Here is a 51,130-nt window from a genome sequence, read left to right on the forward strand (position 1 = left end):
CGGGCACTCTGAGGAAATGACCTGACCATAAAACGCTCCATCAATCAGAGCGTTGCTACGACCATATGACTTTGCCGCCGTTTAACGACAACAACTGCGAGTTAGTTGGGGATCCCGGACGCTAAGGTTCCCGGACCAAGGCAGGCTGGCCGGCTTCGAAATACTCCACGAGGTCCTGTGGCAGGGCCGGAATTTCGAGTGCGGAACCGTCGCCGCGCAACGACTCTGTGGCCAGGACGCCGGCCGCGACCGCTTGGCGGGCCGCAATCGGGTTGGTCTGGGTCTGCCCGCCCTCTGCCGCGAAGCGGAGGAATTCGGCGATCAGGCGTGGATCGGCGCCGCCGTGGCCGCCTTCGCCGTCCCGGATCACGATCATGTCATCCGGCTCCGCGAAACCCTTCGTCCGTGTGGTCCAGACCTTGATCAGTTCGCCGGGACCATCACCGAAGTTCTCGATCCTACCCTTCGTCCCGATCACGGTGTAGTTCCGCCAGTAATCCGGCGTGAAATGGCACTGCTGGTAGGACGCCAACACACCGTTGTCGAGGACCATGTTCATCATGGAAATATCCTCGACATCGATTGTCTCCGCGAGGTCCTTCTGCTCGGTGGGCGGCCAGTTGTCGATCGAAAACCAGTCACCCATGCGCTTGCCGCTGTTGTCGCTGCGACTGGACACCGAGCCATAGACCGCCAAATCCCCGACGGCCGACACGCGCCTGGTGTACCCCTTGGCGAGCCAGTGGATGACGTCGATGTCATGCGCCCCCTTCTGCAGCAAAAGCGAAGTGACGTTCTTGCGCTCGGAGTGCCAGTCCTTGAAGTAGTAGTCTCCGCCGTGGCCCACGAAGTGTCGGCACCACACGGCCTTGACCTCGCCGATCCGGCCTTCCTCAATGAGCTCGCGCATTTGGACCACCACGGGCATGTGCCGCATGTTGTGGCCGACGTAGAGCCTGGTGCCGGTGTCGTGGGCGGCCCGGAGGATCCGGTCCGCGGCCTCGATGGTGACATCAAGGGGCTTCTCGCAGAAAGTCGGGATTCCTGCCTTGAGGGTACGGACCGCGACGGCGGCGTGCTGGTTGTCCGGAGTCAGGACCAGGACAGCGTCGATGCCGCTGTCCAGGAGCTCCCCGAGATCGGCCGTAACGCGGGCCGTGGGGATCCTTTCGGCCGCATCCGCGCGGCCACGTTCGCTGGTGTCGCACACGATGGTGACTTCCGAGCCTTGGCCCGGATTGTGCGCGTGGCGCCACAGCCCCGAGCGCAGGCCGAATCCCACCAAGCCAATCTTCATGTCAACCGTTTCCATTTGCGGGTGAATCCTTCTGTTGGTTCTCAAAAAAGTCGTGTTGTGGAAGTTCGATGCGGTGCCGATTCCCGCACGAACAGGTGCCAAGGGAAGTCCATGACCGCAGGACCGGACGCCGCCCCGCCACGGGAAGCACCGCCGTCGACGGCTCGTTTCAGGAGGAGGCGCGCAATCCGGTCGAAGAAGTCCACCGGACCCACTGTGCTGAGTGAAGGCGACATCCGCTCGCCCTCAATGGTGTTGCCGACACCGATGATGTCCACGTCCCGGCCGACGGTCAGTCCAAGGCGCTGTGCGGCGTTGATGGCACTGACGGCGGCAAAGTCCGTCACCGCATAAACCGCGGTGGGCCTGTCCTTCAGGCTCAGCAGGCGCATGGTAGCGGCATAGGCACCGAGCGTGGTGCCGTCGAAGATTCCCACATAGTCCTCGTTCAGGGGGATACCGGCCTCTTCCAGCGCCGAGGTGTAGGCGCGGTACCGCGGGCCGCCCAAGGGCCGCCCGGCACCCGCGGGCACCAGGCACGCCACCTCGCGGTGGCCGTTCAGGAGATGCTCCACGGCAAGCTTGCAGCCGGGACCGGCAACGGATCGAATGACGTCGAAACCGGCAGGCTCGAGGACCTCGTCGAAAACCACCAGGGTGGTGCCGCGTCCGGCCAGTTCCTCGAGGACGTCCCGGTCTTGTTCGCGCACGGCGTCCACGAACACTGCGTCGGCGTCGTGGCTTTGCAGGACCCGGGCCCAATCTGCGTCGCCGAGGATCAGGGGGGTGATGCCCAGGGGGGCGGCGGCTCGCTGCACTGCTTCGATCACCGACAAGGACCACGGATCGGAGAGCATTGTCAGGGAGAGGATGACCGTGTTAGTCCGTCCGGTGCGGATGGCCCGGGCCGCCTGGTTGGGGTGGTAGCCGAGCCGTTCAGCGGCGGACTTCACCCTCTCCACGGTGGAATCGGACACGCCGGGTCCCCCCTCGCCCCTGCGTCCCGACATCACATAGGACACCGTGGCCGTGGATACCCCTGCTTCTGCCCCAACCTGGCGTTTGGGGGGCCGCACGCCGGCGCCGGGGGCCTTGACCATGCCTCCCCTTCGGCGGGGGGGGCGGCCCGCGGGCCGCCACCGCTGGCGATCGTTCTAGAAGTGTGGCCCCGTCAGGCGCCGAAGACGGGGACATCGGACGGCAACGCCGCCTGGTACTCGTCACGGATCTTGTCGCCGCCGTCGGACTTCCAGCGCTTCAGCGCGTCCTTCAATTCGTCCATCTTGGCGCGTCCGGTGATGATGTCCACCACCTTGTCCCGGAATGGCGCCTGGATTTTCGCCCCGACCTTGGAGTTGGTGTCCGAGTAAGTGCCGTTGGTCGGATTGCGCCACGCCAGGTCCAGGAGTTTCTGTTCCTGCTGGATGATGTACTTGGTGTCCTCGTCGAAGCCCGGATTGAAGATGACGTTCTCGGGGCTCGACATGATGTTCAAGGCCGAGGCGAGTCCGGGGATGTTCGTATTTCCGGACTCGGTCATCTGCGGGCTGCCCTTCTGGTCCAGGGTGTAGTCCTTGCCGAGCTCGCCGTAGTTCTTCTGCATGTACTCGACCGTGCCGAACGGGGCGGACAAGTAGTTGATCAGGGACAGCAGTTCGCGGATCTTGCTTTCGTCTGCCTTCTTGAATGGCGTGAATCCGACTGTGCCGTAGCCCATGTCGTATGTCGGCTTGGCTTTTCCGTCCGCACTGAACGGCACCAGCATGTCGAACTTCGCCGTTTCGCTCAGGGCCCGGTACTGGCGCATGCCGTGCGGACCGACGATGACCTGCGCGCCAACTGTGCCGTTGACCACGCGATTGCGGATGTCCGTGGCTTTCGTGTCCGGGTAGAAGACTCCGGCGGCAAACATCTTCGCAGTGAACTCGACGCCTGCCGCGTAGGCATCCGTTTCATACAGGTGTTTCAGGGTCCGGTCCTTGCCCACGGCCCAACCGTTCGGGGCGCCGAACCACTCGGTGACCATGTGCAGGGCATTGATGTACGCGGGTTCAAGGGCGTAACGCTGCTCCCCCGGACGCGTGATTTCCTTGGCCTTCGCCAGGAAATCCTCGGCATTGCTCGCGTTGAATCCGCCCACTTTGTCCCACGTTGCGTGGTTGCCGAGGTAGACCTGGCCGAAGGGAGTGCTCGGGATCGGAGCACCCCAGATCTTGCCGTTCACGACGGCGGTCTTCCAGGAGTCAGGCTTGAGCGCCGCAAGGTTGGGGTACTCAAGCACCGCGTCGCCGGACAGGTACTTGGTGAGGTCCTGGAACTTGGCTTCGAGCATGGGACCGACATTGGGGATGCCCTGGTTCGGCGGAACCCACATCATGTCCGGGAGATCGTTGCTGGCCAGGACGGTGGCGAACTTGGCGGGGTAGCCGTCACCGATGTCCTCGGCAATCTGCAGCTCCAGGTCTCCGCCGAGCTTGGCATTGAGGCGTTGCCAGAAGGCGTTGTCCTTCATGCCCGGGCTCATCGTGTCGAAGGTCTCCGTCAAGCCGGTGACCTTGCCCTTGAGCGGGGCCGAAGTGACGGATTGCACCGGTGTGGGGAGCTTGAAGTAGGCCGACTGCAAGCCCTTGGCGTTGCCGGGGAGGTCCGGGGTCAGGCCGGTGAACTCTTTGTACGTCGGCAGTTTGACGGAAGCAGAGGCGGCGGCGCCCCCGTTTCCGGCCCCGCCGGCTCCTCCGCCACAAGCGGCGAGCCCTACGGTAGCGACGGTCAACCCGGCGAGGCCGAGGAATCCGCGCCGGCTGACGCCGGAAGTGCCTGGGATGGTACTGGTCATGGCAGAACCCTTTCTGGGGTGGTGTGGGTGGTGCAGTGTGATGTTTGGCGCGTGGAGGCGTGGTGTTCGGCGGGCTGGGGCCTGGCGCTAAGCGGGCTGGCGCGTGGCGTGCAGCGCTAGCCCTTGACCGCGCCGGTAATGACGCCCTTGGCGAAGTGCTTCTGCAGGAACGGGTAGATCATGAGGATGGGGACCAGTGCCACCACCACTACGGCCATTTGGATTGATTGCGGTGGCGGCGCTGTGGTGATTCCCAGCTGGTCCGCGGCGCCGCTGCCCTGCACGACGAAGTTGCGCAGGAGCAACTGGATAGGCCACTTGCTGTGATCGTTGATGTAGAGCAGCGCGTTGAAGAATGAGTTCCAGAAACCCACCGCATAGAACAGCCCGACGACGGCGATCACGGCTTTGGACAGCGGCATCACGATGCGCCACAGGATTTGCCAGTCGGTGGCGCCGTCGATCCGCGCACTCTCGATCAGTTCACCGGGGATGTTCATGAAGAAGGACCTCATGACCACGAAGTTGAAGGCCCCGAAAATGCCGGGCAGGATCAGCGACCACAAGGAATCCAAGAGGTTCAGCTGGCGGATCATCAGGAACGACGGGATGAGCCCGGGGGCAAAAAGCAGCGTGAACAGCACCGCGAGCATCACCGGCCGGCCAAACAGCACGGTTCGGCTGGTGGCGTAGGCCATGGTGATGGTGACGAAAAGCGCCAGGACTGTGCCAATAGCGGTGACAAACAGGGACACCCCGAGTGACTGGATGACCATGGGGCCCTTGAAGATGGTGACGTAGGCGTCCAGGGTTGGCCGCTCAGGCCACAGGACGAATCCACCCGCACGCATGAGCTGATCGTTGTCCGCCAAGGAAGTGGATACGACCAACAGAATGGGCGTCAGGATGGAGACGCTGAAGACAATCAGGACCAGGGCCTTGATGGTTTGGTAGAGGGGCGAAGGCCGCTCTTTCCAGACGGGCCGCTTGGGGTTGTAGCTCAGTTCCTTGACCTTGCGGGCGGCAAGGGTCTTTGTGGCGGTCAGTGTGGTTGCCATAGTGTTCTCCTCGTGCGAAATCCGGACCAGCGGGGAATAGCCCGGGCTAGCCCGCGCGCTTTGCAAAAATTCCGTCTTCGCCGAAGCGGTGGGCGAGCTTGTTGGCGGCATAGATCAGCAGGGCGCTGACCACTCCTTTGGCCAGTCCGGCGGCTGCGCCGGAACTCCATCCGCCGCCGATGACGCCGGTGTAATACGTGAAGGTGTCCAGGACTTCCGCGGCTCCCGCCCCGACTGCGTCGCGCTGGAGGATGAACTGCTCGAAGCCCACCGAAAGGATGTCGCCGATCCGGAGGATGAGCAGCAGGACGATCACAGGACGGAGCCCGGGGAGCGTGATGTGCCACATGCGACGCCAACGGCCTGCGCCGTCGGCCGCTGCCGCCTCATACAGCGAGGAATCGATGCTGGCGAGCGCGGCCAGGAAGATGATCATGGCCCAACCGGCGTCCTTCCAGATCATCTGCGCGACCACCAGGACAGGGAAAGACTCGGGGTTGGTCATGAATGGCACGGCTTCCATGCCGAACTGCCGCAAGGTGTTGTTCACAAACCCCGCGCCGCCGAGCATCTGCTGGAAGAAGGCGATGACCAGCACCCAGGAAAGGAAGTGCGGCAGGTAGGCGATGCTCTGGAATACCTTCCGCACCCGGGCGCTCACCAGCGAGTCCACGATCAACGCCAACACCAGGGGCACCGGGAACAGGAAGACCAATTGCCAGGCGGCCAAGTAGAGGGTGTTCCAGAAGGCGTGGACGAAGTCCGGGTTGCCGAACAGATCAACGAAGTTCTGCCAACCTACCCAGAGGCTGTCGCCGATCCCGAGGTAGGGCTGGTAGTCCTGGAAAGCGATCACGTTGCCCAGGATGGGAACGTAGAAGAACAACAGCAGGAACGCGATGCCTGGAACCATCATCAGGAGCATCTGCTTGTCGCGGCGCAGGCGGGACCTGAAAGACTGCGCAGTCGGAACGGGAGGCTTACTCCGCGTCAGCCTGCCTATGCTCAGCCGCTTCCCTTCGGCATGGGCCGGGACGCGGTCTGCCTCCGGCAGCGCCGGGGCTTCTTCCGTCGTCGAGTTCATGCGTTCTCCTCTTGTCTTGGTGGCGCGTGGTGTCTGGTGGCGCCTGGTGGATTCGCTGGGAACCGGGGCAACGTTTTGGATGGCCATGTGATGGCGACCACGCTCGTTAACCGTTTAACAAACCATAAGTGACGCCCATCTCTTTTGCAAGATCATGATTGAAACTTGACCGGAAGATCAGATTTCGTCACCGGACGCGAGAATTGCGGACACGGCCGCGTGCGCGACAGAACCAAGAGAAAGCGTCCCAGCGGGACTCTGCTCCCGGCGTCGTCGTGGAAAAGTTGCTGCAGATTTGGCGCGCACGCATGGTGGAGTGCTCGCGGCGGCCGATTCCTAGGCGCTGCCTCCGTAGCCCAGCCGACGTCCGCCGCCATCAAGCATCGCCGGCGCGGTACCTGCAATGATGCGGTTGGCGGTCACTATGGTGCCGCTCTTCGTACCGGAGACTGCAACGGTGTCGCCCGCCTTCAGGTCAGTAGCCTTGATCGTCTGAAGCGATGGCCTCCGGCCTTGCGTACCGGTTCCTGCCGCAGGGAACTTGACGATGCTGGTTGACGATGTGATCGCGTAGTTCTGCGTGAAGCCGTCATCGCTCTTCACGGAAATGTTCGAATCGCTGACCGACTGCACGGCGCCGCGCTGCGTCACCATGGTTGTGAACGTCCCGTCTTTGTTCTTGACCGTGAACTCACCGTGGATTTCCGGGCCTGCGAAGCTGCGCGGCAGCACGGGGAACGGCCGGGCATTGCCGGGCGACGGGATGGCGGGCGACGTTGTTCCGGGCGAAGCCGGGCTGGTAGGCGTCGCGCTCAGCACGTACGAAGGGATGATCTGGCCGGCAGCCCAGACTGCGGCCACACCACCGCCGCTCAGTACGACGGCGACGCCGCCGGCGATGAGGGCCTTACGAAAGACCGGAGTCATGGTGGACATGGCCGAATCCTTTCTCCGCTCCTCCCCGAACCGGTAAGGGGCGGACAGCAAAGAACTGATGACTCCATAATGTGCCTTTAAGCTGTGTGCCTGCTGTGGATCCAGACACAACTAGGTCGCAGTTGTTGTCGTTTTGACGGGGCATAACGACAACAACTGCGACCTAGTTGGGTTGAGACGCGAGGGCCCACGCCGCCTGGGGACTAGCCTTCGACGCCGAGCCTCTCCAGGATCAGCTCGCGCACGCGGGCGGCGTCGGCCTGACCGCGGGTGGCCTTCATGACCCCACCGACGATCGCACCGATGGCCTGAAGCTTGCCGCCGCGGATCTTCTCTGCGACGTCGGGCTGGGCCGCCAGTGCGGCGTCGATCGCTTCCAGCAGGGGACCGTCGTCGGATACGACGGCGAGGCCGCGCTTCTCGACGATCTCGGCCGGGGTGCCCTCGCCGGCGAGGACGCCGTCGAGCACCTGAGAAGCCATCTTGTTGTTGATCTTGCCGCTCTCGACGAGCTTGTTGAGCTCCACGATGGTCTCGGAGGTGACACCGAGCTCAGAGGGATCGACGTCGGCCGTCTTGGCCCGTCCGACGATCTCGCCCATCCACCACTTGCGGGCCACGGAGGCGCTGGCCCCGGCGGCGATGGTTTCCTCGATGGAGTCCATGACGCCGGCGTTCACGACGTCGCGGAACTCGAGGTCCGAATAGCCCCAGTCAGCCTGGAGCCGCTTGCGGCGGGCCGCGGGCGGCTCGGGCAGGGTGGCGCGGAGTTCCTCCACCCATTCACGGGACGCGAGGACTGGAACGAGGTCCGGCTCAGGGAAGTAGCGGTAGTCGTCGGCGTCGGACTTTGCGCGGCCCGACGTCGTCGTGCGCGTGTCCTCGTGCCAGTGGCGCGTTTCCTGGATGACCGGCTGGCCGGAGTCCAGGACGGCAGCGTGGCGCTGGATTTCGTAACGGACGGCGTGCTCGACGGCGCGCAGCGAGTTCACGTTCTTCGTCTCCGAACGGATGCCGAACCGTTCGCGGCCGTGCGGGCGCAGCGAGACGTTGGCGTCGCAACGTACGTTGCCGCGTTCCATCTTGGCGTCGGAAACTCCGAGGTTCTTGACGATCTCGCGGACAGCGGCAACGTAGGCCTTGGCGAGTTCGGGTGCGCGGCTGCCTGCGCCCTCGATCGGCTTGGTGACGATTTCCACCAGCGGAACACCGGAACGGTTGTAGTCCACCAGCGAGTAGTCTGCACCCTGGATGCGGCCCGTCGCGCCGCCCATGTGGGTGAGCTTGCCGGCGTCTTCCTCCATGTGCGCACGCTCGATCTCGACGCGGAACACGGTGCCGTCCGAGAGCTCGATGTCCAGGTAGCCGTCGTACGCGATGGGCTCGTCGTACTGGGACGTCTGGAAGTTCTTCGGGGTGTCCGGGTAGAAGTAGTTCTTCCGGGCGAAGCGGCAGTACTCGGCGATCTTGCAGTTCAGGGCAAGGCCGATCTTGATGGACGATTCCACTGCCGTCTTGTTCAGCACGGGCAGGACGCCGGGCATGCCAAGGTCAACCTCGTTGACGTTGGTGTTCGGCTCGTCGCCGAAGACGTTCGGCGCGGAGGAGAACATCTTGGTCTTGGTGTTGAGCTCCACGTGGACCTCGAAGCCAAGGACGGGATCGTACTTCTCCATGGCCTCTTCGAAGCTGAGGATGGCGTCGGTAGACATCAGTTGGAACCTCCGGCGATGGTGGAGCTGGAACCGAGAACGGGGGCCTGCAGTGCCGGAGCACGGTCCAACAGCGGGCCACCCCACTTCTCTTCGAGCAAGGATTCAAGGACGGCACCCACGCGGTACAGGCGGGCATCCTCGCGGGCAGGAGCCAACAGCTGGATGCCTACCGGCAACCCGTCTTCGTCAGCCAGGCCGCCCGGCAGGGACAAGCCCGGGATACCGGCCATGTTCGCCGGGATGGTAGCGACGTCGTTGAGGTACATGGCGAGCGGATCGTCCAGCTTCTCCCCCAGCTTGAAGGCCGTAGTGGGAGCCGTAGGCGAAATCAGGACGTCGGCCTGGGCGAACGCGGCGTCGAAGTCACGCTGGATGAGCGTACGGACCTTCTGGGCCGAGCCGTAGTAGGCGTCGTAGTAGCCGGCGCTCAAGGCGTAGGTGCCCAAGATGATGCGGCGCTTGACCTCATCGCCGAATCCGGCGGCCCGGGTTGCACCCATGACGCGTTCGATCGTCATGGGACCGTCCTTGGGCAGGACCCGCATACCGTAGCGCACGCCGTCGAACTTGGCCAAGTTGCTGGAGACCTCGGACGGCATGATCAGGTAGTAGGCACCCAACGCGTACTTGAAGTTGGGGCAGGAAACCTCGACGATTTCCGCGCCGGCCCCTTTGAGCAGCTCAAGGGACTCGTTGAAACGGGTCTCGACGCCGGCCTGGTAGCCCTCGCCGTGGAGTTCCTTGATGATGCCGATCTTCATCCCCGTGACATTGCCCGTCTTGGCTGCGGCAACGAGGGTGTCGAAAGGATCCGTCAGGGAGGTCGAGTCGAAGGGATCGTGCCCGCCGATGACTTCCTGCAGGAGGGCCGAGTCCAGCACCGTCCGCGAAACGGGGCCGATCTGGTCCAGCGACGACGCCATTGCGATGGCGCCGTAGCGGGAAACAGCGCCGTAGGTGGGCTTCATGCCAACCGTGCCGGTGACGGCGCCTGGCTGGCGGATGGATCCGCCGGTGTCCGTACCAAGGGCCAACGGTGCTTCGAAAGCTGCGACGGCGGCAGCGGAGCCACCGCCCGAGCCACCGGGAATGCGGTCCAGGTCCCAGGGGTTGCGAGTGGGGCCGTACGCGGAGTGTTCCGTGGAGGAACCCATGGCGAATTCGTCCAGGTTGGTCTTACCCAGAATGGGCATCTTCGCTGCGCGCAGCTTCTTGATGACGGTGGCGTCGTAGGGACTGTGCCAGCCCTCAAGGATCTTGGAGCCGGCCGTGGTGGGCTGGCCGATCGTCACGATGAGGTCCTTGACGGCAATGGGTACGCCGGCGAGTTCGTGCAGCGCTTCAGCCTCGGCACCGCCGGCGGCGCGGATCGCGTCAACCTCGGCGGCGACGGCGAGCGCTTCTTCGGTGTTGACGTGCAAAAACGCATGGATGCCATCAGCCCCGCCGTCTACAAGGGCGATGCGGTCCAGGTAGGCCTGGGTGACCTCGACGGACGTGACCTCGCGCGCGGCCAACTTGGCGGCCAGTTGCGCTGCGGACAGGCGGATGAGTTCGGTGTTGTTCAATTCAGTCATTCGCTTAGTCCTCATCCAGGATTGCCGGAACCTTGAAGCGGCCCTCGAAGGAATCCGGAGCCCCGGACAGCGCCTGCTCAGCGGTAAACGTGTGGCCCACGACGTCCTCACGGAACACATTGTTCAACGGAATCGGGTGGGACGTAGCCGGGACATCGTCTCCGGCCGCTTCGCTGACGGACTTCACCGAATCCACGATGACGGCAAGCTCGCCGGCCATCCTGTCCAGCTCTTCGGCACTCATTTCAATGTGAGCCAGACGCGCAAGATGCGCGACGTCGTCACGGTTGATCGCAGCCATGGATCTCCCCTGCAAAGTTCAAATGGTTTTCCGGACTAGTCTACGTGGGTTGGACGACGAACAACGCGGGGTCACTTATGGCCCATCCGGAGGTCCGGAATAGGCCGTAAGTGACCCCGCGTTGCTGATTGGTTTGGATGCCATGATGCTCACCGCGGCTTCCGACGCCGTGTCCATCAGGACAGCCCTGCGCCGCGGGGCCCTGGCGTATCTGTTGAAACCCTTCACTGCCGAATCACTGTCGCAGCAACTGCGTTCCTATCCCCGATACCGGCGGATCCTCGGCCAGCAGCATGCTCTGGACCAGGAGACCATCGAACGGGCCAAGCGGGCACTCATCGCCGGCGACGTGGCGCCGTCGGGAAAGCCGCGCTCAGCGACGGAAGCGTCCGTGCTGGAGTCCTTGTCGCCGGGGGAACAATACTCCGCGGTAGAGGTTGCGGAACGGGTGGGAGTCTCACGCGCCACGGCGCAACGGTACCTGTCCGCGCTGGCCGACGACGGCGCCGTCGAAATCCAGCTGCGTTACGGCACCACCGGCCGCCCGGAACACCGCTACGGCGTCCCCGCGCGAACCTCACCCAAGTAGGCCCCACCCAACTGACTCGCATTAGATGCCGTTATGAGGCGTCAAAACGACATCTAATGCGAGTCAGTTGGGATGGCTAGGCACTCTTCTGGGCTACCAGTTCGATTTCGACCAGCATCTCCGGGTCGAGGAACGGCAGGACATGGACCAGGGAGAGTGTGGGCCGGATCTCGCCGAAGACCTCGCCGTGCGCGCGGCCTGCTTCTTCCCACTTGGTGATGTCCGTCAGGTACAGCTTGGACTGTACGACGTCCGCGTAGGAGAACCCAGCGTCGGCCAGGACCGCACCCAGCTTTTCGAGGATGTATTTGGTCTGCGAGTAGAAATCATCGCCCACGATGCCATCAGGCCCGGACGCGGCTGTGGCCGAAATGAAGAGGGTGTTGTCCACCTGGACCGCACGTGAGTATCCAAGGGTCTGTTCCCAGACCGAACCCGTGCCGAATGTCTTGCGCATGCCGCGCCTTTCTCAGTTTCCGCACCCGTCGGGTTGCAGGAGTGTTCGGGGTTTACGAGGAAACTTTATGGCCGGCGGACATCTTGCCGGTAAACGAACAGCTTTATGTCGGTCCCGGGCACGAACCAATCGCGTTCGGGCTCGCGCTCGAAACCGGTTTTGGCGTAGAGCGCGTTGGCGCTTTCCCACGTGGCGCCCGTGGTGAGGGAAACGGCTTTGATGCCTTCCATGGACCGTGCCTGATCAACAACTGCTTGGACAAGTGCCCGTCCCGCTCCGGAGCGCTGCACTTCGGGGTCAACCACCAAAGTGCGCATTTCGAGTTCGTCCGGGAACCCGATGTCCGAAAAGTCGCCGCCTGCCTTTGCCGAGGTGACAGAGCCGATAACGTGGCCGTCGCGCTCGGCGACGAAAACATCCGCGTGCCGGGCACGGCCTGCCACATCGCGGAGCTTCTGCAGATACGGGTGGTCCGGGCTGCCGTAGTAGCCGGCTGTCACGTAGGAGGCCATCGTGATGCGGGCTACGGCGTCGTAGTCTTCTGGCAGGGCGGGACGGACGGTAATCTGCGAATGCACTGATCCATGGTAGTCGCGTCCGAGGTGCCACGGGTGCCAAAGCGGCGTTTCCGTGACGGAACTATCACCCCGCTGGTTTCGATTTCGGTTGCGGCGCCCTGCCCCCGACGCTCCTGCAGATATGCACCCCCAACCCCCCCGACGCTCTCTCAGATACATGTGAAGGAGCGTTCGGGGAATACCCCACATAAGTGAAGGAGCGTTCGGGGAATACCCAGCAAAAGTGAAGGAGCGTTCGGGGAATACCCCACATAAGTCAGCGAGCGTCGAGGGAAAGCTCGCCGGGACTCGGGGCTAGAGCGGGAACTTGCCCGAGAGTTCCAAGGTCCCCGCGCAAGTCCAGGCTTCCAAGCGGTCGGCGTCCGTGGGTCCGCCGTCCAGCGGGCTGGTCAACCGGGGGCGGCGGACCCAGCAACCGGCTTCCTCGGCAATCAGGGCGCCGGCTGCGTAGTCGTGCTCGTTGAGCCCGCGTTCTCCGAAGGCGTCGTGGGTTCCATCGGCCACGAGGCAGAGATCCAGCGCGGCGGAGCCCAGCCGGCGGAGATCGGCGAAACCTTCCATGAGGGTCCCGAGTCCGGCGAACTGCTCAGCCCTCGTGACGGGATCGTAGCTGAACCCGGAGGCCACAATCAGCCCGGTCCGTCCCAGTAACGGCCCGCTCAGCGGGGTGCGTTGGCCGCGTTCCTCGAGCCACGATCCGTGGCCGCGTGCGGCCGAGTAAATGCGTCCCAGTGCCGGGGCGTTGACTACCCCGGCCAGCCAAACGCCGTCGGCATCCGCGACGGCCACGGACGTGGCGTAGTAGACGATGTTCCGGATGAAGTTGGTGGTGCCGTCCAGGGGGTCGATTGACCATCGGTAGCCACTGGGCTGCTCGGGCCGGGTGGTGCCGTGCTCTTCGCCCGTGATGGCGTCGCGCGGGCGGGCTGCGGTTATGGCGTCCCGCACTGCGTTCTCTGCTGCGACGTCGAAGGCGGTCACCCAGTCGCCGGCGTCCCCCTTGTTGACGACGCCGAGACTCCCCGCCGAGTTGCCGCCGGCCGGCCGGCCGGCAAGAACGTTTGCACCGGCCTCAGCTGCTGCGCGGGCTACGGCGAGAAGCTCCAAAACGTCGGCTGTCATTCGGAAGCTTCCGTGTCCGACGCGGACGCCATTTCGGCTACGGCGGCATTTTCCATCGCGGCAAGGGCTGAATCTTCTGCGTCTTCATCATCGGTCTCCCCGCCGCCGGCAGGTTCCAGCACGCCGTCGAGCAATGCCCTGAAGCCGTCCTCGTCCAGTACACGGATGCCGAGCTGTTCGGCCTTGTCCAGCTTGGAGCCGGCGTTCTCCCCGGCAACCACGTAGCTTGTGTTCTTGGATACCGAACCGGCGGCCTTGCCGCCCCTGATGATGATGGCTTCCTTGGCTTCGTCGCGGCTCAGAGTGGGCAGCGATCCCGTCACGACGATGGTGAGGCCTTCCAGGTTCCGCTGGATGCCGGCGTCGCGTTCGTCAACCATGCGAACCCCGGCGGCTGCCCAGCTGTCAACGATTTCCTGGTGCCAGTCCACGGCAAACCATTCCTTGAGTGCAGCGGCGATGGTGGGGCCGACACCGTCAACGTTGGCCAGCTCTTCTTCTGACGCCGCCCGGATGGCTTCCATGCTCCCAAAGGCCGTAGCCAGCGCCCGCGAAGCCGTGGGACCCACGTGCCGGATGGACAGGGCAACCAGGACGCGCCAGAGGGGTTGGGTCTTGGCTTTCTCGAGTTCCTTGAACAGCTTGTCCGTAGTGGCCGTGGGTTTTGAGGGGGTCTTCGCGGTGGCCTTGGAGTAGAAATACGGCACCAATTCGAAGGTTCCCGTGCCCACGCCCTTGGAGCGCTTCTCACGGTGGATGCGTACCTCGGCGAGGTCCTCCGCCTTGAGGCTGAACAAGGCCGCCTCGCTAAGGAGGGGCGGGGTTTCCGGCTCCGCGGGCTGAGTGAGCGCGATGGCTGCTTCCCACCCCAAGGCCTCGATGTCGAAGGCGCCGCGGCTCGCCACGTGGAAGACACGCTCGCGCAGCTGGGACGGGCACGACTTGGCGTTGGGGCAGCGGATGTCCACGTCGCCTTCTTTGGACGGAGCCAAGGGCGTGTGGCAGGACGGGCATTCGGTCGGCATCACGAACTCGCGCACGGGAGGATCCTGCTGATCGCGCAGCGCAAGGACCGGACCGACAATCTCAGGAATAACATCGCCGGCCTTGCGAAGCACCACGATGTCGCCGATCATGACTCCCTTGGCCTTGACCACATCCTGGTTGTGCAGGGTGGCCATCTCGACTGTGGAGCCGGCAACCTTGACCGGTACCATCACCCCGTAGGGCGTCACGCGGCCAGTGCGGCCAACGTTGACCTGGATGTCCAGCAGCTTGGTGTGGACTTCCTCCGGCGGATATTTGTAGGCCACGGCCCAGCGAGGCACGCGGGAGGTGTAGCCGAGGGCACGCTGCGTGGCGAAGTCGTCGATCTTGACCACGATGCCGTCGATCTCGTGCAGGAGGTCGTGACGATGTTCACCGAAGTGCTTGATGAAGTCCAAGACCTCCTCGAGGGAGTCCAGGACCTTCAGGTACGGGCTGACCGGCAGGCCCCACTTCTCCAGCAGCTTGTACGTTTCGGACTGGCTGGTGGAGTCGAGGCCTTCGCGCGCGCCGATGCCGTGGACGAACATCCGCAACGGACGCTTGGCTGTTTCCGCGGGGTCCTTCTGCCGCAACGAACCGGCCGCGGCATTGCGGGGGTTGGCCAGCGGCGCCTTTCCGGCCTCGATCAGGGCCGCGTTGAACTCCGCGAAAGCCTTGGACGGAATAAAGACTTCACCGCGGATTTCCACCTCGGAGGGATATCCGCTGCCGCTGAGCTGGCGCGGGATCTCCTTGATGGTCAGCACGTTGTGGGTGATGTCCTCGCCGGCGGTGCCGTCTCCGCGGGTGGCGGCACGAACCAGTTTGCCGTCGCGGTAGAGCAGGTTCACTGCCAGGCCGTCGATCTTCAGCTCGGTCAGCCACGCAATGCGGGAAGCCGTTGTGCCCAGCTTCTCGACCGACGCCTCGGCCTTGCGGACCCACGCTTCGAGCTCGTCCAGCGAGAAGACATCCTCCAGGCTGTACATCCTCTGGAGGTGCTCGACGGCGGCGAACGCGGCCGACACTTCGCCGCCCACTTCCTGCGTGGGGGAATCGTTTGAGACGAGCTCGGGGTGCAGTGCCTCGAGTTCCTCAAGGCGGCGGTACAGGGAGTCGAACTCGGCATCCGAGACCGACGGCGCGTCTTCCTGGTAATACGCGTAGCGGTACTTGCGGACGAGATCTGCCAGGTTTTCGTACTCTTCCCGCACGGATTCGGCCGGAACTGCGGTTTCGCTCTCTGCTGTGCTCACGTACCTATCTTGCCGCAAAGCCTCGACAAAATAGGGCCCCCGGACGGGAAGCAGGGATCACAAGCAGGAATCAATGTGTGGAGAACCGGTTCCGGCTCCACAGAGCGAATGCTATGCCGCCTGCCGCCACCAAAACCACGCCGCCCATGATGGCAATGACGCCGAACATGTCCGAACCCGGCCCCTTGTCGCCACTGACCGCAGCTGCCTGGGTGGCCTTGAGTCCCTCCTGGATAGGAGTATCCCAATTGGACGACGCCGACGGCGAGGCGCTGCTCGTCGTCGGGCTTGCAGATGTGGTCGCCGGGCTGGCAGCCGTTGGAGCCTCCGTCGGCGCGACGCCGGGTTCCGGTTCGACGGTCACCTGCGTCATGGGAGCCGGCGCGGGTGCGGGTTCGGCGGGTGCGGGTACCACCGGAGCGGGCGGCGCCGGCGCAGGTTGAACGGGGGCAGGCGTTTCCGACTTGGCAGGCGCGGGCTTGGGCTCAATGAGTATCGGTGCAGGGCCGGGAGTCGCGGTCGGTGACTGCGAAGCTTGTCCCTGGCCGGGAGCCACGGCGGTCTCGGCGTGGGCCGAAAGCAATGGGAAAGCGCACATCACCATAGCCATGGCAATGCCCGCGAGGACAACGGAAAACGGGCGTCGCACAGCGGCACGGGTCGCGCCGCCAGAGTGCGCGGAGGAGCGTTGGGTCATGTTTACCTCTGCAGGACGGCGCAGGCCGCCCGGAGTTGGGGTGGTATTGACGGGAATCTTCCTACAAAGTCCGGGCGTGTCGCAAATTCCGCCCCCAAAAGCGTTGCCCGCATGAGCGATTACCTGCACCTCCGGCGTCGTTCTACGTGATCCTGGCGTCCACCACGATCGCGGTGACGTTGTCCCGTCCGCCGCTGCGCAACGCCTCCTGGATGAGGGCATCCACCGCCTCCTGCGGCTTCTCCACGGTGCTCAGGATCCGGAACATATGGTCGTCGCCTAGCTCCCCGGTGAGTCCGTCCGAGCAGATCAGTATCCGGTCCCCTTCCTGGACGGGCAGCAACCAAAAGTCCGCTTCGTTTTCGCCGCCGGTGCCGAGGGCCCGGGTCACCACATGGCGGCGCGGATGCACAGTGGCCTCTTCACGCGTGATGCTGCCTGCGTCGACGAGTTCCTGGACTTCCGAATGGTCCACGCTGATCTGCCTGAAATCACCTCGGCTCAGGCGATACGTCCGCGAGTCGCCGATGTTCATGACTAGCCAATAAAGGACGCCCATTTGCTCTGCGACGACGACTCCGGACAGCGTGGTTCCGGCCCGCCCACCCGTGGCATTCCGGATCTGGGAGTCGGCGGCGAGGATACATTCTTGCAGGGCGACGGCCGTCGCTGATCGGACGCCCGCCGCCAATTGCGGCATGCTGCCAAGAGTACGCACGCACAATGCGCTGGCAATCTCGCCTGCCTCATGCCCGCCCATGCCGTCAGCCACCGCGAAGACCGGATCAACCGCAATGAGCGAATCTTCGTTGAGTTCCCGACTGAGTCCACGGTCCGTCCCGTAGCCATAGCTCAGTGTGAATCCTGGCTCAGGGGCGGTCGCTGCGGACTGTGAATTCATTCTTGTCCTCGGTGGAAGGCACGGCTAGCAAAGTGGGCTCTAGGGTGGCGGAGACGACTATGCCACGATCCGAGAGTTAACTCCAAGGACGGTATCCGCAGGATCAGTCGAGAACCAGGCCTTTGCCAAGCCCGCGTGCAAGCCGGACGGGGAGGATTTCCCCGAAGCCGCGAACGTTTTCAGCGGTCTGGGGAACCAGGACGAATCGTTCGTCCTGGCCCAGGGCGGCCGCCGTCATCTCATCAACCAAGACCGTGCCCGGTTCCGCCAACGCGGTGAGGCGGGCTGCCAGGTTGACGGTAGGGCCGTAGATGTCGCCGAGCCTGGAAAGGATGCGTCCCCAGACCATGGCCACGCGGGCTTCCGGCAGGATTTCGTCTTCGGTGAAGGCTTGGGCGAGCGCCAAGGAGATTTCAGCGCCTGCGGTGGGCGTCTCGGCAATGTAGAGGACCTCGTCGCCGACCGTCTTCACGAGGCGTCCGCCGCCGATGGAAATAATCTCCGCGCACTTGTTCTCGAAGCGCTGGACCAACTGGGCCAGGGTCTTCTCGTTCATACGGCGGGAGAGGCTCGTGTAGGAGACCAGGTCGGCAAAGCCCACGGCGCGCGCCAGCGGCAACGGGGCATCGTCTTCATCGCCCTCGCGGCCCGCCTCGCTGGCCTGCAAGCCGGCTTCGGCGCGGACGGCCAAGCGCTGCACGCCGGCGTTCATCTGGCGGCGCCACGAGTAAAGGAGGATCTCCTCCATGGCATCCACGAGGTTGGGCAGTTCATTGACCAACTGTTTGCGTGCAACAGCGTCGGGAATGCCTTGCTGCATCACCATGTCTTCGATCAGTGCCTCGACTTGCCACACCACCATGCGGTCAGTCATCTGGCCGATGGCACGGGTCACGGAAATTGCGGCTTCCTCGGTAAGCTTTCCGGCACGGACAAGGTCAAGAATGGTGGACAGGGCGCCGAGGTCGCGCTCAGTGAACGCCACGTCCTGGTCTCCGAAGTTGGGGAAACCCAGGGCGCGCCACAGTTTGCGGGCGGACAGCAGGGAGACACCTGCGCCGGCAGCCACTTCGCGTCGCCGGAGTTTGCGTTCGCCGCCCAGGAGCCTGCTTTCAAGCGCCTTGATGGCCAGCCGCTCGGATGACAGGGCACCGGTGGGCGGGGACACGACGGGGAGGATCCCCGTAGGTGCGGGGTCCACGGAAGGTTCGGGCACGACGTCGGGCTCGTGGTCCATGTACTCAGGCTCCTGCTCGTCAACGCTCATCTCTTCCACCTTCTCTCACATCCCAGGGCAACGCTTCATTCGGGTAGGCGCCAGGCCCATCAAAATCGCCGGCTCCGTCACCGAACCTGACCCTCGCAGGAAGCTCGGCCATGGCTTCCAGGATGAAACTCCTGAATTTGCCGACCTCCGGGACATCCGCGAGGACGGCGTCACCGGGGTGCCCGGTATCCAAGGATATATTCCCGGAGCGCAATATCCGTTGGAGCAGCGATTGTTTGATCCCCACGCTGCGCACCGCGGCCAGGGGCACCTGCCAGTCGCCCCTGCGAAGCATTCCAAAACGGGCAACTATCCGTCCGCTGGTGAGGATGTACCGAATGCCACGCCAGCGGATGAATGCGGGGAGGCTATAACCAAGCAGCACGATCGCCACGATGGCCAGGCACGCGCCCAGCAGCCATTGGGTCCAGTCACTCGTGATGAGGGGAAGCACCTTGCCCGGTCCACCCTTGACTATCCAGGCACACGCGAACGCCGCCGCAGCCGGGACGAGTATGAATGCCAGGACGGGACCAAAGAGCATCCTTGGCTGCTGCCGCGTGATCACGATGACTTGCTCCCCACGCAGGAGCTCTCTACGCATAACCGCTTTCTGTAGCCCTTAGGTGGACGACGTCGCCAGCGGTCACCACGTGCTCGCGGCCGCCATGGTCCACCACCAAAAGGGAACCATACTCATCCAACCTGGACGCATGCCCCACCAATTCGTGGTCGCCGGGCAGATGAGCTTTCACTTCGCGTCCCAAAGTGACCATGACAGCTTCCACTCGCTTGTGCAGGGACGAGCCGCCGGCCAATCCCGCGGTGGGGTCGCCGTCGGCATTGCAGAAACTGCGGTAGAGCGCTGCGAACCGTGACAAATAGTTCTGGAGGATCACGGTGCGGTCCGTGGTCGTTGCGCCCTCGAGCAGGAGGGACGTGGCCGTTGGGACAGGCAATTCATCCTCGCCGAGCGTCACGTTGAGGCCGGTCCCCAGGATCACAGCGGGAACCGATCCGTCCCCCATCGGCCCCATCTGGGCCAGGATGCCGGCGATCTTCTTGCCCCGGACGAGGACATCGTTGGGCCATTTGATCTCAGCGGGAAGGCCAGCCGTTTCCAGGAGCGTCTCCCGCAAGGCGAGCGCCCCCAGCAGGGAGAGCCAGGAGTAGCTCTGGGTCGCGACGGGCAGGCCTTGGGCATTGACGGGACGCAGGACGATCGAAACGGAAATCGCCGAGCGGGCCGGAGACTCCCAGTGGCGGTCGAGCCTGCCCCGCCCCGCTGTCTGATGCTCTGCGGTGAGGACTGCGAGGTCGCCCCACTCCTTGGGTTCAGTGGTGACGGCTCGCAGCAGATCGGCGTTGGTGGAGCCTGTGGTCTCGACAATCTTCAGTTGCGAAATACCAGCCGCCGCGAGGAAGTCAGGATGAAGCAGGGCATCGCGGTCCAGGCCCAAGCGCGGGTCACGTGGTTCGCTGCTTGCAGGCTGTTCGACGTCCATAGACAGAATCCTATCCAGCCAAGCTGATCCCGGAAGAAGATGTCCGCTCAGAGGAAGATGTCAGCCACGAGCTTCTCCTCCGGGGCACCCAGGCTGTAGGGCGTGAAGTCCGTGACCCCTGCGGCCCTCAGCACCTGTTCGTCGGTGTAGAAGTTTCCGGTTTTGCTGGTTGAACCGGCCGAGTCTGCGGTCAGGTGCGCCCCCGTGAGGACAGCGTGGGCCGCGTCGGCCATGATTTCCGAGCCTCGGGCGGCTTGCACGATCTGTTCCCCGCCAGGCATGTTTCGGATGGCGGCGGTGTCAATCAGCGTGCAGGGCCACAGCGAGTTGACCGCCACGCCGTCGTTCTTGAGTTCTTCGGCGAGACCCAGCGTGGTGAGGCTCATGCCGTACTTCGCCATGGTGTACGCCAAGTGCATGCCGGCCCACTTCGGGTCGAGGTTCAGCGGCGGGGAAAGGGTCAGGATGTGGGCGTTGGTCGATTTCCGCAGGGCGGGCAATGCGAGCTTGGACAACAGGAACGTGCCGCGGACGTTGATGTCCTGCATGAGGTCGTAGCGCTTCATGTCAATCGCGTCAGTGCGGGAAAGGTCAATCGCCGAAGCGTTGTTGACCACGACGTCGATCCCGCCGAAGCGCTCGACGGCGGCGGCAACCGCCGCGGCAACGTCGCCGTCGTTGCGGACATCCCCGACGAGCGGCAGCGCCTGTCCACCGGCTGCTTCCAGCTGCTCGGCAGCCGTGAAGACCGTGCCCTCCAGCTTGGGGTGTGGTTCTCCGGTCTTGGCCATGAGAACGATGTTGGCGCCGTCGCGGGCCGCGCGGGTGGCGATTGCCAAGCCGATGCCTCGGCTGCCGCCGGACATCAGGATGGTGCGGCCCCTCAGTGATCCACGTGCCTGGTAGGGAAAGGCACGGTTTGCAGAAGCGTCGTTGCTTGAGGTCATGAGGACACTGTAGCCCACCTATGTTACCCATGAGTAACATCGCTTGATGCTCGACTTGAAGTCGGAAAATTGTAGGGTTTCTACAGCGGTCTGTGGCTTTTGCGTCATTAGACTAGCCAACAGGGCCCGCACTTTGTACGGATGCTACTTAAGAGCGCATGCCTAACGAAGCAGTGCCAGCGCAAATCAGCTACAGAGCCGGAGACATTTGATGAGCCACGATCTGACAACGACAGCGGGAAAGATTGCCGACTTCCGCGACCGCCAGGCCCGTGCAGAACAACCATCCGGCCCCGAAGCCATTGAGAAGCAGCATGCCCGCGGCAAGAACACAGCCCGGGAACGCATCGACATGCTCCTCGACGAGGGCTCGTTCGTAGAGTTCGATGCGTTGGCCGTACACCGCTCCACAGCTTTCGGCATGGAGAAGAAGAAGCCATTGGGTGACGGCGTCGTCTCCGGCTACGGCACCGTTGATGGCCGCCTGGTCGCCATCTACAGCCAGGAGTTCAGCGTCTACGGCGGCTCCCTCAGCCAGGTCAACGGTGAGAAGATCGTCAAGGTCCAGGAATTCGCCCTCCGCAATGGCTGCCCGATGGTGGGCATCAACGACGGCGGCGGCGCGCGCATCCAGGAAGGCGTAGCCTCGCTGGCCATGTTCGCCGACATCTTCCGGAACAACGTCCACTCCTCCGGCGTCGTCCCCCAGATTTCCCTCATCATGGGCCCGTGCGCCGGCGGTGCGGCCTACTCCCCCGCCCTCACCGACTACGTGGTGATGGTGGACAAGACATCGCACATGTTCATCACGGGCCCGGACGTCATCAAGACCGTCACCGGCGAAGACGTTGACATGGAAACCCTCGGCGGCGCCCGCCAGCACAACGCCACCACCGGCACCGCGACGTACCTTGCCAACGACGAAGCCGACGCGATCGAATTCGTCCGCGAACTCCTGGATTTCCTGCCGTCCAACAACCTTTCCGAGGCGCCCGTCCTGGAGCACGAGCAAGAACTAGAGCTCGACGACGACGACCTCGCCTTGGACACGCTCATCCCGGACTCGGCCAACCAGCCCTACGACATGCGCAAGGTCATCGAGCAGATCGTGGATGACGCCCACTTCCTCGAAATGCAGTCGCTTTACGCCCCCAACGTGATCATCGGCTACGGCCGCGTTGAAGGCCACACTGTTGGCATCGTCGCCAACCAGCCCATGCAGTTCGCCGGCACGCTGGACATCTCCGCCTCGGAAAAAGCCGCCCGCTTTGTCCGCCACTGCGATGCCTTCAACGTTCCCATCATCACGTTGGTGGACGTCCCCGGCTTCCTGCCCGGCAAGGACCAGGAATTCCAGGGCATCATCCGCCGCGGAGCCAAGCTGCTTTACGCCTACGCCGAAGCCACCGTGCCCAAGCTGACGGTCATCACCCGCAAGGCCTACGGCGGAGCGTACATCGTGATGGGTTCCAAGAAGCTCGGCGCCGACCTCAACTTGGCCTGGCCCACGGCACAGATCGGCGTCATGGGCGCCCAAGGTGCCGTCAACATCCTGTACCGCCGCGATCTTGCCGCCGTCGCCGAAGCCGGCGGCGACGTCGAAGGCAAGCGTGCCGAGATCATCCGCCAGTACGAGGAAGAACTCCTCAACCCCTACCAGGCAGCCGAACTGGGTTACGTCGACGCCGTCATTGTGCCATCGGAGACCCGCCTGCAAATCATCAAGGGCCTCCGCGCACTTCGCGACAAGCGCGCCAGCCTGCCCACCAAAAAGCACGGAAACATCCCCCTGTGAGCGCCGAACAGAACCTTCCAGACCCCATGGACACGGCAACGGCCGAGCCCATGCTTTCGGTAGTCAAGGGAAACCCGACGCCGGAAGAGCTCGCGGCGCTTGCCGCCGTCGTCGCCTCCCTGGAAGCGCCGCAGGAAGCCGAAACCGCACCGCGCAGCACGCGCCACTGGCTGCGGCGGCAGCAACTGCGCATGGAACCCACGCCGGGGCCGGGCGCCTGGAAACGCAGCCGGGGTTAAGTTCTGTGGTGACCCAACTGGATCGCATTTAATGTCGTTTTGAAGGCTCAAAGCGACATTAAATGCCAGCCAGTTGGGTTGGCCGAAGAGTGCAATAACCCTTTCATAAGGGGCCGGGGCACAGTTAGGCTCTTGGGGTGACTACTGAAAACACCACTCCGGTACGTTCCCAGACCGCCATCGACGCCGTAGCTGACGCGTACACCGACACGCTTCTGGCATTGAACCCGAGCCTCGCCACCACCCTCGGCCTGCCCGGACACGAAACCGAATACCAGGATTTCTCGCCCGCGGGCGCGGCTGCATTCGCCAAGGCAGCACGCGACACCCTCGACGAACTGGGCACGCTCGAACCCACGGACGCCTCCGACGTCGTTACCCTTGACGCGATGCGCGAGCGGCTCGGCCTGGCGCTCGAGATCCACGAGACCGGTTGGGACGCCGCGGAGCTGAACAACATCGAGTCCCCGGCCCAAACCATCCGTGCGATCTTCGACCTCATGCCCACGGACACCGCCCAACACTGGGAGCACATCGCGGGCCGTGTGGCCAACGTCCCGGAAGCGATCGACGGATACATGGCGTCACTTCGTTCCGCGAGGGACGCCGGGAAGGTCTCCGCTGTCCGCCAAGTCAAGATCGTCGTCGAACAAACCGGGAAGTACGCGGCCGAGGACGGCTTCTTCGCCAAGCTTGCCGCCGAAGCCGCCATCGACGGCCAGCCGCTGCCCGCAGAACTGCAGGAACAGCTCGACGCCGGTGCGGCCGTCGCGCGTTCCGCGTACGCGCGCCTGGCAGCCTTCCTCGAAGCGGAGCTTCTCCCCTTTGCTCCCGAAAAGGACGCCGTGGGCCGCGAGCGCTACGCACTTGCCTCACGTTCCTTCCTCGGCGCAACCGTGGACTTGGAGGAAACATACAACTGGGGCGTGGAGGAACTCGACAGGCTCATCTCCGAACAGGAACGAGTGGCCGAGCAAATCAAGCCCGGCGCTTCCATCGAGGAGGCCAAGGCCATCCTCGACAACGATGCAGCCCGGCAGATCAAGGGCACTGATGCCCTCAAGGCCTGGATGCAGGAGCTCTCCGACCGCGCGGTGTCCGAACTGGCCGATGTCCACTTCGACATCCCGGACATCATGAAGACGCTCGAGTGCCGCTTCGCGCCCACCGACGAAGGTGGCATCTACTACACCGGCCCCTCGGACGATTTCTCCCGGCCCGGCCGCATGTGGTGGTCCGTCCCCGCTGGCGAAGACACCTTCACCACCTGGGCCGAAACCACCACGGTCTTCCACGAGGGGGTGCCGGGCCACCACCTCCAGGTGGCCACCGCCGTCTACCGCCGTGAGCTCCTCAACAACTGGCGGCGCAATGTCTGCTGGGTCTCCGGACACGGCGAAGGCTGGGCCCTCTACGCCGAGAAGCTCATGCTGGAGCTCGGCTATCTCAAGGATCCGGGCGACCACATGGGCATGCTTGACATGCAGCGCATGCGTGCGGCCCGCGTCGTGTTCGACATCGGCGTCCACCTTGAGCTGCAAGTACCGGAACGTTGGGGCAGCGGCACGTGGACCTCGGAAAAAGGCTTCGAATTCCTCAAGGCCAACCTTCCCATCAGCGCGGGCCAGCTCCAGTTCGAATTCACCCGGTACCTCGGTTGGCCGGGGCAGGCTCCGTCGTACAAGGTGGGGCAGCGGCTGTGGGAGGAGATCCGGGCCGAACTCGAACGCCGCGACGGGTTCGACCTGAAGTCCTTCCACACGGATGCGCTGAACATCGGTTCTGTTGGTCTGGATAGTCTTCGCCGGGCGCTGCTGGGCTAATCCGCGGCCCGCTGGCGCCACGGCCTGACGGCTGCTCATCATCGCGCGGACGAATCCCCGGGGAACACCCTGGGGGTTTGTCCTTTTAACGATGAGAATTAACGGTGAGAAGTGGTGAATTCTGGATAGGCTCTGTCCATGCTGATAGTCACCTCAAACAAGATTCCGGGCCACAGGATCGACGCCGTTTTTGGCGAAGTCATGGGCCTCACCGTCCGCTCAAGGGACATCGGCTCCCAGATGATGGCCGGGTTCCGCTCCCTCGGCGGCGGCGAGCTGCCCGAAATGACCAAGGCCCTGTATGAAAGCCGCCAGGAAGTCATGGCCCGCATGGTCAGCGAGGCGCAGCAGCGTGGTGCCAATGCGATCGTGGCCATGCGCTTCGACACGTCCGAGATGGGCGGTAACTGGACTGAAGTGTGCGCATATGGAACCGCGGTCTTCACCATCCCCCTGGCCGAAGGCGAGCCCGGCGCTACCGGTCAGTCGATCTACCTGACCAGTGCCGCAGGTCAGCAATCAGCACAACAGCCCGCGACGCCGGGAGCAGCGCCGGGACAAACGGCACCGCCGGCGCCCGGACAGTTCCCCGCTCCACACTCTCCTCAGCAACCTTTCCAGCAGTAAGGCAGTCAGCAACGGCCGGCAACGCATGAGCGTTGCCGGCCGTTTGGTTTTGATGGGCCAAAGATTTAACTTGCCCTGAGTGCAAAGTTGCACTTAGTGTAAATAAGTGACAACTTCCGAAACTATCGCCATCCCCTCGCGCCGGGAACAGAACAAAGTGGCCACCCGCCAGGCGATCGCGGACGCAGCCCTCGCCGTGTTGCGCAGCAGGGGCGTTGGCAATTTCACGGTGGAAGACATCGCGGAAGCGGCCGGCGTATCCCGGCGTACTTTCTTCAACTACTTCCCCAGCCTCGAAGCCGCTTTGGCGTCGGTGACTGAAGGTTTCCTGGATCATGCCCTGGAACAATTCCGCCTCCGCCCTTCCGACGAACCCATCCTCGATTCCGCCCGGGCCGCCCTCATGGCGCTGGCTGACCCCATGACGGTCTCCCCCATGGCCGAGCTCTTCAGTCTCACCCACGACAACCGCGCCTTGGTACGTTCCGAACTCGAAGCCTGGGACCACTGCACCACGCAGATCATCGACGCCGCCCGCCGTCGCCTCGGCCCGGATGTCAACGAGCTCTATTTGCGGGCCCTGGCCGGATCCATCATTTCGTGCGGCAAGGCAGCCATGAGCGTTTGGTTCGAGCAATGCGGCCCGGATCTTTCCCCCGAATCCCTGGCGAGCCTGCGGCAGCACTTGATCGATGCCATCGGCCTGCTCGGTTCAGGCTTCACCGCACCGGCCCCCCAAGGCCCGGCGTCCCACGGCTTGGTCTCCCAGGGCTCTGCCTCCCGCGCCACTCAGCCCTCGGCTGACCCCCAACACTCGGCATAACCACACACCGACAGATCGGTTCCGATATGGCACTCCTGCTCTACCGCCTTGGCAAGTTCTCCTACCGTCACCGTTGGCTGGTGATATCCCTCTGGCTAGCCGTGCTCGTCGCCGTCGGCGGCTCCGCAGCTGCCTTCCACGGCACCATGTCCAACAACTTCCAGATCCCCGGCACGGAGACCCAGCAGATGCTGGACAAACTCAAGAAGGAACTTCCGGCCTCCTCGGGTGGTTCCGCGGGGATCGTCTTCGAAGCCGGCGACGCCGGATTCAACCAAGCCGGCAAGGACGCCATTGCGTCGGCCCTCGCCAAGCTGGAAAAACTGCCGGATGTGCAGTCCACTGTCAATCCCTTCACAACTCAAGCCACCTTGGACAAGGCACCGTCCGATCTTGCTGCCGGCGAACAGAAAGCCGCCGCCGGGCAGGCTGAGTTGGACAAGGCGCGGGCCACCCTCGATGCCGGGGATGCCCAGATCAAGGCCGCAGAGCAGCAAATGACCGCTGCGGGTATGCCTGCCGCACAGATCCAGGCCCAACTTGCCCCGCAGAAGGCCGAGCTGCTGGCCGGGCGCCAAAAGCTTGAAGCAGGCCAGAAACAAGCCGCCGATGGTGCCGCCGCCCTTGCCCTGGCCAAGCGCCAGGTCGCCGCGTCCCAAGGAATGCGATTCGTCTCCGCAGACGGCAAGGCGGCGATCGCCCAGGTCCAGTTCAAGACCTCCATTAACAGCTTGACCCCCGCCGTCCGGCAGCAAGTCCAGGACATCGTCCACGGAGTCTCGTCAGCAGGTGTCACAGCACTGGCAAGCAAGGAAATCACCGAGGACGTCTCACAGTTGTTCGGTGTCTCGGAAATCATCGGCATCGCAGTGGCGGCCATCGCCCTGATCGTGATGCTTGGGACGCTTGTCGCCGCAGGCTTGCCCCTCCTCATGGCGATCATTGGCGTGGCCGTGGGCGTCGGGGGAACGTTTGCCCTTACCGGCGTCATCGACATGAGCTCCATTTCCCCGATGCTCGCGCTCATGCTGGGCCTCGCCGTCGGGATTGACTACTCCCTCTTCATCGTCAACCGCCACCGCGGGCAATTGCTTTCCGGGATGGACGCTGAAGAATCAGTGGCACTTGCCACGGGCACCTCAGGCAACGCCGTCCTTTTTGCCGGCCTCACTGTGGTCATCGCCCTTGCCGCATTGGTGGTTCCGGGGCTTCCGTTCCTCGCCGTCATGGGCCTGTCTGCCGCCGCGACCGTGGCAGTCGCCGTCGTCGTCTCCCTCACGCTGACCCCGGCAGTCCTCTCGCTGGTAGGCCGGAAGCTGATCTCCAAGCGGGCCTGGGCCAAAGCCAAGCGCCACAACGCCGAACCGGACCACGCCTCGGCAGATCGCGCCGAGGACCAGCGCCGGAGCAGCCGCGGTTGGGGCGGCCTCGTGACCCGCCACCCGGTGGCCTCGCTACTTGCCGGAGTGGTGCTGCTCGGGGTGCTGGCCCTCCCGGCCTCCCAGTTGCGCCTCGCATTGCCCGACGGCGGTTCGGAACCGGTCGATTCGCAAGCGTTCAAGGCCTATGACCTCACCCGGCAGAGCTTCGGCGAGGGCATGACCGGACCCATCGTGGTTGTCGGCACGTTCCCGTCAGGACTCAGCGACGACCAAGCGAAGACCAAGCAGTTCGACGTAGCGGACAAACTGCGCAGCGTCGACAATGTCGTGGCGGCCGTGCCGGTAGCCCTCAGCCAAGATCACCGTACCGCCGTTTTCCAAGTCATCCCCAAGGACGGGCCCGCCAGTGCAAGTACCGTTCAGGTGGTCTCGGAACTGCGCGCCAAGGGTTCCGAAATCCAGCAGGCTACCGGCGCCACGATTGGATTGACGGGGCAGACAGCCGGCAACATCGACGTCTCCGCGAAGCTCGGCGCCGCGTTGCCCCCGTACTTGGCGATCGTCGTCGGGCTCTCGCTGATCCTGCTCCTGCTGGTGTTCCGTTCCATCGTGGTCCCGCTCCTCGCCACGGGAGGCTTCCTGCTCTCGCTCGCGGCAGCGTTCGGCGCCGTGGTGGCCGTGTACCAGTGGGGTTGGCTAGGCACCGTATTCGACGTCCCCAACCCCGGAGCCGTGCTCAGCTTTCTACCGATCATCCTGATTGGTGTGCTGTTCGGCTTGGCCATGGACTACCAGGTGTTCATCACGTCCGGCATGCGCGAATCGTTCATGCACGGCGAAAACGCGAAGCAAGCCGTCCGGAGCGGCTTCAGCCATGCCGCCGCCGTTGTCACGGCCGCCGCCATCATCATGGTCAGCGTGTTTGCCGGCTTCATCTTCAGCCACCTGACCATGGTCCGGCCGCTCGGTTTCGCCATGGCGTTCGGCGTGCTCGTGGATGCATTCGTTGTGCGCATGACCATCGTTCCGGCCGTGATGTACCTGTTGGGCGAGAAAGCCTGGTGGCTGCCGCGGTGGCTGTCAAGGATCCTGCCCGACGTCGACGTTGAAGGCGCCAAGCTGCAGCGCACGACGGCGGCAGGCGGCGCCAAGGAGCTGGTCCACTAAGCGTTAGGTTGGGTTCCTAGCCGCCCAGGGCGGGCGTCGGTTCTGTGTTCAGAAGCGACGCCCGCTCACCTTTTACCCATTTTCCCCAAACGCCCGCTCACCTTTAGCGGCCGCTTCTATTCGGCGACCGTTTCTGAACCGCCCCGGGTCCAAAGCTCCGTGATTCCAACATTCGCTTGGCCGAGCAGATCCCGGAGGGTGGAGATGGAGAGCCCGACGACGGCGTGCGGGTCGCCGTCGACCTTGCGGATGAAGGCTCCGCCCAAGCCGTCGATCGTGAACGAACCGGCGCAGTGCAGGGGTTCGCCCGTCGCGATATAGGCGTCGATGTCCTTCTCGCTCATTTCCGCGAAGTGGACCTCCGCGCTGGAGACGGCGCCAAGTGTGGCGCCGGTGCCGTCTGCCGTCTCGTCGTCGTCGACGTCCGCCGCGGTTTCGCGGCAGTCCACCAGCCAGTGCCCGGTGTGGAGGATGCCCTTGGAACCACTCATGCGCAGCATCCGTTCCTTGGCAACGTCCACTGTGTACGGCTTCCCGTGCGATTCGCCGTCGAACTCGAAGACGGAATCGCAGCCGATCACCAAGGCCCCCTCGGCGTCGGGCAGGGACGCGACTGCTTCGGCCTTGGCTCGGGCCAGAAGGAGGGCAGTGTCGTGTGGGTCCGTCACGCCATACCGAGCTTGGACCGCGTCCTCGTCCACGTCCGAGACGAGCACCTCGTGGTGGATGCCGGCCTCTTTGAGGAGCTTGGTGCGGGCGGGGGACTGGGAAGCCAGGATCAATCGGGTCACGGCTCAAGCGTAGTACGCGCCGCCGACCCCAGACGCTCGCTCATTTTTGCAGTCAACTAGAGGTGAGGGAGCGTTTCGTAAAGACACACCAAAGGTGAGGGAGGGTTTGGAAGAAGCAGTCCGGTCCCCGGCCCCGCGGCCGGATTCCTCACTTTGTAGCAACCCTACAAAGACAGGCCCTCTCACACACGGAATCCCCCATCAATATGGGCGGAACCCTCAAAATCACGCTAGGCTCCCTGAAGGACAGAAGGAGTCAACTTGTCAGCTAATCCGGCGCAGCCCATTTCCAGCCCTTTCACCAAGGTCTTGATTGCCAACCGAGGCGAAATCGCGGTCCGCATTATCCGCGCAGCCCGGGACGAAGGCATCGCCTCCGTGGCCGTCTACGCAGACCCCGATCGCGACGCCCTGCACGTCCGGCTTGCAGATGAGGCGTACGCGCTGGGCGGCAACACGGCTGCTGAGTCGTACCTCGTGATGGACAAGTTGATCGAGGTCGCCAAGCAGTCCGGTGCGGACGCCATCCACCCCGGCTATGGCTTCCTCGCTGAAAACGCCGAGTTCGCCACCAAGGTCATCGACGCCGGCATCACCTGGATCGGCCCGTCCCCGGAGGCCATCTCTGCGCTCGGCGACAAGGTGCAGGCACGCCACATCGCCGAGAAGGTCGGGGCTCCCTTGGTCCCCGGTACTGCCGACCCGGTGGAATCCGCGGACGAGATCCTGGCCTTCGCCAAGGAGTTCGGCCTTCCGATCGCCATCAAGGCTGCCTACGGTGGTGGCGGCCGCGGGATCAAGGTTGCCCGGACCATCGAGGAAATCCCTGAACTTTTCGAGTCCGCAGTGCGCGAGGCGGTTGCCGCCTTCGGCCGCGGCGAGTGCTTCATTGAACGCTTCCTTGACTCCCCGCGCCACGTCGAGACCCAGTGCCTGGCCGACGCCTACGGAAACGTTGTGGTGGTCTCCACCCGCGACTGCTCCCTCCAGCGCCGCAACCAGAAACTCGTGGAAGAGGCTCCGGCGCCGTTCCTGAGCGACGAGCAGAACGAGCGCCTGTACGAGTCCTCCAAGGCCATCCTGAAGGAAGCCGGCTATCTGGGCGCAGGAACCTGCGAATTCCTGGTGGGCCAGGACGGCATCATCTCGTTCCTCGAAGTCAACACCCGCCTTCAGGTGGAGCACTGTGTTTCCGAGGAAGTCACGGGCATCGACTTGGTTCGTGAGCAGTTCCGCATCGCCCGCGGCGAAAAGCTCGGCTATGGCGATCCTGTGGTCCGCGGCCACTCCTTTGAATTCCGCATCACCGGCGAAGACCCGGGCCGTAACTTCATGCCTGCACCGGGAACCATTAGCACCCTTAAGAACCCGACGGGTCCGGGCGTCCGCATCGACTCCGGCGTCGAGCAGGGCGACGTCATCAGCGGAAACTTCGATTCCATGCTGTCAAAGCTGATCGTCACAGGCGCCAGCCGCGAACAAGCCCTCCAGCGTTCCCGCCGAGCCCTTGAGGAAATGGTGGTTGAAGGCATCCCCACGGTCATTCCCTTCGACCTCGCTGTGGTAACCGATCCTGCGTTCGCTCCGGCCGAAGGCCCGTTCAAGGTGCACACGCGCTGGATCGAGACCGAGTTCGTCAACGACATCCCCGCGTGGACGCCCACTGGAGGCGGAACAGAAGCCGCCGACGCCGGTGAGCGCCAGCGCGTCGTCGTCGAGGTTGGCGGCAAACGGCTGGAAGTTGTCCTTCCGGCGACGCTGGGCTCCGTCTCGTCGGTTGCCAGCACGGGCGCCAAGGGCGCGAAGATCAAGAAGCGTTCCCGTTCTGCGGGAGCCACAGCCGCTGTGGCGGGCGGCAACGCCCTTACCTCGCCGATGCAGGGAACGATCGTCAAGGTGGCAGTGGCAGCTGGCGACGTGGTTGCCGAAGGCGATCTGATCGTGGTTCTCGAAGCCATGAAGATGGAGCAGCCCCTTACCGCCCACAAGGCCGGTACCATCCACGGGTTGGTGGCCAAGGCAGGCGAAACCGTCTCCGCAGGCGCCGTCATCGCGACGATCGAAGACTAGCAACGGCTTAAATGGCTCCGGTCCCGCACCATTGGTGCGGGACCGGAGCCATTTAACGCGAGTCTGTTAATTCAGGATCATGCCACGTTGTTCTCGTAGTCCGTGTCCTTGGTTTCCTTGGACAGGAACAAGGCCACGAGCGTCAGCACTGCCATGGCACTGAGGTAGACGCCCACCAGGAACGTGCTGCCCTTGGCCGATTCCCAAAGCCAAACTGCGATGAACGGGGCCACTGCTGCGCCGAGGATGCTGGACACGTTGTAGCTGACTGCGGATCCGGTGTAGCGGACGTTGGTGGGGAACAGTTCGGGGAGCAGCGCGCCCATTGGGCCGAAGGTGAGGCCCATCAGCGTGAATCCGATGATCAGCAACCCCATGGTCCCCACGAAGCCGCCGCTGAACAAGGGCACGAACAGCAACCCGAACACCAGGATGCCGGCCGTCACGGCGAGGAGCATCTTGCGGCGGCCGTACTTTTCGGCCAGCGGTCCGGCCACCAGGGTGAAAATGCCGAAGAAGACGACGCCGGCAATCAGCATCCAGAGGAAATCGTTCCGGCTGAAACCCAAGCCCGGGACGAACGCCGCGACGGCCGCATCGGTCATGGGCTTTCCGGCCTTCACCGCAGTGGCTTGGGCGCCCGCCAGAGTGGGCTTGGTGCCGTAGGTCAGCGTGAACGTGGTCATCAGGTAGAACAGGACATACGTCGCCAGCATGATGAAGGTACCGAGGATCAGCGGACGCCAGCTCTTCTTGAACACACGTCCGATGGGCAGCTTGGCCACTTCGTTCGACTCCAGCACCTTGGTGAATGCGGGAGTTTCAATGAGCTTGAGGCGCACGTAGAGGCCGAGGATTACCATGACGGCGCTGAGCAGGAACGGCACGCGCCAGCCCCAGGCGGCGAAGGCCTCCGGCGTCAATGTGTAGCTGAAGACCAGGAAGATGATGTTTGCCAGGATGAAGCCGATCGGCGCACCCATCTGCGGAAATGTTCCGTAGATGGCGCGTTTGTTGGCCGGCGCGTTCTCGGTTGCGAGCAACGCGGCACCACTCCACTCACCGCCGAGGGCCAGGCCCTGGGCGAAGCGCAGGACTACCAGCAACGTGGGGGCCAGGAAGGTCCAGCCCGGGACTTGGGCGGTGGGGAGGCAACCGATCAGGAACGTGGCGATACCCATGGTCAGGAGGGACGCAACCAGGGTTCCCTTGCGACCGAACTTGTCACCGAAGTGGCCGAAAATTATGGAGCCAAGTGGCCGCGCGACGAAGGCGACACCGAACACCGCGAAGGAGCTCAGCAGCTGGGTGGTCTCGTCAGCCGTCGGGAAGAACAGTTTGGGAAAGACGAGCACGGCGGCCGTGGCATAGACATAGAAATCGTAGAACTCGATGGACGTTCCGATGAGGCTGGCGAAGATCACCCGTCCCCGCGAGTTGGCCGGCTTGACTGACTCGCTTTCCTTGGATTCAGCGATGGAAGACATGTAGGGGTTGCTTTCGTTAACGCCGGCCCGGCGTTCCTGAGCCTGCCGGCAAAGATTATCTGAGAGTTCAACAATAGTTCCCGGTATCCAACAAATGGACAATCAAGTCCAATATGCGGACATTTTGGAAAGTCTCACTCTGTGGTCTACGCCACAACAACCTCACCGCCATCTCACGCAGTGGTGACCCCCTCCGATAGGCAAATGTCACAGCACGTTTACAAACCGCGACGGTCCGCGAAACGAGCCGTCCCTAACGTGGAAGTACAACGTCCCCACAAAGGAGGCACTCCGTGACAGTTGACCGAAGCACCGAAATCCTCACCAACGAGCAGGCGCCCACCGCCCTCGTCCCCGAGCTCGAACACCGCCCTGGCCGCTGGATTGCCAACTGGGATGCAGAGAACAAGGAGCAGTGGGAAGTTGCCGGCCGTTCCATCGCCAAGCGCAACCTCTACTGGTCCATCTTCGCCGAGTTCCTGGGCTTCGTCGTCTGGCAGCTCTGGTCGATCGTAGTCGTCCAGCTCCCGGCCGCCGGCTTCAAGTTCGACACCAACCAGATCTTCTGGCTCATCTCGATCCCCAGCCTGGTCGGGGCCACGCTGCGCATCCCCTACACCTTCATGGTTCCGAGGTTCGGCGGCCGCAACTGGACCATCGTCTCGGCCCTCCTGCTGCTGATCCCCACAGCCGGCCTCGCTCTTTGCGTCTCCAGCCCCGCGACCCCCTTCGGGGTCATGCTGCTGGTAGCGGGACTCGCAGGCTTCGGCGGCGGCAACTTCGCCAGCTCGATGGCAAACATCACCTTCTTCTACCCTGCCCGTGAAAAGGGCTGGGCGCTCGGCCTGAACGCCGCGGGCGGAAACCTCGGTGCCGCCGTCGCGCAGCTCGTTGTCCCGATCGCCGTCACCCTCTTGGCCGCCGGGACCGTCAACCTGCCCATGGCAGGCCTTATCTGGATCCCGCTCATCCTTGTCGCCGCATTCGGCGCCTGGAAGTACATGAACAACCTCACCAGCGCCAAGGGCGACGTGGCAGGCTCGATCGCCGCGTTGAAGGAACCGCACCTGTGGATCATGGCCTTCCTCTACATCGGCACCTTCGGCTCGTTCATCGGCTTCTCCGGCGTTTTCCCCAAGCTCATCAAGGACTACTTCCCGGCTTTCTCCTCCATGCACCTCGGCGCAGTGGCCCTCTCGCTTGCCTTCCTCGGCCCGCTGGTCGGCTCGCTGGCCCGCCCCTACGGTGGACGCATGGCTGACCGCATGGGCGGAGCCCGGATGACCGTCACGGCGTTCGCAGCGATGGCGATCATCACCTTGACCATGATCTGGACCCTTCCGCTCAAGAACTTCTGGCTCTTCCTGGTCCTGTTCCTGTTCCTCTTCACGGCAAGCGGCTTTGGAAACGGCGCCACCTACCGCATGATTCCGGTGATCTTCGCCACCTCCAGCCGGGCCGCGCGTTCCGGGGCCAGCACCGCTAGCACGGCACGCCTCGCGTCTTCCTCCCTCGGCCTGATCTCGGCGATCGGCGCCTACGGCGGATTCGTCATCCCCCAGGTGCTCAACGCATCGAGTGCTTCCGGTTCCTACACCCCCGCGTTCTACGGCTTCGTCGGCGCCTACGTGCTAATGCTCGTCGTCTGCTGGGTCTGCTACCTCCGGAAGGCCAACCGTAACGCGATGGGACACATCTAATATGCCCAATGGCGCCAACACCCACTGCCCGTATTGTGCGCTGCAGTGCGCCATGACTCTGACCCCGGCGGCGCCCTCGGCGCAGCCGGGGTCAGACCCCGCTCCGGCGGCAAAGGTACTTCCACTACTGGAAGTATCCGGCCGCGACTTCCCCACCAACCGGGGCGGGCTGTGCCGCAAGGGCTGGACATCGGCGTCGTTGTTGAACCACACCGGACGAGTCACGGAACCCATGCTCAAAGGGTCCGACGGCGTCCACCGGCCGGTCACGTGGGACCAAGCGCTCATGCTGGTCACGGGAGCCGTCAAACAGACCCGCGAACAGTATGGAGCCGACGCGGTCGGCGTGTTCGGCGGCGGCGGACTCACCAATGAGAAGGCCTACCAGTTGGGCAAGTTCGCCCGCCTGGCGCTGGGCACCTCGCGCATCGACTACAACGGACGTTTCTGCATGTCCTCCGCTGCTGCAGCCGGAAACCGCGCGTTCGGCGTGGACCGCGGCCTTCCGTTCCCCGTGGAGGACCTTGATTCGGCAAACGCCATCTTCCTTCTCGGCTCCAATGTTGCCGAGACCATGCCGCCGTTCGTCCAGCACCTACAGGGCGCGCGAGATTCCGGCGGGTTGATCGTGGCCGATCCCCGCCGTTCCGCGACGGCCGCATTCACCGGCGACGGCGGCGGCATCCACTTGCAGCCGACCCCCGGTACGGACCTTGCCCTGCTGTTGGGTATCTCCCACGTAGTGGTCCACGAAGGCCTCGCCGACGCCGAATACCTCCAGAGCCGCACCACCGGGTACCCGGCGATCGTCCGCAGCCTCGCAGCTTTCTGGCCGGAGCGCGTGCAATCGATCACCGGCGTGCCCGCCACGCTCATCCGCGAGACCGCACGGCGCCTCGCCGACGGCGCCCGGCGCGGTGGCAGCTACATCTTGACCGGCCGCGGAGTCGAGCAGCACGTCGACGGCACCGACACCGCCACTGCCGCGATCAACCTCAGCCTCCTCCTCGGCCTGCCGGGCTCCTCCCGCAGCGGCTACGGCACGCTGACCGGCCAAGGCAACGGCCAGGGTGGCCGCGAGCACGGCCAGAAAGCCGACCAGCTCCCCGGGTACCGCAAGATCACCGATCCCGCCGCCCGCGCCCACGTTGCCAAGGTGTGGGGCGTGGACGAATCGCTCATCCCCGGCCCCGGCCTGCCAGCCGTGGAACTGTTGAAGTCTTTGGGACAGCCCGACGGCGTCCGTTGCCTTTTCGTGCACGGCGCCAATGTTGCAGTATCCGCCCCGGACGCCAGCACCGTGATCGAGGGCTTGCGCAGCCTGGACTTCCTGGTGGTCTGCGATTTCTTCATGTCCGAGACCGCGCTTGAGGCGGACCTCGTCCTCCCCGTCACGCAGTGGGCCGAGGAAGAAGGCACCCTGACCAACCTCGAGGGCCGCGTGCTCCGCCGTCGGAAGGCGCTCACCCCTCCCCCGGGCGTCCGCAGCGAATTGTGGCTCATGGCCCGGCTCGCCGAATCCCTCGACGCTCCGTCCACGTTCAGCGACGATCCCGAGACCGTCTTTGAGGAACTCCGGCTCGCCTCGGCAGGCGGCTTAGCCGACTACTCCGGGATCGACTACGCCATGCTGGATCGCGGAGAAGCCGCGTACTGGCCCTATCCCACCGGCAGCTCGGGAACGCCGCGCCTCTTCCTCGACGGCTTCGCGCACGCCGGCGGGCGCGCGGTGATGGTCCCGGTGGCGCCGCAGAAGCGGTCCCAGCGCTCCGCCGTCGTCGGCTCCGATCCTGATCCGCTGACGCTCGTCACCGGGCGACTGCTGGAGCACTACCAATCGGGCGCCCAGACCCGCCGTGTGGCCGAACTCGCGGCCGCCCAGCCGGAGGCGCTCCTGCAGATGCACCCCGCGACGGCGGTCGTCAGGAACATCTCCGACGGCGACTTTGTCCGGGTCTCCAACCAGCGTGGCGAAGTCCTGTGCAGGGTGGAGCTCAGCAACTCAATCCGCACGGACACCGTCTTCCTTCCTTTCCATTTCCCTGGACTGGGCAGCGCCAACCGGCTCACTGAGGCGGTCACGGATCCTATTTCCGGCATGCCGGAGTTCAAGGCCAGCACGGTGTGGGTCCGGAAGGCGGCACTACCAGAGGTCGAACCGGCGCTGGCTGTCCCAGCGGCAGCCGGCCCGTCAATGCACGTCAAGGAGGCATCGTGAGCGAGCGAATTGTGGTGGTCGGATTCGGGCCGGTCGCGGCCCGGCTGGTGGACGAGTTGTTGCCCGCCGTGCGCAGCGGCCTTGTCCAGCTGCTCGTCGTCGGGCAGGAAGCCGAAGCCGCGTACAACCGCGTCATGGTGGCGGAACTCGGCGTGGGGCGGACCACCGCAGAGGCACTCGCGATGGCGGACGCAACCGATTTGGTGGCCGACGGCGTCGAGGTCCGGCTGGGGGTCACGGTCAAACGCATCGACCGCGCCCGCCAGCAAGTAGTCCTCTCGGACGGAACCACTCCAAGCTACGATCGCCTGGTGTTCGCAACGGGCTCGCGGCCTGTCATTCCCAACCTCACGGGAATCAACCCGGATCCTTCGCACCCGGTGCTCCCGCTAGGCGTGACCGCCCTCCGAGACCTCCGTGATGCCGCTCAACTGCGCGACGCCGTGGTTGCCGGCAAGCGCGTGATCGTCCTCGGCGGCGGCGTGCTGGGCCTTGAAACGGCCCTCGCCGCGACGGAAGAAGGCGCCCTGACCACGGTGGTGCACAACGGTTCCTTCCCGCTGGGGCGCAATATCGACCGCGGCGGCGGCGCCGTTCTTGCGGCAAGCCTGCGCAACAGCGGGATCACCATGGTGGGCAACGCCCGTTCCACGGCCGTCGAACACAACGGCCCCGACGGCATGTTCTCCGCCCTGGTGCTCAACGACGGGTCGAGGATCGAGGGCGACCTCTTGGTCCTCTCCTGTGGTGTCCGTCCACGGATCGAACTCGCCGAAGGTTGCGGACTGCCCGCGGCCACCGGCATCCTGGTGGATCACCACCTGCGCACGTACCACGAGCCGCACATGTTCGCGATCGGTGACTGCGCCGAAGTCCGTTGTGCCGACGTCGAATGCCCTGAGTGCCGCACCGCACCGGGCCCTTCCGGCCTGGTGGGTCCGGGCTGGCGCCAGGCCGAGTGGCTTGCCGAGTACCTGATCCTTCTAGCCGAGGGCGGCCAGGACGCTGCCGACACCTTGGCACCCTTGCCGCAGGAGAAGCCCGGCGTCGTGGTCTTGAAGGCACGCGGCATCAATCTTGCGGTCGCTGGCGACAATAGCGCCGAACCGTGGGACGACGAGTTGCTGTGCGTAGGAGTTGCCGAAGGCAGGCCGCGGCGCCAAGTTGCGCAATGGGCTGATCCGGAACACGGCCGCTACGTCAAGATGACCACACGGGGCGGCGCGCTCGAAGGCCTGGTGACCGTGGGCATGCCGCGCACGGCCGCGGAACTCGTGATGCTATTCGAACGCGGCTCCGAGCTTCCGGCCGACCGTTCCCTCCTGCTCCGCTTGGACGGCCCCGACCAGCTGGATTCCGCTGGTGCCAACAACGACCCCCAGCGCACGGTGTGCCGCTGCGCAGGCGTCAGCGGGGCGAGCATCGAGGAAGCCGTGCTGGATGGCTGCTCCTCCGTACCAGAGGTTTCCAAGGCGACCCGTGCAGGGACTGGGTGTGGCGGGTGCCACGGGGATATCAAGGGGATTATTGAGAAGCACTTCCAGGGCGTTGCGGCGTAGGGGGTTTGGGCGTCTTCCTACAGTTGCAGCAACAGGGTGTCCGAGCCGCCGTTCCGGCCGACCCGAACGAACCCGAGCCGCTCTTATAGATCCCGGGCGCGATTGCCGTCCTCCACGCTGAGGCTGATACCTCGCAGTCCGCGGGAGCGTCCGAGGGCGATGAGCGCAGTCATGAGCGCCGTACCAGTACCCGCTCCGCGAAGGCCGGGCACGACGCCGATGGTTAGTTCCGGTATGTCCGTCGCCACGAAGCCGTACCCTGCGTCGTCGGCGGCGAAGGTGCGGCACCATGCGGCGCCGATTCCATCTCCGTTCCCGGTCACGGCGACAACACCAAAGTCCCCCGGACGGGGCCAGCCTTCGACGTAGTGCGAGAATTCCGGGTCGTTCATGACCTGTTCGCGCGTGAACCGGTCACTCTCGCGCCAATTCGCTGCTTCAAAGCAAGCCGCCCACAGTGTCGACGTGTCTTCGGCGGTCGCTTCCCGGACTTTGATTGCCGCGGTTTCCATGATTGCCACCCTATTCCGCCGGGTTTGCGGGTGTGATCCCGCCGCGCCGCGCTAAGTGAACAGGCCCTCCCGATCCTCGTCGGTAAGCTCTGCGGAGTCGAGGAAGACTCTGAGATCGAATTTTGCCAAGGCATCCCGGAACGCGCCTTCGGTTGAAGTGCCGTGTTTCCGGCAAAGTTCCTCGAGCATTGGTTCAGCGTTGTTTCGTTTGCTGATCGCCGCCCGCAGATCACCTAACCTGACGGTTTCCAGATAATCGTCGACGATGCATTCGGGGTCGGTGCCAATTGCACGAAGCAGAGCCATGGCAAGTAAGCCCGTCCTGTCCCTGCCTCCCATGCAATGGAAGAGGACGCCTCCTGCCGGGGCGTTGACCACAGCGGATACAGCGGCGCCGGCCCGTTCGGGCATGGCTGCAAGGTGCGGGAGGAAGTAGAGCGCTGTGCCCACTAGGCCGTTGTCCCAGTAGTCAGCCCAGAACTCTTTGTTTTCAGGCCGTCAAGGTCAACGTGGATCGTGGTGAGCCAGCCGGGCCGTTCCTGGGTATCTTTTTTGCGTTCCGTTTGCTGACGGAGGTCGACCACCGTGCGGATCCCGGCATCATGGATCTGTTGCCATCCGTTCCCAGTGATCCAATCGACGTTCTCGCTCCGGAAGAACACGCCGCGTGGAGTAAGGGTGCCATCTGCCCGCTGTAGACCACCGAGGTCGCGTCCATTGACTAGACCGTCAACTTTGAGTGTGCGATCGTCGTTCTCTGCAAAATCCCCCATGCTCCCTAGTTAACCGCGCCGATCACGATCATGTCGAAATGATCCATGGCTGATCGCCGTCGCCTGCCGCTGCTCGCAAGAGGTCCGGCAGTTCCAGTACGACCCGGCCAGCTGACGAGGGCAACCTCAGCCGGGGTGGGGATCTGGCTAACGCGTTCCATCCCTGAGAGCCGCGACGGTGTCTATTTGTACCTTGGCGCCCAGGGGCAGAGCTGCTACCTGAATCGTCGTGCGGACTGGGAAAGGTTCGGTCAGGCATCTGGCATAAACCGAGTTGATGACGTCGAAGTCCTCGTAATCTGTCAAAAAGACCGTGGTTCGCACAAGATCCGAAAGTCCCAGTCCCAGCTCTTCAAGTAGCGTTTTCAGGTTGTCCATCATGGCCGCGCATTGCTCGGCGACATCATGGGAAACCAGCAAGCCATTGTCCCTGCGTTGGCCGATGATGCCCGCTGTGAAACCGCTACCGGAGTGTTCGACAAAGTGCGAAAAGGGCGCGGAATACTGATAAAGACGTCTACTGAAGTAATGGTTTGGCATCAGCGCATCTGCTCTCTTGCTGTGAGTTCATCGACGAGGCGCTCTCGGAATCGAATCTCCATCCCCATACTCTTGCACAGCCATTGAGGACGACTATCGCGCAGCACATCACTGTGCGTGACCGTTGCCCATCAGCCGGAGGCAACAACAACTGAACTTGGTCACACCTGGAAGTAATGGTTCTTACGTGGTTGTTGGCGTGGGTCGATGTGGGGAGGCGGGATGAACCAGGGCACAACTGCTTGGACTTGGATGTGCCACTCTTCCTTGTGGATCAGATGGTGGTGGTGGCTGCAGAGCAAGACGCCGTTGTCCGTGCTGGTGGTGCCGCCCCGGGACCAGTACTCGATGTGGTGGGCTTCGCACCACGGGGCGGGCATGGTGCACGAAGGAAACGCGCAGCCTTTGTCCCTGGCGGTGATGGCTTTGCGGATGTGGGCCGGGAAGATCCGGGAGGCCCGGCCGATGTCCAGCACCTGGCCTTCCCCGCCAAGGACGACCGGGATGATGTCGGCGTCGCAGGCGATATTCCGCAAAGTGGCCGCCGGGACCGGCCCGGTGAACGTAAAGTTCCCCGTGCCTGGTTGCGACTGCGAGTGCCCGGTTTCTTTAAGTGACGCCAGAAGGTCCCGGTAGTCGATGGTGGCCATGATCTGGGGGCGCTGGCCTCCGGTCGCGGGCAATGCCCCTGTGGCGAGGGCAATCTTGCAGGCGCCCAGCAACCCGTCCAGTAGCTTCTGCGCCCTGGTGCGGCGGTCCAGGGACGCGGCATCATCGCGTGAACCACCTGGCGGATCGTTGGCCGGCCCGTTCGTCAGTTCGCTCTCGCCGCCCGCGTCCACCTGTTTGTCTCCGGGTCCGGACTCCTGGGCTGTGCGAGTCCGGGGGTTGGTGGCCGTGTTCATGACCGTGAGCAGGTGTTCGTATTGGTCCTGGGTGGCGAAGATTTCCAGATGCTGCAGCCCGTGTTTCGGTTTCCGGAGGAAGGCGCCCTGGAGGTGGCGCAAGGCTTCTTCGCTGGGTTCGGTACCGTCCTGGTCGATGGCTTCGGTCCAGCGGCGGGCGATCCTGGCCAGGAAATCAGCATCGTTCTCGCCCGCTGTCATGGTCAGCGCGTGTTCCATGTCCGCAGCTGCTTCGGCGCTGCACAGGGGCCGGACGCGTTCCAGTGCCATGGTGATAGTGGTGGCCGGGCGGGAGGCGATGCTCCCGGAGGCGAAGGCTGCGGCCACTTCTCCGTATGCCGGCTGGATCCGTTGCCCTGTGAGTGAGCGGCCGGGAAGCAGATTCTCCGCCAGGGCAAGGCGGCGGCGGGCTTCGGCCGCGCTGATCCGCAGGAGCGAGCGCAAGTGCTCACCGGTGTTCCTGAACTCCCGAAACCCGGTGTGAGCGGCCACCGCAGCGATACCACCGTCCTCGACGCCGGAACAGGTACCGGCTGCCTCAGCATCCACTCCGGGGTTGCCGGCACCAGTTCTGGAACCGCCCGCCAGCGCTTCGGCTTCCCAGCCCGTCGTCCACCCAGTCTCGCTGGCCGGCTCCTGCTGCCGCACCCGGTTCAGCTGCCCCGCGGCGACGACCTGCAAATAATCCAAGGTGCGGGACAACTCCTCCACGCCCGAGGCAAACGCAACGGAGTCCTGCAACCCCAGCTCCCCGACGTCGTCGACTGCCGTCCGTGCCAGTGAGCGCAACGCCGCAAGAGAACTCTCCAGCACCCGCCGCGGACCGCCGCGATCCCCGGCGCGATCCTCGCGAGGATCCAGCAGAACGAGCCGCCGCAGCTCCGGCGCTTGACGATCCGCAATCACCATCCGCGGCTCGCGCACCCCATGGGACACGACGAACCGGCCACCAGGCGCAGCGCCCTGCCGAGTGGTGAGGTGTCCGATCGCTTCCATGGAAACAGTCTGCCAGCAGGCTCTGACAAAATAGCCCGCCCACCGTCGCACTTACGTTATCGGTGGTTCTGTACGCTACGTACCGCCGCCGGGTCCAAGCAGCCATCGAGTTGCTGGCCGAGACACCGCGCCCCCCTGGCGCCAAAAAGCTAACCGGACGGGTCGAGTGGCGGGTTCGTACGGGAGATTATCGGGTGCTCTACCGGATCGACGACGGCCGGCTCGTCATCGTCGTCGTTCAGGCCGGTCATCGCCGCGAAATCTACAGGGAGTAGGTCATCTGGTTTCATGCGACGCAAAATGCCCCACGACACGCGAATACCCTGTGTGTCATGGGGCATTTTCTGTGTCGCAGATCCGAGATCAAGCTACATATGCACGTGCAACCGGCGCGCCGCTTCCGAGATGGACCCGGTCAGCGAGGGGTACACCGTAAAGGTGCTCGCGATGTCGTCGACGTGCAGTTTTTGCTTCACGGCAACAGCAATGGGGAAGATCAGCTCCGAAGCGTTCGGCCCGACGACGACGCCGCCGATTACAGTGCCCGAACCCTTGCGCGCGATGATCTTGACGAAGCCGTCCTTCGTGTTGCGCATCTTGGCGCGGGCGTTGCTCAGCAGGGAGAGCGTGACAACGTCGCCCTGGTACTTGCCCGATTCGAGGTCGGCCTCGGAGACGCCCACAGAGGCGATTTCCGGTGAGGTGAAAATGTTGGACGCTACCTGGTGGAGCTTGATCGGCATAACGGCGTCGCCCAGGAAGTGCGCAACCGCAATGCGGCCCTGCATGGCCGCGACAGAGGCGAGAGCCAAGATCCCCGTGCAGTCACCCGCAGCGTAGATGTTTGGCGCTGTGGTGCGGGAAACGCCGTCCACCTTGATATGCCCGGACTCCGTGACAGCCACACCTGCCTCTTCCAGCCCGATTCCGACCGTGTTGGGGATCGAACCCACGCAGACGAGGCAGTGGCTGCCCGTCACCATGGAACCGTCGCCCAACGTGACCTGGACGCCGGTGTCGGTCCTTTCCACGGCCTCAGCGCGCGAACGGGACAGAACGCGCACGCCGCGGCGCTTGAAGACACCTTCGAGGACCTGGGCCGCGTCGGTGTCCGAGCCGGGCAGAACTTGGTCGCGACTCGAAATCAGGGTGACGTTCGAGCCAAGGCCGTTGTAGGCCGAAGCGAATTCGGCGCCGGTAACGCCGGAACCGACGACGATCAGGTCTTCCGGAAGTTCCTCGAGGTTGTAGATCTGTGCCCAGTTCAGGATGCGGTCACCGTCGGGCTTTGCTGTGGGCAGTTCGCGGGGATGCGCACCGACGGCCAGGAGGATGGCGTCGGCCGTGATCGTCTTGGTGCCGTCCGAAGTGATGACCTCGATGGTGTGGTTGTCCAAGAGCCTTCCCGAGCCCATCAGGATTTCCACGTCAAGGTGCTCGAGGCCCACCCGGATGTCGTCGGACTGCTCCCGCGCGAGGTGCAGGACGCGGTCATTGATGTGGCCGAGGTCCGCGCGCATGCCTGGCGCTACATCGCTGCCGTCGACGGCGAACTTGACTCCCAGCTCCCCCGCCTCTGCGACGCGGGTCATGAGATCCGCCGTCGCGATCAGGGTTTTGGAAGGAACGACGTCGGTAAGTACGGCGGAGCCGCCGAGCCCGGCACGTTCGATGAGGGTGACCCGCGCTCCCAAGTGCGCTGCGACCATTGCCGCTTCATATCCGCCTGGACCTCCGCCCAGGATCGCGATTCGTGGTGAGCTGAAGTCAGGATGCATGGTCACAATGGTCAATTCTTACTTAATGCCAGCGGACCCGCCACTAAGCCCCACCTGAGAACGCCCGCAGGGCAGTTTGCCCCGCCAAAGGCGCCCTGTTCAACAGCGCGGGCGGCACTGTAGTTTGTACCAGTGAGTAAGACAGAGCTGATCAACACAGACCCATTCGAGGCCGCCAAAGCTGCGGCCGACTACATCGCGGCGGAGACCGGCGTCGAATCCCACGACGTCGCACTCGTACTCGGCTCAGGCTGGGGCGCGGCTGCGGATCTCATTGGCGAAACGACGGCGACCCTCACGGCGTCGGAAGTTCCCGGCTTCCACGCTCCCGCCGTTGAGGGCCATGTGGGCACCATCCGCTCGGTCCTGACGAAGGAGGGCAAGCGGGCCCTGGTCCTGGGCGCGCGTACCCATTACTACGAAGGCAAAGGCGTTCGTGCGGTAGTCCACGGCGTGCGCACTGCTGCGGCCGCAGGATGCAAGACCCTGGTGGTGACTAACGGCTGCGGCGGCTTGAACGAATCCTGGACCCCCGGCACCCCAGTGCTGATCAGTGACCACATCAACCTGACGGCGGCTTCTCCCCTTGAAGGCGCCACATTCGTCGACCTCACGGACCTTTATTCCTCGCGCATCCGAGGCTTGGCCCGGGAAGTGGATCCCACGCTGGACGAAGGGGTCTACGCCCAGTTCACCGGCCCGCACTACGAAACTCCGGCCGAGGTCCAGTACGCCAAACGAATCGGCGCGGATCTGGTGGGCATGTCCACTGCTTTGGAGGCCATCGCCGGCCGGCACGCGGGCATGGAGGTCTTCGGCATTTCCCTGGTGACCAACCTGGCGGCGGGCATCAGCCCGGTACCGCTGAGCCACCAGGAAGTGATCGAGGCGGGCCAGACTGCAGGTGCGCGCATTTCCCGGCTCCTGGCGGACATCATCGCCAAGCTCTGATCCAGTAGCCCAGCGTTAGGGCGCGGATACCGCGACTAGTGCCGAACGCCGTCGGGCAATAACTCTGCTCGACGGCGTTCGGCACTAGCGGCAGGCGGCGGCCAGTAGAATCTGTGTAACTCTCCTCCATTGCGCCCGAACCGGAAGGAACGCAGATGATCACATCCGCCTCTTTCCGGCTCCTCCGAACGGGCCTGATCGGTTCAATCATTCTGGGCTTGGCCGCGGGCGGGCACCTGGCCGGTGGCGGCAAGCTACCCGAGCCCGCCATCCTCACGGCTCTGTGTGCACTGACGATACTCCCGGTAGCCATACTCACGCGGTTCCGCCTTTCCACGCCGGTCATCGCAGGACTCTTAGGCGCCGGACAGTTCTGGCTTCACTGGGCTTTCTGTGCCCTGCCGCCCGGGGTTTCGTCCGCGGCACCACTCCAGTCCGGGCATTCAGGACACGTCCCGGCCATGCTCCCCGGGACGTTAACTGCCGCGCTGCCTGCCCATACCGCCGAAAGCGACTGGCACATGTTCGCCGCCCATGCTGTGGCGACCCTTGGCACCACCTTGCTACTGGCTCGCGGGGAACAGGCACTTTGGGCGCTGGCGGCATGGCTGCGCCCACTGGTCCAACTACCCGCCCCAACACCCATCCAGACACCTAGCGGCCCCGCCCTTTGCGCGGTTCCTGCCGTGCTTCCCAGCGGTCTTCGCGGCCTTCGACTTCCCTCCCGGCGCGGTCCGCCAGCCCTGGTTCCTGCCGCCTGAGTCCATCCCTTCCGCATACGGGCTTGGGACCCTGCGGCACATTGCTGCTTTCACCGGCCGGACAGACTTCCGGCCCGTTTCAATCCCAGAATTTCCCTTGTGAAAGGCACCATTGCCATGAAGACCTCCCACCGCCGTGCCCTCAAGACCGCCTGCGCAGCCACGATGGCCGCCGGGATGCTCGCATTCGGCGTCTCAGCCGCGTCCGCACACGTCCACGTCGACCCCGACGACCCCGCAGCCGGTGGCTACACCCACCTGACCCTCAATGTCCCCAACGAATCACCCACGGCAAAAACCGACAAACTCGAGGTGTCCCTCCCCACCGACACTCCGTTCAACTCGGTGTCCGTGAAACCCATTGAAGGCTGGAAAGCCGAACTCATCACCTCCACCCTGCCTAAACCTGTCACGATCGCGGGAGCAACGGTAACCAAAGCTGTCACCTCCGTGGTGTGGACCGCTGACGCCGCGCACCAGATTGGGCAGGACGAATACCAGGCCTTCTCGCTCTCGGTGGGTGTACTGCCCGACGCCGGCACCACCATCACACTGCCGGCCACCCAGACGTATACAGACGGGGCCGTGGTGAAGTGGGACGAGAAGACCGTCCAAGGCCAGCCTGAGCCCGAACACCCCGCTCCCTCGTTCGTGACCACCGCCAGTGACTCCGCCGCACAGACGGCGCCCACGTCCTCCCCCTCCGCGACGCCCGCACCGTCAGCTGCGGCATCGACCACATCCAGCGACGCAGGATCCACAGCCGGCTGGTTCGGCCTTGCAGCGGGCCTGATCGGCTTGGCGGCAGGCGTTACCGCCCTGGTGCGAACCCGCTCCACCAAGGCTAAATAACCGACCCACCACAAACATCCGAACTGCCCGCGCCGTACCCCGGCGCGGGCAGTCTTTCGTTCCCCGTCAGACTTAGACATCGGGCCGCAAAAACGAGCCAGGTAGGCGTTCTGCCGGGGCACGTCGGATTCTGCTGGATCATTCCGTCGGCCGCGGGCTGCGGCCGCGAGATTCCAGGGTTCCGTAGTTTTTCCGTTCGAATGATTGAGCAAGATCCGACGCGACGCCGCTGAAGCGAGATGGTAAGAGCGGCCCAGGGTTGCCGGCCAGTTCACGCGGCCCAGAGACAGCCGTGCACCCAGCACGCGACAGGTCTCGTCACGCTAATTTTCCAGTTCCTGTCAAGTCAATTCGCCCCCGCGTTAATGGCGCGTGAACTTTTCGAATAAATCAGATTTATTCAGAAATATTTGACCAGCCACCCTTTCCATGGCACGCGCGCGGTGTAAAAATGTAAGCGCTTGCGCAAAGATGTCTGACATGTGCGCAAGCGCTTACAGCTCGCCCGAAACACGGTTTGCGGCGGCCTTCCTAGCACGTCTAGCTTGGAACAGTCCCGGCAAGTCGACGTGCCAGGACCACCAAGGATGAGGGCCTCGCAAAAGCCCTCATCCACCCGACACGATGGCGTTCCGGATGACGCCAGCGGTGTTATCGGGAACGCCGGAGTTCGGACCAGGGCTTGCGCCCCATTCCACGAAGTCCAACCTCCGCGAGAAGAGCAAGCATGAAATCTCACTCAAACCCCAACGGGCCACGCCGCCGTCTGCGGTCGGCAGCCGCGTTCGCGGCCGCTGCCGGCGTCGCCGCCACGGTGCTCATGGCATCCCCGGCAGCGCAGGCGAACTTGCCTGCTGACAAGCCGGCCACCACGATGCCGGCTCCCACGCCGGGATTCCCACTGCCAAGCGTCCACACCCAGGATGCATTTGATCCTGCGTCAAACTTCACGTCCAAGTGGACGCGAGCGGATGCCAAACAGATCATGGCCCAGAGCAACCCCAACGTGACCCCCGGCCAGAACTCCATGAGCCCCAACGTCACCATGCCGGAAATCCCGAAGGACTTCCCGGCAATGAACGACGACGTCTGGGTCTGGGACACGTGGTCCCTGACCGACGAAAACGCCAACCAGATCAGCTACAAGGGCTGGGACGTCATCTTCTCCCTCGTAGCTGACCGCCACGCGGGCTACGGCTTCGACCAGCGCCACTGGAACGCCCGAATCGGCTACTTCTTCCGCAAGACCAACGCAGACCCTGCGAAGGACAAGTGGAACTACGGCGGACACCTGTTCCTGGACAACACCTCCATCGGCAACACCGAATGGTCCGGCTCCACGCGCCTCATGCAGGGCGACCACGTCAACGTGTTCTACACGGCCACCACGTTCTACGACCGTGCCGAGCGCAACGCGGGCGGCGGCGGTATCGCTCCCGATGCAGTCATCGCCAAGGCCCTGGGCAACATCCACGCGAACAAGGACGGTGTCACGTTCGACGGTTTCCAGCACACCAAGCTGCTTGAGCCGGATGGAAAGCTTTACCAGAACAAGGCCCAGAACGCCGGTTTCGCCTTCCGCGACCCTTACACCTTCGAGGATCCGGCCCACCCGGGCCAGACCTTCATGGTTTTCGAAGGCAACACCGCCGGAAAGCGCGGCGACTACAAGTGCACGGATGCTGATCTTGGCTACCGCCCGGGCGATCCCCACGCCGAAAACACCAACACGGTGAACTCAACCACCGGTTCCTGGTACCAGACCGCGAGCGTCGGACTGGCCGTCGCAGACAACAAGGACCTGACCCAGTGGCACTTCCTGCCGCCGATCCTGTCCGCCAACTGCGTCAACGACCAGACTGAGCGCCCGCAGATCTTCATCCAGAACGAAAACGGCAAGAGCAAGTACTACCTGTTCACCATCAGCCACCAGTTCACCTATGCCGACGGCATGCGTGGTCCTGACGGCGTCTATGGCTTCGTGGGCAACGGTGTCCGCTCGGACTTCCAGCCGGTCAACAACAGCGGCCTTGCCCTTGGCTCGCCGACGGACCTGAACCTGCCGGCAAACAACCCGAGCGGCAACCAGTCGGCACAGCAGAACGGCCGGCAATTCCAGGCCTACTCGCACTACGTCCAGCCTGGCGGCCTGGTGCAGTCCTTCATCGACAACGTTGACGGAGTCCGCGGAGGGTCGCTCTCCCCCACGGTAAAGATCAACTTCGCCGGTGGCGTCACCCAGGTTGACCACAACTTCGGCAAGAACGGCCTCGGTCCGTTCGGTTACCTCCCCACCAACGTCCGCGTCGGCGGGGAAGGCCTCTACAAGTAGGCCACGTCAAAACCCGCTGGGCAGGCAAAGCATGCCGCCTGTCCAGCAAACGCGGGGCGACCGGTTCCACCCGGGCGCCCCGCTCCCCAACCCAGGAAGTACCATGCTCTACTCCCCCCACCGCCCGTTCCACCCGGCTCGCAAAGCGCTACTCGCCGTCGTCGCCGTCGTCCTGACAGTGTTCACGAGTTCCTGCACCCCGACGCCGGATGCCTCGCCGTCCGCGGGGAACTCGCCGTCCGCCGTCGGCACCGCCGTCGGAATATCCGCCCCGGCGGCGTCCGAATCGGACCCATGGCGGCCCGCCGCGCATCTGACTGCGTCGCAAAACTGGATCAACGACCCCAACGGGTTGGTTTACGAAAACGGGACCTATCACGCGTTTTACCAACACAATCCGCACGGCAACTTCTGGGGCGACATGTCCTGGGGCCACTCCACCAGCACCGACCTGGTGCACTGGACCCAGCAGCCGGTGGCCATGGAGGGCTCCGCGAGCGAGGAAATCTTTTCCGGCGCCATCGTTCCGGATACGAGGAACGCCTCGGGACTGGGCACCGCAGAAAACCCGCCGCTAGTGGCGCTCTACACCAGCTCATACGGCGACGGCGGGGCGTTGCCAAAGGGCAGCCAGGCCCAGTCCGTGGCCTACAGCCTGGACCACGGGACGTCTTGGACCAAGTACAAGGGCAACCCGGTGCTGAGCCTGCAGCCGGCGTCGAACAACTTCCGCGACCCCAAGGTCACCTGGTACGAACCCGGCAAATACTGGGTCATGACCACAGTGGTAGCCGACGCGCAGGTGGTGAAACTCTTCAAGTCCACGGACCTGCTGCACTGGAACTTCCTCAGCGATTTCACGGGAGTGGGCGCCCAGGGCGGACTCTGGGAAGTTCCGGAGCTGCTCCAGATGGACGTCGACGGCGGCAGCGGCCTGAAGAAGTGGGTCATGATCCTGAGCATCAACCCAGGAGGCATTGCGGGAGGCTCCGGGATGCAGTACTTCGTGGGCGAGTTCGACGGCACACGGTTCATGGCAGAGCATGCGGCAAAACCGGGTGACCCACTGACGGACTCGCAATGGCTGGACCACGGAGCCGACTTCTACGCCGCCAACACCATCACTTCTGCCCCTGGCGGAAAGCCGGAACTGCTCGGCTGGATGGGGAATTGGGACTATGCGCAGTCCTTACCCAGCACCCCGTGGCGCGGATCCATGGCAATCCCGCGCCAACTCAGCCTCGTAGCCACAGGCAACCGCTTCGAGCTCCATTCGACCATCGCGCCCGCTGCGGCGGATGCGCTCACGGACGCCAAGACCAGTGAAGTACATGGCACAAACTTCACCGTCACCGATTCCACGGACTCCCTTGGCGGCGACTTTGGTTCACGAACCGAGCTGATCGACGCCGAAATGGATGTTGCGGGCTCGGCTGAGGCCGGCATAGTGCTGCGAGCTTCCGCGGGTGGGAAGGCAGGCCTCCGGATCTCGTACAACCGCGCAACCCAGACTCTCAAAGTGGATCGCTCGGCCGCCGGCACTTCCAACTTCTCGCCGAAATTCAGCCCCTTCAATCAAGCCTCCGTGCCCATGAAGAACGGCAAGGTCCGCCTCCGCATCCTCTTGGATTCCTCGTCCGTAGAGGTGTTTACGCAAGACGGCTCGGTAGTCATCTCGGATATTTTCTTCCCGCAATGGGGCAACACGGGTGCGGCCGCCTTCAGCTCGGGAGGCACCGCGGGCTTCGTGCTGACCAGCACGCGGATACAACCCTGACGCCGGGGAGCCCAACTAACTCGCATTAGTTGTCGTTTACCCGCGGCAAAGTCAACTGGTCAGAGCAACGCTCGGGTTTAGGCTGCCTGCAGCAGCTGGTTGAGCCGGTTGGCTGGGGTT

43 protein-coding genes and 1 pseudogene are annotated in these 51,130 nt (G+C 64.0%); 17 read left to right on the forward strand and 27 right to left on the reverse strand.

From position 1 onward, the window contains the following. Positions 1 to 121: 121 nt before the first annotated feature. From OOZ51_RS18210 to gatC, 9 genes are all read right to left on the reverse strand, one after another. On the reverse strand, positions 122 to 1,312 hold the full coding sequence (locus tag OOZ51_RS18210) for a Gfo/Idh/MocA family protein (RefSeq protein WP_265981180.1): 1,191 nt from the start codon (positions 1,310 to 1,312) through the stop codon (positions 122 to 124). Positions 1,313 to 1,338: 26 nt separating this feature from the next. Continuing rightward, positions 1,339 to 2,397: a LacI family DNA-binding transcriptional regulator gene (locus OOZ51_RS18215; protein WP_265981181.1), complete on the reverse strand. Its 1,059-nt coding sequence runs from the start codon at positions 2,395 to 2,397 to the stop codon at positions 1,339 to 1,341. 71 nt (positions 2,398 to 2,468) lie between these two features. Beyond that, the gene (locus OOZ51_RS18220) at positions 2,469 to 4,133 is read right to left on the reverse strand and encodes a type 2 periplasmic-binding domain-containing protein (RefSeq protein ID WP_265981182.1); all 1,665 of its coding nucleotides are present in this window, start codon (positions 4,131 to 4,133) and stop codon (positions 2,469 to 2,471) included. 116 nt (positions 4,134 to 4,249) lie between these two features. Beyond that, positions 4,250 to 5,191 carry a carbohydrate ABC transporter permease gene (locus OOZ51_RS18225; protein ID WP_265981183.1) on the reverse strand — a complete coding sequence of 314 codons (942 nt, stop codon included), beginning with the start codon at positions 5,189 to 5,191 and terminating at the stop codon, positions 4,250 to 4,252. 46 nt (positions 5,192 to 5,237) lie between these two features. Then, positions 5,238 to 6,275: an ABC transporter permease gene (locus OOZ51_RS18230; RefSeq protein WP_265981184.1), complete on the reverse strand. Its 1,038-nt coding sequence runs from the start codon at positions 6,273 to 6,275 to the stop codon at positions 5,238 to 5,240. Between the two features lie 336 nt (positions 6,276 to 6,611). Beyond that, positions 6,612 to 7,211: a hypothetical protein gene (locus tag OOZ51_RS18235; protein WP_265981185.1), complete on the reverse strand. Its 600-nt coding sequence runs from the start codon at positions 7,209 to 7,211 to the stop codon at positions 6,612 to 6,614. A gap of 203 nt (positions 7,212 to 7,414) precedes the next feature. Then, positions 7,415 to 8,923 carry an Asp-tRNA(Asn)/Glu-tRNA(Gln) amidotransferase subunit GatB gene (gene gatB, locus OOZ51_RS18240; protein ID WP_265981186.1) on the reverse strand — a complete coding sequence of 503 codons (1,509 nt, stop codon included), beginning with the start codon at positions 8,921 to 8,923 and terminating at the stop codon, positions 7,415 to 7,417. Beyond that, a complete protein-coding gene (gatA, locus tag OOZ51_RS18245) occupies positions 8,923 to 10,503 on the reverse strand; it encodes an Asp-tRNA(Asn)/Glu-tRNA(Gln) amidotransferase subunit GatA (RefSeq protein WP_265981187.1) in 1,581 nt (526 codons plus the stop codon). Before gatA ends, gatB begins: the two co-directional genes overlap by 1 nt. A gap of 4 nt (positions 10,504 to 10,507) precedes the next feature. Beyond that, a complete protein-coding gene (gatC, locus tag OOZ51_RS18250) occupies positions 10,508 to 10,804 on the reverse strand; it encodes an Asp-tRNA(Asn)/Glu-tRNA(Gln) amidotransferase subunit GatC (RefSeq protein WP_184736130.1) in 297 nt (98 codons plus the stop codon). Between the two features lie 136 nt (positions 10,805 to 10,940). Between gatC and OOZ51_RS18255 the strand changes: the two are divergent. After that, positions 10,941 to 11,393: pseudogene (locus tag OOZ51_RS18255) on the forward strand (helix-turn-helix domain-containing protein); the annotation flags it as partial. Between the two features lie 76 nt (positions 11,394 to 11,469). Here the strand turns inward: OOZ51_RS18255 and OOZ51_RS18260 are convergent. The 10 genes from OOZ51_RS18260 to OOZ51_RS18305 all read right to left on the reverse strand — a co-directional run bounded on the left by OOZ51_RS18260 (position 11,470) and on the right by OOZ51_RS18305 (position 21,152). Next, a complete protein-coding gene (locus tag OOZ51_RS18260; protein ID WP_265981188.1) occupies positions 11,470 to 11,850 on the reverse strand; it encodes a RidA family protein in 381 nt (126 codons plus the stop codon). Positions 11,851 to 11,915: 65 nt separating this feature from the next. After that, positions 11,916 to 12,428 (reverse strand): GNAT family N-acetyltransferase, encoded by a 513-nt coding sequence (locus tag OOZ51_RS18265; RefSeq protein WP_265981189.1) that lies wholly within the window; start codon positions 12,426 to 12,428, stop codon positions 11,916 to 11,918. Positions 12,429 to 12,722: 294 nt separating this feature from the next. Next, positions 12,723 to 13,550, reverse strand: coding sequence for an inositol monophosphatase family protein (locus OOZ51_RS18270; RefSeq protein WP_265981190.1), 828 nt, complete (start codon positions 13,548 to 13,550; stop codon positions 12,723 to 12,725). After that, a complete protein-coding gene (ligA, locus tag OOZ51_RS18275; protein ID WP_265981191.1) occupies positions 13,547 to 15,853 on the reverse strand; it encodes an NAD-dependent DNA ligase LigA in 2,307 nt (768 codons plus the stop codon). The genes OOZ51_RS18270 and ligA overlap by 4 nt, the downstream gene beginning before the upstream one ends. A 52-nt stretch (positions 15,854 to 15,905) precedes the next feature. Further along, a complete protein-coding gene (locus tag OOZ51_RS18280; protein ID WP_265981192.1) occupies positions 15,906 to 16,532 on the reverse strand; it encodes a hypothetical protein in 627 nt (208 codons plus the stop codon). 142 nt (positions 16,533 to 16,674) lie between these two features. Then, positions 16,675 to 17,433, reverse strand: a complete 759-nt coding sequence (locus OOZ51_RS18285; protein ID WP_416346408.1) for a PP2C family protein-serine/threonine phosphatase — start codon at positions 17,431 to 17,433, stop codon at positions 16,675 to 16,677. A gap of 103 nt (positions 17,434 to 17,536) precedes the next feature. Further along, complete coding sequence (locus OOZ51_RS18290) at positions 17,537 to 18,700, reverse strand: adenylate/guanylate cyclase domain-containing protein (protein ID WP_265981193.1); 1,164 nt, start codon at positions 18,698 to 18,700, stop codon at positions 17,537 to 17,539. Further along, complete coding sequence (locus OOZ51_RS18295) at positions 18,690 to 19,304, reverse strand: PH domain-containing protein (protein ID WP_265981194.1); 615 nt, start codon at positions 19,302 to 19,304, stop codon at positions 18,690 to 18,692. Before OOZ51_RS18295 ends, OOZ51_RS18290 begins: the two co-directional genes overlap by 11 nt. Next, positions 19,297 to 20,205: a biotin--[acetyl-CoA-carboxylase] ligase gene (locus tag OOZ51_RS18300; RefSeq protein ID WP_265981195.1), complete on the reverse strand. Its 909-nt coding sequence runs from the start codon at positions 20,203 to 20,205 to the stop codon at positions 19,297 to 19,299. The genes OOZ51_RS18295 and OOZ51_RS18300 overlap by 8 nt, the downstream gene beginning before the upstream one ends. Positions 20,206 to 20,252: 47 nt before the next feature. Next, positions 20,253 to 21,152, reverse strand: coding sequence for an SDR family oxidoreductase (locus OOZ51_RS18305; RefSeq protein WP_265981196.1), 900 nt, complete (start codon positions 21,150 to 21,152; stop codon positions 20,253 to 20,255). Between the two features lie 211 nt (positions 21,153 to 21,363). On the opposite strand from OOZ51_RS18305, the gene OOZ51_RS18310 reads away from it, so the two are divergent. From OOZ51_RS18310 to OOZ51_RS18335, 6 genes are all read left to right on the forward strand, one after another. Next, positions 21,364 to 22,947 (forward strand): acyl-CoA carboxylase subunit beta, encoded by a 1,584-nt coding sequence (locus OOZ51_RS18310; RefSeq protein ID WP_265981197.1) that lies wholly within the window; start codon positions 21,364 to 21,366, stop codon positions 22,945 to 22,947. Positions 22,948 to 22,973: 26 nt separating this feature from the next. Beyond that, complete coding sequence (locus OOZ51_RS18315) at positions 22,974 to 23,186, forward strand: acyl-CoA carboxylase epsilon subunit (RefSeq protein WP_265981218.1); 213 nt, start codon at positions 22,974 to 22,976, stop codon at positions 23,184 to 23,186. A 137-nt stretch (positions 23,187 to 23,323) separates the two neighbouring features. Next, the gene (locus OOZ51_RS18320; protein ID WP_265981198.1) at positions 23,324 to 25,009 is read left to right on the forward strand and encodes a DUF885 domain-containing protein; all 1,686 of its coding nucleotides are present in this window, start codon (positions 23,324 to 23,326) and stop codon (positions 25,007 to 25,009) included. A 138-nt stretch (positions 25,010 to 25,147) separates the two neighbouring features. After that, positions 25,148 to 25,636: a YbjQ family protein gene (locus tag OOZ51_RS18325; RefSeq protein ID WP_265981199.1), complete on the forward strand. Its 489-nt coding sequence runs from the start codon at positions 25,148 to 25,150 to the stop codon at positions 25,634 to 25,636. 106 nt (positions 25,637 to 25,742) lie between these two features. Next, the gene (locus tag OOZ51_RS18330; RefSeq protein ID WP_265981200.1) at positions 25,743 to 26,459 is read left to right on the forward strand and encodes a TetR family transcriptional regulator; all 717 of its coding nucleotides are present in this window, start codon (positions 25,743 to 25,745) and stop codon (positions 26,457 to 26,459) included. Between the two features lie 26 nt (positions 26,460 to 26,485). Further along, positions 26,486 to 29,008: an MMPL family transporter gene (locus OOZ51_RS18335; RefSeq protein WP_265981201.1), complete on the forward strand. Its 2,523-nt coding sequence runs from the start codon at positions 26,486 to 26,488 to the stop codon at positions 29,006 to 29,008. A 116-nt stretch (positions 29,009 to 29,124) separates the two neighbouring features. Here the strand turns inward: OOZ51_RS18335 and OOZ51_RS18340 are convergent, their stop codons facing one another. Next, on the reverse strand, positions 29,125 to 29,799 hold the full coding sequence (locus OOZ51_RS18340; RefSeq protein ID WP_265981202.1) for a Maf family protein: 675 nt from the start codon (positions 29,797 to 29,799) through the stop codon (positions 29,125 to 29,127). A gap of 261 nt (positions 29,800 to 30,060) precedes the next feature. Between OOZ51_RS18340 and OOZ51_RS18345 the strand changes: the two genes are divergently transcribed. After that, positions 30,061 to 31,869 (forward strand): acetyl/propionyl/methylcrotonyl-CoA carboxylase subunit alpha, encoded by a 1,809-nt coding sequence (locus OOZ51_RS18345; protein ID WP_265981203.1) that lies wholly within the window; start codon positions 30,061 to 30,063, stop codon positions 31,867 to 31,869. Between the two features lie 77 nt (positions 31,870 to 31,946). Here the strand turns inward: OOZ51_RS18345 and OOZ51_RS18350 are convergent, their stop codons facing one another. After that, on the reverse strand, positions 31,947 to 33,356 hold the full coding sequence (locus OOZ51_RS18350; RefSeq protein WP_265981204.1) for an MFS transporter: 1,410 nt from the start codon (positions 33,354 to 33,356) through the stop codon (positions 31,947 to 31,949). A 293-nt stretch (positions 33,357 to 33,649) separates the two neighbouring features. Here OOZ51_RS18350 and OOZ51_RS18355 point away from each other — a divergent pair, with 293 nt between their 5' ends. Genes OOZ51_RS18355 through OOZ51_RS18365 form a run of 3 tightly spaced genes read left to right on the forward strand, consistent with a single transcriptional unit; the run spans position 33,650 to position 38,833 of the window. Continuing rightward, positions 33,650 to 35,056, forward strand: a complete 1,407-nt coding sequence (locus tag OOZ51_RS18355) for an MFS transporter (protein ID WP_416346409.1) — start codon at positions 33,650 to 33,652, stop codon at positions 35,054 to 35,056. A 1-nt stretch (position 35,057) separates the two neighbouring features. Then, the gene (locus OOZ51_RS18360; protein ID WP_265981205.1) at positions 35,058 to 37,274 is read left to right on the forward strand and encodes a molybdopterin oxidoreductase family protein; all 2,217 of its coding nucleotides are present in this window, start codon (positions 35,058 to 35,060) and stop codon (positions 37,272 to 37,274) included. Then, a complete protein-coding gene (locus OOZ51_RS18365) occupies positions 37,271 to 38,833 on the forward strand; it encodes an FAD-dependent oxidoreductase (protein WP_265981206.1) in 1,563 nt (520 codons plus the stop codon). The genes OOZ51_RS18360 and OOZ51_RS18365 overlap by 4 nt, the downstream gene beginning before the upstream one ends. A gap of 83 nt (positions 38,834 to 38,916) precedes the next feature. Here the strand turns inward: OOZ51_RS18365 and OOZ51_RS18370 are convergent, their stop codons facing one another. The 5 genes from OOZ51_RS18370 to OOZ51_RS18390 form a co-directional block, all read right to left on the reverse strand. Continuing rightward, the gene (locus OOZ51_RS18370) at positions 38,917 to 39,345 is read right to left on the reverse strand and encodes a GNAT family N-acetyltransferase (protein ID WP_265981207.1); all 429 of its coding nucleotides are present in this window, start codon (positions 39,343 to 39,345) and stop codon (positions 38,917 to 38,919) included. 51 nt (positions 39,346 to 39,396) lie between these two features. Then, positions 39,397 to 39,795 (reverse strand): tyrosine-protein phosphatase, encoded by a 399-nt coding sequence (locus OOZ51_RS18375; protein WP_265981208.1) that lies wholly within the window; start codon positions 39,793 to 39,795, stop codon positions 39,397 to 39,399. Then, on the reverse strand, positions 39,795 to 40,118 hold the full coding sequence (locus OOZ51_RS18380) for a tyrosine-protein phosphatase (protein ID WP_265981209.1): 324 nt from the start codon (positions 40,116 to 40,118) through the stop codon (positions 39,795 to 39,797). Before OOZ51_RS18380 ends, OOZ51_RS18375 begins: the two co-directional genes overlap by 1 nt. Before the next feature lie 147 nt (positions 40,119 to 40,265). Next, positions 40,266 to 40,658, reverse strand: a complete 393-nt coding sequence (locus tag OOZ51_RS18385; protein WP_265981210.1) for a RidA family protein — start codon at positions 40,656 to 40,658, stop codon at positions 40,266 to 40,268. A 161-nt stretch (positions 40,659 to 40,819) separates the two neighbouring features. Further along, positions 40,820 to 42,559: an HNH endonuclease signature motif containing protein gene (locus OOZ51_RS18390; RefSeq protein WP_265981211.1), complete on the reverse strand. Its 1,740-nt coding sequence runs from the start codon at positions 42,557 to 42,559 to the stop codon at positions 40,820 to 40,822. Positions 42,560 to 42,621: 62 nt separating this feature from the next. Here OOZ51_RS18390 and OOZ51_RS18395 point away from each other — a divergent pair, with 62 nt between their 5' ends. After that, on the forward strand, positions 42,622 to 42,834 hold the full coding sequence (locus tag OOZ51_RS18395; RefSeq protein ID WP_265981212.1) for a type II toxin-antitoxin system RelE family toxin: 213 nt from the start codon (positions 42,622 to 42,624) through the stop codon (positions 42,832 to 42,834). Between the two features lie 93 nt (positions 42,835 to 42,927). Here the strand turns inward: OOZ51_RS18395 and OOZ51_RS18400 are convergent, their stop codons facing one another. Beyond that, a complete protein-coding gene (locus OOZ51_RS18400; RefSeq protein ID WP_265981213.1) occupies positions 42,928 to 44,343 on the reverse strand; it encodes an NAD(P)H-quinone dehydrogenase in 1,416 nt (471 codons plus the stop codon). A gap of 126 nt (positions 44,344 to 44,469) precedes the next feature. Here OOZ51_RS18400 and OOZ51_RS18405 point away from each other — a divergent pair, with 126 nt between their 5' ends. From OOZ51_RS18405 to OOZ51_RS18425, 5 genes are all read left to right on the forward strand, one after another. Next, a complete protein-coding gene (locus OOZ51_RS18405) occupies positions 44,470 to 45,288 on the forward strand; it encodes a purine-nucleoside phosphorylase (RefSeq protein ID WP_265981214.1) in 819 nt (272 codons plus the stop codon). A gap of 155 nt (positions 45,289 to 45,443) precedes the next feature. After that, on the forward strand, positions 45,444 to 46,049 hold the full coding sequence (locus OOZ51_RS18410) for a hypothetical protein (RefSeq protein ID WP_265981215.1): 606 nt from the start codon (positions 45,444 to 45,446) through the stop codon (positions 46,047 to 46,049). Positions 46,050 to 46,166: 117 nt separating this feature from the next. Further along, a complete protein-coding gene (locus OOZ51_RS18415) occupies positions 46,167 to 46,901 on the forward strand; it encodes a YcnI family copper-binding membrane protein (protein WP_265981220.1) in 735 nt (244 codons plus the stop codon). A 727-nt stretch (positions 46,902 to 47,628) separates the two neighbouring features. Beyond that, the gene (locus OOZ51_RS18420) at positions 47,629 to 49,233 is read left to right on the forward strand and encodes a glycoside hydrolase family 68 protein (RefSeq protein ID WP_265981216.1); all 1,605 of its coding nucleotides are present in this window, start codon (positions 47,629 to 47,631) and stop codon (positions 49,231 to 49,233) included. Between the two features lie 103 nt (positions 49,234 to 49,336). Next, positions 49,337 to 51,010: a glycoside hydrolase family 32 protein gene (locus tag OOZ51_RS18425; protein WP_265981217.1), complete on the forward strand. Its 1,674-nt coding sequence runs from the start codon at positions 49,337 to 49,339 to the stop codon at positions 51,008 to 51,010. The last annotated feature ends 120 nt before the right edge of the window (positions 51,011 to 51,130 follow it).

Origin of the sequence: Arthrobacter rhizophilus, assembly GCF_026241105.1 — a bacterium.
GTDB lineage: Bacteria > Actinomycetota > Actinomycetes > Actinomycetales > Micrococcaceae > Arthrobacter.

What these genes read in the sequence shown, in the direction of transcription:
- OOZ51_RS18220 (WP_265981182.1), bottom strand. Translation starts at nt 4,133, where the DNA reads ATGACCAGTACCATCCCAGGCACTTCCGGCGTCAGCCGGCGCGGATTC.
- OOZ51_RS18425 (WP_265981217.1), top strand. Translation starts at nt 49,337, where the DNA reads ATGCTCTACTCCCCCCACCGCCCGTTCCACCCGGCTCGCAAAGCGCTA.
- OOZ51_RS18385 (WP_265981210.1), bottom strand. Translation starts at nt 40,658, where the DNA reads ATGCCAAACCATTACTTCAGTAGACGTCTTTATCAGTATTCCGCGCCC.
- gatA (WP_265981187.1), bottom strand. Translation starts at nt 10,503, where the DNA reads ATGACTGAATTGAACAACACCGAACTCATCCGCCTGTCCGCAGCGCAA.
- OOZ51_RS18415 (WP_265981220.1), top strand. Translation starts at nt 46,167, where the DNA reads ATGAAGACCTCCCACCGCCGTGCCCTCAAGACCGCCTGCGCAGCCACG.
- OOZ51_RS18335 (WP_265981201.1), top strand. Translation starts at nt 26,486, where the DNA reads ATGGCACTCCTGCTCTACCGCCTTGGCAAGTTCTCCTACCGTCACCGT.
- OOZ51_RS18280 (WP_265981192.1), bottom strand. Translation starts at nt 16,532, where the DNA reads ATGACCCAACGCTCCTCCGCGCACTCTGGCGGCGCGACCCGTGCCGCT.
- OOZ51_RS18315 (WP_265981218.1), top strand. Translation starts at nt 22,974, where the DNA reads ATGGACACGGCAACGGCCGAGCCCATGCTTTCGGTAGTCAAGGGAAAC.
- OOZ51_RS18295 (WP_265981194.1), bottom strand. Translation starts at nt 19,304, where the DNA reads ATGCGTAGAGAGCTCCTGCGTGGGGAGCAAGTCATCGTGATCACGCGG.
- OOZ51_RS18300 (WP_265981195.1), bottom strand. Translation starts at nt 20,205, where the DNA reads ATGGACGTCGAACAGCCTGCAAGCAGCGAACCACGTGACCCGCGCTTG.
- OOZ51_RS18260 (WP_265981188.1), bottom strand. Translation starts at nt 11,850, where the DNA reads ATGCGCAAGACATTCGGCACGGGTTCGGTCTGGGAACAGACCCTTGGA.
- OOZ51_RS18310 (WP_265981197.1), top strand. Translation starts at nt 21,364, where the DNA reads ATGAGCCACGATCTGACAACGACAGCGGGAAAGATTGCCGACTTCCGC.
- OOZ51_RS18215 (WP_265981181.1), bottom strand. Translation starts at nt 2,397, where the DNA reads ATGGTCAAGGCCCCCGGCGCCGGCGTGCGGCCCCCCAAACGCCAGGTT.
- gatB (WP_265981186.1), bottom strand. Translation starts at nt 8,923, where the DNA reads ATGTCTACCGACGCCATCCTCAGCTTCGAAGAGGCCATGGAGAAGTAC.
- OOZ51_RS18390 (WP_265981211.1), bottom strand. Translation starts at nt 42,559, where the DNA reads ATGGAAGCGATCGGACACCTCACCACTCGGCAGGGCGCTGCGCCTGGT.
- OOZ51_RS18225 (WP_265981183.1), bottom strand. Translation starts at nt 5,191, where the DNA reads ATGGCAACCACACTGACCGCCACAAAGACCCTTGCCGCCCGCAAGGTC.
- OOZ51_RS18235 (WP_265981185.1), bottom strand. Translation starts at nt 7,211, where the DNA reads ATGTCCACCATGACTCCGGTCTTTCGTAAGGCCCTCATCGCCGGCGGC.
- OOZ51_RS18270 (WP_265981190.1), bottom strand. Translation starts at nt 13,550, where the DNA reads ATGACAGCCGACGTTTTGGAGCTTCTCGCCGTAGCCCGCGCAGCAGCT.
- OOZ51_RS18370 (WP_265981207.1), bottom strand. Translation starts at nt 39,345, where the DNA reads ATGGAAACCGCGGCAATCAAAGTCCGGGAAGCGACCGCCGAAGACACG.
- OOZ51_RS18210 (WP_265981180.1), bottom strand. Translation starts at nt 1,312, where the DNA reads ATGGAAACGGTTGACATGAAGATTGGCTTGGTGGGATTCGGCCTGCGC.
- OOZ51_RS18325 (WP_265981199.1), top strand. Translation starts at nt 25,148, where the DNA reads ATGCTGATAGTCACCTCAAACAAGATTCCGGGCCACAGGATCGACGCC.
- OOZ51_RS18230 (WP_265981184.1), bottom strand. Translation starts at nt 6,275, where the DNA reads ATGAACTCGACGACGGAAGAAGCCCCGGCGCTGCCGGAGGCAGACCGC.
- OOZ51_RS18290 (WP_265981193.1), bottom strand. Translation starts at nt 18,700, where the DNA reads ATGAGCGTTGACGAGCAGGAGCCTGAGTACATGGACCACGAGCCCGAC.
- OOZ51_RS18380 (WP_265981209.1), bottom strand. Translation starts at nt 40,118, where the DNA reads ATGGGGGATTTTGCAGAGAACGACGATCGCACACTCAAAGTTGACGGT.
- OOZ51_RS18410 (WP_265981215.1), top strand. Translation starts at nt 45,444, where the DNA reads ATGATCACATCCGCCTCTTTCCGGCTCCTCCGAACGGGCCTGATCGGT.
- OOZ51_RS18420 (WP_265981216.1), top strand. Translation starts at nt 47,629, where the DNA reads ATGAAATCTCACTCAAACCCCAACGGGCCACGCCGCCGTCTGCGGTCG.
- gatC (WP_184736130.1), bottom strand. Translation starts at nt 10,804, where the DNA reads ATGGCTGCGATCAACCGTGACGACGTCGCGCATCTTGCGCGTCTGGCT.
- OOZ51_RS18285 (WP_416346408.1), bottom strand. Translation starts at nt 17,433, where the DNA reads ATGAATTCACAGTCCGCAGCGACCGCCCCTGAGCCAGGATTCACACTG.
- OOZ51_RS18350 (WP_265981204.1), bottom strand. Translation starts at nt 33,356, where the DNA reads ATGTCTTCCATCGCTGAATCCAAGGAAAGCGAGTCAGTCAAGCCGGCC.
- OOZ51_RS18360 (WP_265981205.1), top strand. Translation starts at nt 35,058, where the DNA reads ATGCCCAATGGCGCCAACACCCACTGCCCGTATTGTGCGCTGCAGTGC.
- OOZ51_RS18305 (WP_265981196.1), bottom strand. Translation starts at nt 21,152, where the DNA reads ATGACCTCAAGCAACGACGCTTCTGCAAACCGTGCCTTTCCCTACCAG.